This window comes from Mycoplasma sp. 3686h (assembly GCF_056781225.1).
In genome coordinates, this window is sequence record NZ_CM165562.1 from 749,730 (window position 1) to 807,400 (window position 57,671).

Genomic DNA, 57,671 nt, shown 5'->3' on the forward strand with positions numbered 1-57,671 from the left:
CTTTAATTCTTTTAAAGATATTTTCAAAAATTTGTTTGATTTGAGCTTGATGTTTTGGTAATAAACGTTCAAAAGCAATATGAATAAGTTTAATAATAGTACTTTGTAAATTATTTGTTTCAAATAAAGGAGCAAATTGGTTAATTAAGTGTTTAATAAGATCATTAATTGAGTTTGCATTTGAATCTTGAGCAAATTCGAGTAAAGCTTGAAAACTTTTTTCTAGTACTGAAAATTGTGCTTGAAGATCATCAAACAATCCTAATACTGAAGCAAATAATTCTTGTGGATTTGAAACTTGATCAAAAATTCAGCTGTATGATGAATTTTGAATTTTTGCATTAATAATAGTTGCTAAAATGTTTTGAATGTTGCTATTTTGTAAGCTCTTTTGAACTAAAGCAAGTAAATGAGTTTTTGAAGCTTGTAAAAAGTCAGTGTTTTTAATTGCTTTAATCCCTAATTCAAGATGGTCATTAGCACTTGCGTATTGATTTGCATGATCAACAAACGAAGGAACTAATGCTTGAACAGTTTGAATGAAATCATTATCTTTAAGAATTATTTTAGCAAAATTATTTAAATTGTTAACTTGAGTTGAACTTAAATTTAAGCTTGCGACTATGCTAGTTAAATCTAATTTATCAACTAATTTAGTATATAAATCTTTTTTACTAAATTGTTCAATGAAATTAAGCAGTACAAGTTTGAATGTATCAGTATCTTGTGTAAATAAATCGCTTGCAAGTAAATGTTTAACTAAATCAAAACTATTAAAATCAAATGATGAAGTAATAGCGCTTGGAAGGTTTTGTAAGATTGAATCAACATCTTTGTGCTGGTTAATTAATCCAAAGATATTATTAATTAATTTTTCCAGTGAACCAGTTTGTTCAAGATATGGAATTAATGAATCTAATATATTGCGAGCAACAATAGTTAAATTATCAAGATTAAAATTAAATCCATTATCACTAGCAAATTTGTGAGCTAGTTTAGCTAAAGTAACATTGAGTTTGTTGTTTTGAATAAACTCTTTGAATAAAGGAGCAAAATTTTGCTTAATTCCATCGATAAATGAAGGAATTTGTAAAAATGAATTAATTAGTGCTTTAGGAGAATCTAAATGATTAATTCAATCATCATTAGTTATTAATGAATCAATTGCAGAGTATAAAAATTGTTTTACACTATCGCTTCGAATCATGCTTAGTAATAAATCGCCAATTTCTTCAGCATCTACATATTTATTTGCCGGTGCTTGAAGTAAATATGGAATTAAAGTATCTTTGATTAGCTTATCAAAAACATTATTTTCTAAAACAATTCCATAAATTGCTTTTATTAAATCTGCTAAAGCTGGTTTGTTGTTTGCAAAGATTGATAAATTGAAGATTTTGTTAATAAATTCTTTTGGTTGGTTAGTCACTTTTTGTGCAAAAATTTCTCCAAGTGCTTTGGGAATGGTTTTAAGTACATCAAGTGGTTGAGCATTGCTTTTGGCAAGATTGATTTTTTCAAAAAGTTTATCAATAAGTGGATCGAGTAATCCTAACTGATCAATAATTTGTTTGAATTGACTTGAAAATTCATTAATAAATTTAGTGTTATGCGAATTGGTTGGGTCTAATTTTAAGTATTTATATAATTCAATTAAAATGGTTTTAAGAAGTGGAACAAAATCTTTTTGGCCAATTAATGAGCTTAAAAGATTTTTAGCATTGTTTTTGATATTATCAAAATTAATAGTGCTAATAATTTTAGAAATTAAATCATTAAGTGAATTAGCGTTTTGTAATGACTGATATGAAGTTAAAACACCATTAACGATTTCTTTGAAAATATTTTTTGTATCATCTAAGGAAACAATTAAATTAATTAAAGTTTCAAATCTTTTATCTGTAATTGAATTATCAATAAAGACTTGGGTTTCTCTAGGTAAAAGACCTAGCACAAAAGAACCTACATTTAATTGTGGTAATTTTTCAATAACATTATTTAAAAGTGTTTGGAAATAGTTTTGATTTTCTCTTAAAAATTGTGAATTGGTTATATTGTTAATTAATTCAATGATTTTACTAAATCCAGATGGGCCTGAAAAATCAAAGGTTTTTTCAAAAGCATTTTGAAGTGAGAGGTTAAAAATATCTCCAAAATTTGATAATCCATATTCGTATGCATTATCAAGAAGATTGCTAATAAGATTATTAATAAATGAAGTGATTAATGGATTGTCTTTGGTAAAAGTAATCAAATCACCAACAACTTTAGCACTTTGTTCAGCGGTTAATCCTTTATCTAATGAGTTTTTAACTAAAAAGTTATGTAATGTATTTGAAATAACTTTTTTAATTAATGGGTTACCAAGATTGTTGTTTAATAAGTTTGTTAATGGTTCTTTTAATTCTAAAACTAAACTTTGTTTATAAGCTAATTGATCGATAAAATCATTGTAACTTGATGAATTTGATAAAGTTTGGGAATTATCAATAACGTGATTAAATAACTTTTTAATGATTTCTAGGACTTGATTATTACCAAATAAAAACTCAGTAATAGAAACAACATCATCATTAGTAAAAATCTTTTGAGCAACTAAACTATTTAAACCTATATCACCTAAAAATGTAGCTTTTTGGTCTGAAGTACTTAATTTAGTCACTAATTCATCAAAAAGATTTTTGATATTTTCTCTTTGTGAATTCACTAATTTAGAACCAAGAATTGCATTGAGTAAAAGGGGTGAATTTTCAAGGTTTAAAGCATTAATTACTGCTTGTTTGAGTGCATTTGGAATTTGCTCAAAGTTTTTAGTGGTTGCTAAAACATCAAAAATTGCATCAAGTAAACCCTCTTTAAGATGGTCTTTATTTAAAACTTCTTTTAAAAATTCTCCAAACCCAGATCCAAGAGCTTGTAATTTAGCTGGTTCAAGGGTTACTGAGTATTTTTCTAATAAAGTATTAATTGATTTAACAAAGCTTTTTTCAAGTGAAACAACACTTAAAGTATCATCGATTAGATGACTTAACGAATCTCTAAAAGCAAGCTTAAGTTTTGGATCTTGTAATAAAGCAAAGAATAATTCACTAAAGCTTTTTATTCCGGTTTGTCAAACTGGATTTTGAACAATATAATCAATTGCACTTAAAATTACTTCTTTAAATCCATTGGTTTTGATTAGCTTGTAAATAAAATCGGTCACTTCATTTTTATCAAGGTATTTCCCAAGATCTCCTTGACTGAATTTTGGAAGCAAGAATTTAATTAATGATTTAGAAATTAAATTTGCAGGATTTCATTTATCTCAAAGTTTGTTAATAACCTGGATGATTACTTGTTTTGAATTTTGAGAATTTACCACTGGTAAATTCATCAATCCTTTAACAAAACCAAAAGTATCTTTACTTAATTTTTTAGTAATTAGTTCAATAATTTGGGTTGGAATAGCTTTGAGAGTTTCAATCGAATTAGGAACAGTTTGAGCTTGTTTAATGGTTTTAAAAGTTAAATCAATAATTTTCTCGGTTAATCCTAAATGATCTAATAGTGATTTAATTGAATTAGAAACATCATTAGCAAATTGAAAGACCTTAACGTCAGTAGTGTCTAGTCCTAATTGTCCAAATGTATTAAGTAGTAAATTAGAAATAATCTTAGCAAACTCACCTGAGTTTAATAGTTGATTAATAATTGTTTTAATATTGTTTTGGACTAAGTCTAAGTCAAGTGATTTTAAGATTTTTTGGACTAAGTCATCAAAAGTGGTAAAGTCAGCGTAATTTTCAGCATTATCCACTAAACTTGCAACAATACTATTAACAATTTCTTTAGTTTTATCTAAATTAAAGACATATCTAATTAAAAGATGAACATTTTCTTTTCCACCATATTGATAAATTTGTTCAGTGATTTCGCTTGGGAGGGCACTAATAATTAAGCTTGGCAATCATTCTTGATTTGAATTTAAAACATTTTTTACTAATTGTTTAATTAATGGTTTATTTTGAGTTACTAAATTAGATTTGAATAAACTTTTAAACAAGCTAACTAATTTAGAATTATCATCACTGAAATTAAATAAAGTGCCAAAAACATTGCTAAAAGCTGATTTTAGTACACCATCTAAATTAGTGTTTGGATTGTCTTTTAAATCATCTAAAACACCTTTGATAATTTCTTTGAGTAAGTTATCATCAAGCAATGAACTACTTGCAAAATGTAAAAAATCTTTGATAAATTTACTAGTTTGGGTTTTAGTTATCTTGTCATTTAATTGATTATCAACTAAATATTGGTAAAAAATATCTACAAAAAGTTCTTGCATTTGTGGATCATCGAGAATATATCCTGCAATTTTTGAAATCGAATTTGATAGAGCTTCAAAATCTTGTTCATCTTTTAAAAAGGCTAATAAAACATCTTTATAGGTTTGAACATTTTCAAAATTCTCCGAACGATTGATAAAAATGTTTGCAACCACTTTGAGTAAATCAACAAGATTTTCATCTGATAAAATTTTAACCAAAATTGATTTGATTGATGAAACATTTAAATTCCCTTGGGTAATTGAGGAGAATTTTGAAGCTAAAAAATCAACAATTTGATCTTGGTAGGTTTTTAACCCACTTGATAAAAGAGTTTGCACAATTTCGTTCAAACGGTCTTTATTCTCTTTGATAAAATCGCTTTTAGCAATCACTTGAATTAACTTAGTAATATTAGTTTCGTTTAAAAAAGTTGATAGTAATAGTTTTGGAACATCGTCTAAAGTTAATGTCCCTTTTTCTTTTAGTTCACGTAATTGAACTTGTAAATTGTAAAAGCTATCTTGAATTCCTTTTGATGTAAGTAAATCACCAAAAATATTAATTAAATCAGCAACTCTTTCACCAAAATATTTTTCATTTCTTAATGGATTAATTTGATTTTCAAATGAACTGATTTTATCTAAGAATGAATCTGTAGAACTTCCTAAAGCTTGTTCTTGGGTTTGGTTTGGTTCAATTTGAGCTTCAAGTGTATCTGAATCGCTATTTAAAAATTCTTTGTTAAAATCATAATTTTCATAATTTTGAATCCCGAATTTATTAGTGGTAAGTTTTAAATAAAGATCCATAGCCATTTTTTTGTACCCTAAGGTATTTGGGTGAATGTCAATTAAAATGGTCGAAAGTTTATTGGTGTGTTCAGATCAATATTGTGAATTGTATAAATCCACATAATTAATTGAACCAAATCTAGCCGCTGATTTTAGGGTTGAATTTAAAATTCCAATTAAATAGTCCAGTGGAGAAATGCTAATTGGTAAACTTCCAAATAATTGTTTTATATATTTATCAATAACATTTTTTAAACCTAATAATGGAGCTGGATAACTCACAATGTTAATATTAGCATGAGGTGCTAGCACCTTAATATTAGCAATTAAAGTATTAATTCTTTGGCTAATTTCAAGTAAAGTTTTTCCTAAAACATCATTAACAAATTTAATTAATTCACCATATGAAGGTTTTTTGGAAATTAATGTTTTAAAAATGTCAGTAAGATTATAGTTTTGAATATTTTTAGCTATTAATTCGAAAAAGTCATTAGCTCCTAAGGTAAAAGTAACTAAATTAGCCTTAGCTAATCTATTTTTAAAATCATTTATTACATTTGAAAAACTTGAACTATAAGCATTGTTAAAAAATTCAGATTGATTATTGCTTTTGTAATCAACTCCTAAAAATTTTAATCAATCAAGAATAGTTGTCCCTGAATAAGCAAAGTTTTTGAATTCATTAACACGATCTGAGTGGTCTAATATTCGAGCTAAAAAAGCAGGATAAGAAGCTCCTGTGATGTTTCCACTTAATGTTTTTTCTCCTTGATAATCCTGTGGAAGTGTTCCGTCAAATCCAGCTGTAATTGAATCACCAAAAGCAACATAATTAATTTTTTCGTTCTCTTTAATGTAGTTTTTTGAAACAATTTTACTTGAATTTGATTCCACTGGATCAGTGAAAGTTTCAGGAATAAAACTTGGATTATTATTCGAAGGCAATGCCGGTGTTTCAATTCCAGGTACACCTGGTTGATTTCCTGGTTGTTCAGTAGTTAAAGAAATCCCAGGATCTTCTTTTTGAATTGGTGTTGAAGAACCGGGAGCACTACATGAAGCTACATAAGCAGAAGATAATGAAAGTAAGGACATTCCAATAACAAGATTTCTTTTTTTAGACATAAAACTCTCCTTGGTGTAATACTATAAGTATTACAAATTTGATATTAGTCATTAAATAATATAGATATTATACTAAAACTTACAAAAATAAAAACTTACCTATAATTATCAAAAAACAAAGATGCAAAATTTTAGATTTTGAATTAAATTGAGAAAAAATAAATTATTGTGTGCTTAGCTTGTGATTGAATGTTTTAAGAAAATAGCACCAACAGGTGAGCTTTTTGCATTATAATTTAAATAACTTTGCTTGCACATTTTAAGGAGAAAGATGAAAAGATTAGTTAGTGGAATTAAACCCACTGGAGAATTAACTTTAGGAAATTACATTGGAGCAATTGCTAATTTTATTAAACTTCAAGATGAGTATGAATCATACTTTTTTGTTGCAGATATGCACGCTTTAACTACAGGAACTGTAAATCCAGTTGAACTTGAACAAGCTCGTAAAAGCACGATTGCACTTTACTTAGCTTGTGGTTTAGATCCTCAAAAAGCTATTATTTTTTACCAATCATCAATTTTAGAACACACTCAAATGATGTGATTATGTAACTCAGAAACAACTGTGGGTGAGCTTGAAAGAATGACCCAATTTAAAGATAAATCACAAAAGCTAACCCAAGGAAACGGAACTATGAAAATTCCAAGTAACTTGTTAATGTACCCAGTACTTATGGCAGCTGATATTTTACTTTATAACCCAGAAATTGTACCTGTTGGTGAAGACCAGGTTCAACACATTGAGCTCACTCGCAACATTGCTGAGCGTTTAAATCGAAAATATAAATTAGATATGAATATTCCTGAAGGATTTATTCCACAAATTGGTTCACGGATTAAATCTCTTACCGATCCAACTACCAAAATGTCTAAAAGCGAAAAGAGTACCAAAGGAACCATTTATTTACTCGAAGATCCTGAGCAAGCTTACAAGAAAATCCTTAAAGCAGTCACTGATTCAGAAGGAAAAGTTTATATTTCAAATGATAAACCTGGAGTGTTAAACCTACTTACAATTTATGCTTCATTAAACAATATGAGTATTGATCAAGCTCAAGAACATTTTAAAGACGCAAATTACAAAGAATTCAAAGAAGCAGTTGCTCAAAGTGTTAAAGAACTATTAATTAATATTCAAACTAAATACCACCAAGCACTAAAAAACGTAGATCAAATTGCTGAACAAGGGAGAATTAAGGCTCAAAAAATAGCTCAAAACACTATTAATAAAATTCAAACACATATGGGTCTTTATGGAGACAAAAATGAAAGCAAATAAGGAACTCAATCATACAACTAGTCACCTTTTAGGTGCAGCTGTTGAAAAATTATATCCACATGTTAAGCTAGGATTTGGTCCTGCAACAACAGAAGGTTTTTATTATGATTTTGAATTTGAAAATCCATTGAGCGATACAGAACTAAACAAAATTGAAAAAATGATGAAAAAACTTGCATCACGTAATTTAATTATGCAAGAAGTCTCAATTGATGAATATTCTTTTGAAAATAAACCTTATAAACAAGAGCTTTATAACGAATTAAAACAAGCAAATAAAAAGATTACTTTTTATGGTCTTGTTGATCCTCTAAATAATGAAAAAATATTCATTGACTTATGTGCAGGTGGACATGTTGAAAGTACTAAAAACATTAAAAACTTTAAATTAACCTCTCTTGCAGGTGCTTATTGGAGAGGTAATTCAGATAATATCCAATTAACTAGAATTTATGGGACTAGTTGAGAAACTAAAGATGAACTTGACCAATATTTAGCAATACTAAAAGATCGTAAAGAACGTGATCACCGTAAAATCGGGAAAGAACTTAATCTCTTCACTTTCCACCCGTTTGCAGGTCAAGGACTCCCTATTTGGCTTGAAGATGGAATGTACATTCATAATGAAATTAAAAATTTAATTTTAAAAATGGATCGTAAATATGGAATGAGAGAAGTTCTAACACCTCACTTTGGTGAAGAGCACTTGTACCAAACATCTGGTCACTTAGCTCATTATAAAGACGATATGTTCAAACCAATAATTGCCGAGAACCAAAAGCTTTACCCACGTCCAATGACTTGTCCTCACCATGTTCTTTGTTATAATCATCAAAAAAGATCTTATCGTGACCTTCCTCTACGTTTTTCCGAACAATCACAACTTTATCGCTATGAAAAATCAGGAGCACTGACTGGATTAGAGAGAGTTCGTGGAATGCTCTTAACTGAAGGACACTTATTTGTTCGTAAAGATCAAATTGCCTCAGAATTTAAATACATGTATCAATTAATTAAAGAAACTCTGGATATTTTCAAAATTAAAATTGACTATATTTCGCTTTCACTTAGAGATAAAGAAAATAAAGAGAAATATTATGATGACGATGCAATGTGAGATCAAGCCGAAGAGCAATTACGGGCTGTATTAAATGAACTAGGAGTTAATTACCAAGAAAAAATAGGTGAGGCCGCCTTTTATGGTCCTAAAATGGATATTCAAATTTTTACTGCTTTAGGTCATGAAATTACCGTTTCTACTTTACAATTGGACTTTTTACTCCCTGAACGTTTTGAAATTACTTTTACAAATGCTCAAGGTAAAGAAGAAATGCCAATTTTAATTCACCGTGGTTTAATTGGAACATATGAACGTTTTGTAGCTATTTTACTGGAACAAAGTAAAGGTGTACTTCCGTTTTGACTTGCCCCAAAACAAATCACTGTTATCCCAGTTAACATGGAGCATGATTTTGAATACGCTCAACAAGTTAATGAAAAATTATACGCACTCGGATTTAGAAGTAAAATCGATTCACGTGATGAACGTATAAATAAAAAAATACGTGAAGCTCAAATGTCTAAATCTAAATTCCAAGTTATTTTAGGAAAAAACGAAAAGGAAAACAACACTGTTTCGTTTCGTAAGTATGGAGAAAATACCACCCAAACAATGAGTTTTGAGCTCTTTGTTCAAATGCTTAACAAATTAAAAAATAATTATGAATAATTCTAAAAGTGCAATCTTTATTAAATGAACTTTATGAATACTTTTGATTTTAAATTTAACAATTTTAATTGTAATCACTCGTTCAATTAGTGGAATAAATATTTATTATCCACCTTATATCAAATTAATTGTAACTTTAATTACAATGCTAATATGAGCGATTATTAGTATTGTAATGATTGTATATAAAATCTCTAAAATCAGCTTTCATTATATGATTATGTTTGTAATAGGGGTTACTCTAGCATTAAGTTGAATTCCACTTTATAATAGTCAAACTAAATCATTTACATGAATTTATTTTTCTGGAGATATTTTTGTAATTTCCACAATTTTAGCGATAAATTATTTTTTAAACATTATTTTTGTTAGACGAAAATTAATTTTATTTTTAAGAAGATGCCTAAAAGTAAAATAGGTGTCTTTTTATTAATTTATAATTATAATTATGAAAAACAAAATGGATGATCATCTCGTTTTTGAGCTATATATACTTTGAAAAAGATTGGATAAGAAAATTAAGGAAGATTTTACAAGAGGAATAAATATTCCTGAATATATAACCGAAAAGCTTTGTTGCATTATTAATGACTATAAACACAAAACTAAAAAAGACGGAAGTGCAGATGCTATAGATAAAAATGGAAAAAGAGTGCAAATAAAAGCAACAAGCAATTTTAATAATGATTTGACTAGTTTCGGGCCTAAATCACAATTTGAGATTTTAGAATTTGTTAGATTAGATTATGAAAATGACATATTTTATTTCTACAGAATTAACGTGTCAACACTTGAGCATATTAAAGTTAATAATTCAGAAACATTTAATGATCAACGCTCTCAAAAAAGAAGACCTAGGTTTTCGATAATTAATAAAATATTAATTCCATATAAAATTGAGCACTACGCTAGTGTAAATATGAAAACAAGGGGAATATCAAAAATTAAGGAGTAATTATGAAAAATTTAATTTGTGCTAGTTTATTCGCTGGTGTTGGTGGTATTGATTTGGGTTTTCGTGAGCTTTGTTCCACTATATATGCTAATGAATATAATCAAAAACCTGCACAAACTTTTGAGAAGAATTTTAATTTAAAGGTAGACGTACGTAATATTAGAGACGTTTCTAGTGATCAAATTCCTGATTTTGATATTTTATTAGCAGGTTTTCCTTGTCAAGCTTTTTCTATAGCTGGTTATAGACAAGGTTTTAACGATGAAAAAGGAAGAGGAAATTTATTCTTTGAAATTGAACGGATTATTAAGGATAAAAATCCTTCAATTGTCTTTTTGGAAAATGTTAAAAATCTTGTGACACATGATAAAGGCAATACTTTTAAAATAATTTTATCTAAATTAGAACAAGCTGGTTATTATGTAAAGTATAAGGTTTTAAACACCATGGAATACGGGAATACCCCACAAAACCGTGAAAGAATTTATATTGTGGGTTTTAAAAATCAAAAACATTATAATAAATTTGATTTTCCTTGTAAAATAACTTTAACCACATTTATCGAGGATATTGTGGACTTTAATAATGAAGTGGATTTAAAATATTACTATACAAAAGATAATTTTAAACACTTTGAACTTTTATCAAAAGAAGTGATTAGTGAAAAGAGCATTTATCAATGACGCAGAAAATACGTAAGAGAAAATAAATCCAATGTTTGTCCTACATTAACAGCAAATTGTGGAACTGGAGGTCATAATGTTCCAATTGTCTATACAAAGTTTGGAATTAGAAAATTAACTCCCCGAGAATGCTTTAAATTTCAAGGCTTTGATGATAATTTTAAACTTCCCGATCAAGCAAATTCCCACCTATATAAGCAAGTTGGAAATAGTGTCTCAGTGAGCGTGATTAAAAGAATAGCAGAGCAAATTTCTAAAGCGATTAGTTAAAGCAAGTATTTCTTGCTTTTTTTGCTCATTTTTTCTAAAAATATAATAACTGGAAATTTTGTGAAAATTCTTGCTATATATATATATATATATATAATTTAAATAAATCTTTTATATTCATTTTATGAGTGTAAAAGCATTAAATTATATATAGAGGTATATTGTGACAAACTCAAAAAAAGCTCTGATTTCCTTAAGTGTGACAGCGGGGACAACTGGTGCTGCTGCTCTAGTATCTATCGGTGTATTATCATCATTACACGCAAAATATGAAGTTCCACGAAAACAAACTTATTATTTCATTGAACTTTTAAATCAAATCAATAAATCACAAGATGCGTTAAAATCGCTAACGCAAGAACAAAAAAATAGCGAAAAAATCAAATCCCTTTCTCTAGAAATTGATTATGCAAATCAACTTTTGGCCAATGAGAATTCCAGTGTTGCTTTAATGCTTGAACAAAGAAATAAACTCAAAAAAGAAACTCCAAAAGCGCTTTTAAGCGTAGTTAGTGACCTAGAACAAGAAAGAAAACTTGTTAATGAATATTCTTCATTAGTTAAAGTAGTTGATTTTCAAAATGCTATTGAGAATTCAAAAAATGCAGTGTTAGCTCAATTATCATCTCAGTCTAATAAAGATAAAGCTTTAAATTCTTTCTTTAAGACGGTCGATCCACTAATTTCACAAGAAAATGAATTTGTTATTGGTTTGGAAACTAAAATTTGAACCAATCACACTCAATTAATTAGAAATAGTTCGACTCAATTTAGTGCACAAGAAAAAAGTGCTCTTTTATCCACTATTGATCAAATCTTAAATTTAATCAATCAACCAAGGTTCTCACGTGATGCTTTAGTCGAATACGAAAAAGTTTATGACCAAATGGTTGAAAAACTTTCTTTAGTCAAAGAACAAGAAAATAAAGCACTAAAAACATTCTTAGAAAATGTACTTAGAGTAAGAAAATCAATCAATGATTTAAACATTGATAATCAAATTAAAAACAATTTCTTGCAATATATTGATAATTATAAAAACATTGCATTCAATCCAACACCAACTCTTGCACTTGATAAAAGTTCAGAAATTCAATATTTAAATACTTTAGTTAATATTCAATTAGATACTTTAATTAAAGAAAATCCAAACATTAATAAACTACTTGAAACTTTATCGCAAGACTTACAAACTTTAAAATTAGTTTCTTCAGATACAAAAATTCAACAATTAGTTGATTTACAAGCTCAAAAAATTGCTCAAAGACCTAAACATAGTCATATTGAGGTTTTAAATGCTATTGCTCAAGTAAGTAATTTAACAAGTAGTGTAAAAAATATTGAAAAATTGATAAGTGCTATTAAAAATCAAATTAATCAATATTCAAACGATAAAAGTTTATCTCAAGTTGATGCTCAAGCTTTTAATGCACAATTAAACGATATTATTAGTTCAAATCTCAATGGAATTGAAGAATATTTAAACAAACTAAATCGATTACATAATGATATTTACGATAATGTCTTGTTAGGTTCAGTCTTTAAAAATTCACTTACAAAGCTTAACGATCAAATTCTCGAATCAATTGATAAAGGGTTGGGAGTTGATAAAAAAACACTAACTCAAATGTCATTAGATATAACTAAGGTTTTAAATTCAAATCCTTCAGTTAAAGAATTAAACGATACTTTAAGGGTAAAAATTAACCAATTAAGAGAAATTAATCGGATTGAATTAAAAAATTGATACGATTCAACTGTTTCAGTTTTAGCTGATAATAATGAAATTGATGAAAAAATTAAGAACAAGCTTAAGTTTTTAAATTCTCGTGCAATTGAACTTATCCCTTTAGATTCAACTGCTATTCGTTCACAATTACAAACTTTAATTAAACAATATCGTGAAGAACTTGAAAAAGCTCATATTAGTCGCGGACTTTCGAATACTTTATTAACTTATTCTCATACCAAGGACGATCTTTTAAAAGTGTTTGCTAATGCGAATAAAAATATTGATTCTCCATTTGGACAAAAACTATTTGGACAAGCACAAGAACTTCAAAAACAAGCAAAAATTCTGGCGGCTAATCCAGAATTAAGTCCTACTCAAAAAGAAAAATCATTTATAAAAATTCAAGAACAATTAAATCAAATTGCAAAAAATGCTCAAAAATTCAAAGAGCTTGAAGCACAAATTTCAATCGCTGATCAAGCCGTCGCTTCTTCACAAGGAAGAAAAGCTGAGCAAGCATTCCTAGAAAAACAAACTCTAAAAATTCAAGAAATTAAAGACACAATTCTTGATGCTTTAAACAATGCTTCAAGTGCTAATAATTTAGATAATCTAGCTTTGCAACTTGAACAAGCAATTCAAGAATATAAAGACAAGCAAGCAAAATATCAAAGTGGCCAATCACTTGAAGATAATTTCAAACAAATTAATGAAATTTTTGCTCCGTATTCATTAAACGGTGCTCCGACACCAATGCAAACAAAAATTCTTGCTAAACTAACTTCATACCAAGAACAGCTTTCTAAAAATACATTAACTACAGAACAAAGAAAAGAGATTAATCTGAAAATTCAAACTCTAATGGATGTGGTTAATTCTGCTAAGGATTTAGAGGTTAAAAATAACAATTTAAAAACTTTAGTTGATGATACTGAAAATAATAATTATGCAACTTTTAAACCCCAAGCTCAATTCACAAGTGCTAAAAATCTAAATAAAAATATTGATGCATTTTTAGTTAATTTATTTAATCCTGATTTTGATAAGGCTCAAATTCAAGCTAAAACACAAGAACTTGAAAATCAAACTTCTAATTTATCACTAGCTATTTCAGTAGCCTTATTACAAAAAACCAACAAAGAAATTATTGCAAATAAAATTAATAAACAGTCTTTGTTGAATATACATCCTTATGACCAAATTAATGCTTCAATTGAAAACATTAATACACAAACTCAACGATTAATTCAAGACAATAATAAAACTCAAGAACAAGTAGACGAACTTGAAAATAACATTAAAAACTACTTTAAGTTATCTTTAACACTTAAAACTAGTGCTCAAAAGCTTGAAACGATTAACCAAGCAAATGATCCAATTACATATAAAGCTTTATTAGATTCAATTGTCAATAAACCACTTAGTGGTGCTGCTAATGAACCGATTAATAGTTTGATTAATTTTGGAGATTCGATTTCAACAATTGATTTTAAAAATCGAATACTCGAAAATGAACTATCCAAAGTCTCGGCTCGTTTACAAGCAGAAAATAATCTCAAAACATTAAAATCTCTATATACAAATTCAGAGCGAAATCGAACAATTTTTGACCAAGCAATTAGTGCTTTTGATCGTAAAGTATCTGCTTATCAAACTCAACTTGAACAATTTTATATTACCAATGCAAATTTATTATCACTGCGTGATGAAATTGATTTTTATTATCATCGTGAAATGGCTAATAAAAACGCAATTAATAATGCTTGAAATAATGCTCTTACTCTAAAAGATCGCTTAAAAACTGAATATGAAAACTTAAAAAACGCTGATGGGTTAGCTGATATTACTCACACTAATGCAGTTTTTGCTCAATTTGATAATTTAAAAAATGCACAAGATGCAAACGGTAGACAAATTACGCTTACTGAGCAACTTCTTGCTAAACTCGATGAGCTTGCTCTTGCTTATGCTAAGGATTCGTTTATTCATTCATCAAATCAATTAAACAATAAATTTACTTCATTTAATAATTATTCAAATGATATTAAAAATAATTATAGCAATGCATGAAAAAACATTATCACTGAGTGAAATAACGCTATAAAAAGCACTGTGAATAATTACAATCAAACTATGGATTTAGTCAAAATTAAACGAGATTATCAAAAAATCTCGTCTTTAAGCTCACTAATTTCGCAACTAAAAGCTATTTTTGATTATTTTGATTTAAATTCTAGTTCCCATCCAGGACAAAAAAATATTCAAGTTTTAACCAGTGAAAGACCAAACAATACTCTTTTTGCAAGGTTGAATAACAAAACTCTTTACACAGGAATTGATACAACTGCTTTTTATAATCAGACCCCTGAAAGTATTATTAGCTTAAGAAATGAATTTAGAGATTTATTCTTTGATAATGTCTCAATTGAAGAAGCCAAAGCAAGTCAAGAAGCTAAAATTAAAGATTATCAAACTAGCATTGATAATAAACTAATGAAACTTGCAAATAGTATTGACGGAAATTTAAAAACTCAAATTGATACCAAATTACAACAACTATTAACAAGAACTAGTGCAGTGCAGCTCAAAAATGAGCTCATTAATATTGATAATGAACTCAGTGAAATTCAGTTTAAAGAAGAGAACCTTAAAAACCTTGCCTTAACATCGCAAAAAGCACAAAAATTAGTCACAGATACTGGAACAATTCCTGCAGATCAAAGAGGAAAACAATCAATTATTAGTGAAATAACCAATCAATATAATGCGTTTCGAGATCATTTCCTAAATCTTGATTCATTGGACTTAATTGCTCGTGAAAAAGACCTCCAAGATCAAATGAAATTATTTGCTAAGTTTGTCCAAATTTACGATTTAGTTACTAGTGAAAAACGCTCTATTCCTCAATCTTATCCTACAGGAACAGGAAATGCAGGAACAGCTTCGCAAGCAAAAACTAAAATGCAAAATTATTATGATTTTTTAACTACTGAGTTAAACACTGAACCAATCACTCAAACCAAATTATTTAAAGTGCAAACAACAATTAATTCATTAACTAAATTAATTAATTTACAAAAAGAAAAAATAAATACTCAAACTCAAGTTTTAAATGATAATTCATATAATAATTTTGAATATAAAACTAGTACCACTTTTAATTATGGATTTAATACTGATGCTCAAAAACTTGCTGATGCAATTTTACAAAGTGTTCCAAACACGAACCAAACCACCACTGACATTGACACCACCTTATATACTGATTTAGTAAATAATTTTGATAATATTTACCATTTATATACAGCTCGTAAAAGTGCTTTAGATTTAATTTATCAGGATAATCAAATTGCTAATCAACAAGGAATTAAAACTAAACAAATTCATTCACTAACTGCAAAAGGTAATATTGATCCACAATATTCAATATTAAAAGAAAAAGCTGACCAGTTCTTTCACACTCAAGCTCAAGCAATTTCAAATGCAAATACAAGTGCTGCATTAGCAAACGCAGGATTAAATAGCATTGAAATTGATGTTTTCTTTGAAAAATATAAAAAGATTGCTCAACTGATTGCAATAGCAAAAAATATTAAAAATAGCGTGCCAACAACCGTTGCAAATGAAACCAATGTTCTTGCTTCAATTAGTAAACTGGATGAGCAAATTAACAAGGGTGAAAGTTATTATTATAATGAGAAAAACAATGTTGCACTTGATAATAATATTTCCTTGCTTGATACATATACTGCTCGTTTAAAATTAGCCATTGCTGTTGCTCAAAAATTGAACGAATTAAACAATTTTAGCACAACTCCAGGCACTAATGAATATTTAACTGTTCAGGCAAAAGCTCCATTAAAAGCGATTTTAGATAAAGTCTTTAATGAAATTAATGCTAACGCTAATCAAGAAACAAAAGAAAATTATGATCGTTTATTAGATAAATATGTCAACGGAGCTTCTAATAATTCCTTTGCTATAGCATTTATTAATTCAAAAATTCTTCAAGCTGATATTTTTAAAGCTCAACAATTTTTAAGTAAATATAATCAACATATTTCAACTAATCCCAACTATGAACCAGCTGAGATTAAAAATTTATACAACAATTTACAGTCCAAAATAGCTCAAGCCACTAACGCTTTACAAGATATTAATCATAATGAAATTCAAAAATTAGATTTTTCTGACCAAATTTTTAACTCTAATACTGGAGCACTTGACTTAATAATCAAAGCTGAAATTGATAAAGCTAAAGCAGCTTATCAAAAGAATTTACAATTAAGTAAATACATTACTAATATTTTTACTAATTTAAATGTTTCTCCATATCTTAGCAATTATGATAGTGTTGCACTTGATCCAATTAAAAGCATTGATGTTTCAACAGCTGAAAAATTAGAAAACTTTAACAATGACCTTGTTTTAGCTCAAAATAAATATAATGAACAACGGATTGCTCTGTTTAAATGAGAAGTGAATCGATACAATTCATATAAAGAAAAATTTAGCGAGTTTTACACCTTTTTAAACGCTCCAAACACTAATGGAGCTTCTCAAAGTTTTATTCTCGAAACAGTTGGAATTTCACAAGCAGAACTAAATGCATTTAACGATGCTATTAATCCATCAGCACAGGATACTCTACATGCTAATGCTCAATCTTATACTCAAAAAGCTAACGAAACCGATGCTAATATTATTGCTTGATTAAACACTTTTGCTCAAAACGAACCAATTGAAACATTAGCTAATGTGGGCAATGAATTATTTAATTATTATTTAAATTTAATTTCAATTAAATCAATTCCTTCTATTTTAATCAAAATTAGTAACCTAACTAGAATTAAAAATGAATTAACTGATAATCAAACATTGACTAATGTTCGTAAATCACTTAAAACCACAAATTCTGAGACTGCAGGTTTAACCACTAAGATTAATGAATTTTTTAATGAAATGACATTGATTAATAATACAGCTCAAAATAATGTTAAAAACGAAACAAATGAAGATAATGTTGCTTTTAATAACGGAACACCAAATAATATAACAACTGAACGTTCGACCTATTTTAATAATTACAAAAATGTGGTGGTTGCTTTAGCTAAAGCAAAAGAAAAATTACTTAATTTAGTGTTTGGAAATTCAAGTTCAGACACGGATACTTTACAAAAGGTACTTGCTAAGTTTGTTGATGGGGGTAACGGATTTTTGGGTCGTGCAAATCTGCACAATTTACTTGACAATATTGCTTCTAATTCACAAACAAACCCAAATATTGATCCGAATATTGATAAGTTTAGTGAAGTAAAAAGTGAGTATGATAAACTTTCTCAACCTTCAGAAAATAGTGCACATGAATTAAGTGCTCTGGTTCGAAATAATGCTAGCGATATTGATATTTATAGATCAATTACAAAAGGATTTGATTTAGCTCTAAAACTTTTCCAATGAACTAGTGATCCAAAAAATACTAATTTGTTTTTCGATTTTCTCACCAATGTTCAAAATGGGGTTGCTAATTTTGAAGATATTATCGCTAAAAATACCACTACCCTAGAAAACTTTCAAAATACTCTTGAAGGCACAAGCATTACAGAACAAGATCTTACTATTGATGGAACTGTTTATAAAGCTAAAAAAATTAATCAATATATTGATGCTAATGGTGCTGGAATCTTAGGAAATTTATTTGAAAAATTTAACATTCTTAAAGGAACTAGTTCTTTCTTTAATACACAAAATATAGAAGTATACGTTTATAAATCAGCTAATGACCCAAATGCTAAGTACGTCATTCCACGACTTACTCCTAATCCAGAAATTCGGAAAGGATTTATTAAACTTTACTTTAAGTTTCACAAACCAAATTCAGTTACTGATGCTAACAGTGCATTTGGAAGTGTTGATAATTTTGGAATTAAATTTGAAAATGTAGGGATTTCATTCCATACTTTAGAAACTTTTGTAATTCATAAAGAAAATATTCAAAATGAAGCTAGTTTAAGTCAAACGCTATTTACTGCCGAAGAAGCCGGATGAAACAATCTTGAAGCTCCTTCTCGTTTATTGAGTGCATTTAATAAATATTCGGTTGCAAAGCAAGTCGAATATGGTATTGAGTTTTTCACTGAAGATGTTACTGAACCAATCAATGGAGCTCGTTCAGCAAATACTACATCATCACCTGATTTTAGAGTTAAGGTTAAATTAACTGGACCATATAAAGGTTATACTCAACACGGAAATAAAATTTACTGAAAAACACTTAATCCGAACTTTGTTTCAGATACTGGAATTCAATACCAAAATACCAGTAATTACTGATTAGGTGTTGTAGGAAGCAAAGATGAACCTAAATATAATTGACGAAACACTTATCAATATCAATATAACCAAGCAACAGACCAGGGTAAAAACCTTTTATTCTTACCAATTGTTATTGGAATTCCAGTGACTAATCAAGCTAACGAAAAAGCAATTATGCTAGTTTCGTGACAAATTTTAACTCGCTTTGATAAGAATGCTACTGACGCTCCACAAAATATTTCGCTTGGAAAGGCTCCGATTATACGACGTGTCTTCTTTTTTAAACGAAGCAATAGAGGAAAAACATCACTTCGTAATGATGATGCATTCTATGGATATGTTATGAGCAGAATTAAATTCAGAGACCTTGAAGGACTATCATTTAAGCAATTGAACATTTCAAGATCAAAAGGTGGTTCTCGTTTATGACCAGCTGATGGAAATATTACAACAATAGATGCTGATTCAGGATCTGGTGGAGTAGGACATGATGATTTTTATCAAGCAATTGGAAACAATGGATTCTTTAACATTGAATTTAAAGTACACTAAAAGGATTTAAGGATAGTTATGAACAAAATTAAAAACAACAAATTCAAAAAAGTATTTATTACTTCATCAGCATTAGCTATTCCAGCTGCCATTGGTTTGGGAGCGACATTATTAAGTGTTCATTCAAATGAGCAAGTTAATGGTTCAACAGTGTACATAAATTTCCTTAAAGGTCAAAATTTATTCAAGCTTTATTCACCATATATTAATGTATCAAATGAACAAAAAGATCAAATTACCAATGCTTACATTCAAGCTAAAAAGGATTGAAATTCTAAAGATAAAGACTTAATAACAAAATTAGTCTCACTTGATAAAGTTCAAGATCTTGTATTTAATTTTTATATTAAAAACATTGATAAAATTCAAATTAAAACAAAGGAAGAAGAGTCAACCTTTTGAACCAAAATAATTTCCAACCAAGAAGATCGGATTCGTGAACTTGATTTAAAGGAACAACTATTGCAACATAAAAAAGATCAAAGTATTAAATTCTTTGAAGTTCTTTCTACTGCGAATAATGAACAAAAACAGCAATATTTAACAAATCTTGCAGGTGAAATTACAAAATTAGTTTCCTTACAAAACGAAAAGTTAAAACCGTTTATCCAATTTCTAGAAGGAACTACTAACAAACTTGATAATGTTCCTTTTGGTGGACTTAAAAAAGACGTTTCTTCATCACTTGTACCACTATATTCGCGTATTATCAGTACAAACGTGCGTTTAAACGAAATTCAAATCGCTTCACAAGACACTCATAATGAAGTTCAAAAATTTGAACAAATGATTCATGATTCGCAAAATGAGATTAATGAAATTAATGAGTATTTAAAACAAATTGAACTTTACGTTAATAATTCAGCTTACACCCAAACCGAAAAAAACAACATTAAAAAATTCTTAGAAGCAACAAAAATTAATCTTAATATTGCTTTGAATCAAGCTGATATTAATCGAATTCATAATGATGTAATTACTTTCTACCAACAAATTTCAGATACACAAAAAACTGTATCTGAAATTCAGCAAGTTATCCGTGAGTTAAGTTCGTATGTTGATAAATTTAATCCTAAGCTTATTTTTAACAAGCGAGCAATTAACTCATTAATTCTTCAGGTAGCTTCAATCAGCGACAAAAAGCAACTTATTTCAGCTAAAAGTGATTTGTTTGGTCAATTTTATGCACTAAAGTTTGCTAATTCATTAATTGAACAATTAAATTCCAAAACTAAATTAGCTTTGGACAATAACATTATCAATAAAAGTAAAGCTAATTTAATTAGCTCACAAACAGATACTATTGTTAATAAAGAACTTGCAACCAAGGATTTATCTAATCAGATATTTGATTTTTACAATACTCAAATCAAGCAACTTGAAGATTTAACTTATTTAAATAATGAATTAAAACTTCTTAAAACACAAATTTCGCAAGTAAAAGGATTTAAATTTACTAACCAAGATATCAAAAGTCAACTCAACGAATTAAATAATCAAGTAGTTAAAACATATTCAAGCAATGTATCTGTTCCTTATTTAAATACTGTAAAAAACAAACTTAACGAAGAGTTTAGAATCATTCTCAAAACTAATCTTAGTCAGCTTATAAGCTCATTAAATGATCAAATTGCACTAGTTAAGAACTTAAACGATCCAATCAATGCAAATCTGGTTGAACAAGCTAAAAAACTTAATCAAGATTCCCAACCAATGACTAAAGATTTTAATCCTATTCCTTCAGTAGAATTAATCGAACAAATCAAATTGTATAATATTAGGCTCCAAAACTTAATTAACGCTAATAAACAAACTCAAGCTGAAACTTTTTCTCTTTTTACAAATGATTATCTTAGAGAAGTGTTTTCAAATAACGATGATACATATATTCCAAGTGAAAACGAACAAAAAAGAATCAATCTATACAATGATTATAAAAAACGTTTGGATGAACTCAGAGCACAAATTAACGATGGAAATGGAACAAATGAACTAGAAATTGAAATTGGTAATATTGCTTTAAGACTCCAAAATTTAATCAGCACTGGTAATGATTTTCGCGATTTATCGCTTCTTGATAAGCAAGCTCAAAAAACTCTTGCTGAACAAGAAAATAATCCAAATTCAATCTTATTCCAACCATATATTAAAGCAGTTTTATCAGCTAGAGAAAAGCTTGAACCACTATTTACTGACCCAAAAGCAACTAGCGAACAAGTAGTTAGTGCAAAAAAACAATTACAAAAAGCTCTTAACGACTTAAATCAAGCAGATATTAAAATTCTGCTCGAACAAAAAATTAATCAATTCAAAACTGCAATTGATACTAATTATCAAAACGATCTTTCAAACTCAGGTGCTAAAGCATTACTAAAACAATATCAGCAATTACTTGAAGATGCTAAAGATGTGAACAAACCAGCTAAAATCCACAACGCAATCGTTCGTACCACTCAACTAATCGATATTGTTCCACAATTACATCAAGCTGAAATTAATAAAAAACGTTTGCTTGAAATTATTGCTCAAAAAACTTCTGCTCCATATACAGGTGTTAAAACCAATCAAGCAATTGATAATGGAAAAGAAGAAATTAAAAATGTAGATCAAATCATTATTCGCTTAAATTCGCCTGATAATATTCCAAATTTACAAGTGATTGAAAACGCCAAAAATCAACTATTTAAGCGTGGGGATGAGATTTTACTTGCTTATGAGCAAGAAAAAATTGAAAAAATTAATCAACACATTCAATCCGGTTCAAAAACCCAAAACAATGAAGCAACTAATAGTTACAAAATTAGTTTAAGTAAAATTGATAATTTTGCTACAGTCCAAAAATCACAGCTTGAGTTACAAAAAGCAACTCAAGCTGCTAATAAAATGGAATTGATTAAAGATTTAGCTGATTATTCTTCGCAATTATTGGACTCATACAATTTATATAATACTGATAGTTCAACTAAAACACTAGCTGATTATATTTTTGTGCTATTAAAAAATAATGATTTATCTGTAGGTGATGATAATAACAAAATTCTTACTAAAACTAAGGTTTTACGAAAAGCTAATGATATTATTCAAGCTAAAAGAGAATTTTTACAAGTTGTCGAAAGATTAAATGAGGTACTTAATCAAAATAAAGATTGAAAAATTTATCAAGTGCTTAAAAATGATATTAATGAAATTTCGCTTCAAATTCAATCTCTTGTCTACAATAATGATTTAAGTGTAGAGCAAATCAAAGCTAAAACACTTGAATTTGAAAGTAAAATTATGTTTTATCAAACCAAAAAACGTGATCTTTTAGCTCAATTTAACCAGGCGGTAGCATTAGTTGATAATAAAGAAATCGGACTAGATTCTAACATAGTTACATTGACAAAAACTAATGCTTCTTATCAATTTACTACTTACTATAATCTATTGAAAAATGAATATGAAAGTGATAAAAATGTTGCACATAAAACCAATGTTGATACAAATGATATTAAAGCTTATGAAACTAAGCTACAAATTGCATATGAAAAAGAGTTAATCTTAAATAAACTAAAAGATATTCAAACTATTTCAAATTTAATCAATGCAAGTGCTTCAGATTTACACAGTAAAATTAAAACTAGTCATAGTGGTTTTGATAGTTCAATTAAAAATACTCTTAAGACTAATTTAAACTTGCAGCAAGTGCGAGAAATTAGTCAAAAAGTCAATCGTTTTGAAGAATTATTAAATTTACAAAAAAGAATTGCTGATTATATTAAAAAACCACAAACAACATCAATTGAATTACTTAAATCAGCCGATGAAACATCACTCGTTGCTCCTTCTGATAATCTTGCTCAAGTTGAAGATAAATACCAAGAATTAAACAAAGTTTATACCAAAGAAGTTGAAACACAAGAACTCAGAGAAAACATTCTTTTAACCTTAGAAAATAACGTTCTAGCCAATGGGGCTTATGGAATTGTTCATAACCTCAACACTACTCTAGGAGCTAATCCAGATTCAGATGTTATGAGCAAACTTAATAATTATGTGCAAGCTACAAGAACTAGTGCTACCACCGCTGTACAACGTGATGACTTAGTTAATTTATTAAATCAAGTCAATCGAATTAAATCAGAAGTCCCTTCTATAGCTCGATTAGCAATAAATGTGGCTAAAACTAAAGATGCTATTAATAATTTAGTTAATAATAATTCGAATTTAATTAACTCATACTTGCAACAAATTACTCCATTTTTAACTCAAGCTAAAAACAATTACTTTAGTGTGTTAATTCTTAATGGTGGAACAAATAATAATATTGGTTATTATGATAATTTAAGTAATCAAATTGATTTTACGACTCAAAAATTAATTGCTTCAGATCTTTTAGCTACAAAATTAGGGCAAATTCAAGCTATCATTAATAATTCGAACTTTAATTTACGAAGTGTTAATGGACAAGTTGAATCGAGCAAATTAACAGAAATTTACAATTATTTAAGTGCTTTTGAAAACGGTGCAATTAACACCAATTACACTCAAGAAGCAGTGCAAAAGATTAATGACTTAACCTTAAAAGCAAATTCGTTTAAAAACATTGTCTCTGCTGATGAAGAAACCTTGATATTTGCAAACGGATTAGCAACAAGTAATTTTGCTGGTTCAACTATTGATTTAAACGATGCACTCAAACTAGTTTGAGATAGTATTCCTCGTTCAAGTGCATATACTAACTCAGCACTGGGTCAAAAAATTGGTAACATATATTCAGTTAATGATCTATTTGATTTAGCATCAAATAATGCAAAAAATGTAAACGAATATAATGAGTTAAGTGACAAAATCATTCAACAAATTCGCCTTGATACTGGAACAATTCGCACTAAAAACGAATATCGTTTACAGACTCATAATAAAATTAACACTCTAAAACAAACTTCTTTTGTTCCTTTAGTACATAACGATTTAAAAAATGCTCTAACTAACTTTTTAGAGCGATTAGATAGTGAAAATAATACTCAAAACACTTTTACCATTGATACTGATAATACTGGACAATTGAACATAATTCGCTCTAAAGTTCAAACCATTGAAACTAAACTGGATGCTTTGAAAACATTAGCACAAAAAGTTTATGAGCTTGATAACTTCATTGAAACTATTATTAGTGTCAATCCATTAGTAAATAATGCAAAAACTCAAGCTCAAGACTTAATCACTAGAGCTAAAGGTTATTTTGATAATGCCCAAAAAATGAATCTGACTGGTAGTGAATCAATTAAAAACATCACCACTGATATTGAAAATGCACACTTTAAATTAGTCTTATTAACTAATTATGAGCAAGTTCAAAATCAATATGATAATGATATCTTGCTCACTCAAGATGAAAAAAATGTTATTAAAGCAAAAATTGATGCTTTTAAAGCTGCTTATAATACTTCAAACCCAGATTTACATGTCCTATTTAGCACTTATTTTAGAAATGTTAATGACATTCAAGCGAGTGAAGGTGCTCAAGCTAAAAACTCATTGATTAAATATGCACTTGATAATGCAATTAATTTAAAACGAGAATACAATCGGGCTTTAACCTTCCTGGGATTGCAAGAACAATCACTTGATAGTACATTAGTTGAAACTAAATTTACTCAACTAAGTCAATTAATCAATGGAGCAAATGGTGTTAGTGCTACACTAACTAATTCAAATAATGATGAACAAGCTAAAATCCTCTTGTTCAATACTATTTCCAATAATATTAACCAATTAATTCAGACTAAAAAAGATCAGCTCACTGAACAATTAAATGCCGATAATGAATTAAAAACTTACTTTGACAATACTAGTTCCAATTTAACTAGCAACCATGCTCGTGGTACTTATGTTGATAATTTTATTCAAAGAGGTATTACTGATTTAGAGAGTGCAATTAATAATAAAGATAACTTATCATACTCGCAGGTTAATGTTTATTTAAATAATGCTCAATCAGTTGCTCAATTACAAATTTTTGATTTATACACTAAAGCCACTAACGTGGTTGAAAATATTAAAACTAGTGTCTTAGATTATATTAATGATTTTGCACCAAGTAAAACCATTGTTCGTAAGGGTGCGGATTTAGACCCAAATTCGTACACTCCTCTTTTAACACTTTTAGACACAATTAATGGTGCTTTAGGTGCTAATTTTAATGTAATTGATGATTATTCAAATAAAATTAACTCACTAGTTAGTGTTATTACTGGTAATTATCAAACTGTTATTGACACCTTTGTCAATGAAATTAAAGCTAAATTTGCTCAAAAATTTGCACCCACTAATGCAACAAATGGAGCTGGGTTTTATGTTAATTTAACAAATACACTTGATTTATTAAAACAAAATATCGCTGGTCAAACATATAATTTATATCAATATAACCAAGCTGAAGAGCTTGAAAACCATTATGATACTTTTAAAAATGAGTTTGATAGTGTTAATAATATTTACAATTTAATCATAACTAAAAAAGATTCTGGTCAATTAGCTAATTTTGCTACTCTAATTGTTAAATTAAATCAAGAATTTTTAACTTTAGAAAGAGCAATTAAAGATACTATTGATAAAGCATTAGCTCAAAATCCGCTCGAAGCAATCTTTGCCGATCTTTATCAAACCATTAAATTCAACACTGTATCAACTGATACTCAAAAAATTAAAGATAAATTTAGCCAATACAAACAAACAATTCGTACTTTATCTGATAGCATAGATTCTAGTGATAGTTTAGATTTTACAACCTTAAATTCATCTAGCTCATTACCAAGTACTTTGTCAAGTTTAATTAAAAAATTAACTGAATATAAAGATTGAATTAAAGACCAGGAAAATAAAAAATTATTGCTCGATCAACTTGATGATAATCCAGGTAAAACTAATCCACGTCAACCAGTTGAACCAAATATTGACCGAGATTTTGATAAAAAATACAAAGTTATTATTGCTAATGAAGAATACACTAGAAAGAAATTTAGAACTACCTTTGAAAGTATTGTAGCTAGTGATCCAAACGCAATGACTAGCGAAAAAGTTGAAATTGATAATAATGATACTTTCTTGCAAATGTTTGATCAGTTCGCTTACACAGATAAAGATACTGAAAATGCAAGTGATTTAAAATCAATATTCTCGCCGTTAAAACTCAAAGTTTATATTAAAAAATATGGTCCTAATGGTTGATTTGATCTTGTCCCTCAAACTGCTGATGAAGTTGATCGTCAATCACTTAAAGCTAAAGTAGTCTATTCATATGAATCTAATAATGTTGATATTGGTGGATTAGAAGTCGAAAAAGAAGTGGTCATTACCTTTAAAACACTTGATAAAATCGCTATTGCTAATGAAACTTCAAGCATTTTTATCAATAGTAATAATCAAGTTGGAATTAATGCTAAATATGAAGTAATTGACGTTGATGAAGCTGGTTGAAATATTCCTCAAATCACTAATCCAAATGATGCTCAAGCTCAAACTGTTAAAAACCAAGTTATTGCTAAAGTATATAACAAAATGAAAGCAGCAATTTTTGATTTAAATAATACTAATTCAACTACAAAAAATGGAATTATTGAACCTGATACTAATTACTTAAGCAATCTTAAAACCAGCACAGATGCTAATTTACAAAACATTCGATATAATGGTGAAACTAATACCACTTCTCGTTTGAGTGCTTTTTTAGATAAGAATAATCGCAATAGTTTCACTAAATACGGATTTGATTTTGAAAATCAATTAACTATTCCGATCACTTTTAATGTTTCATTAACTTCAACAAAGGATTTAGAAATTCTCAATATTTATCCCCTTGATAATGAAAAAGGATTTGTTTTCTTGCAACTAAATGGTGGTACGGTCACTGGTTTCCCGACATATGGTAGAAACGATGGTGAAGGTAAACCGGGTACTTATGATAACCGATTACGGGGTGATCAACCTGGTTTTTCAAACATTTATAATGATCGTGGATTTTGATGAACCAAGCGAATTACTCAACTTCCTTCAGGAGTCAATATCAACTTATATGCATTTAATATAGATTATAATCCAGTTTTAAGAAAAGTTTATTTTTACAATTCATGAACTGAAAATGAAGTTTTTGTAGTTAACAAAAGTGGATTAAAAAATTCATTAGGAACATATAAAACTAAAGACTCATTAAGACAAAGTGAAAAAGACTTTTTAGCACAATTTGAAACTAAATTTGGTTCTAATCCGGCTAGATACTCTCCAAAACCTGAAGAGTTAGTTAAAGCGTTTGCTATTTTTTCATCATTTGAAGATAAAATTTATCGAACTACTAGCGCTAATGATAATAACTGATTAACAACTACCAAAGTCGATGCTCTAGGAGGAAACCCAATATTCCCAATCGCCGGTGGACAAAGTACAGTTTATCGAACTAATAAAACAAATCCATCTAGTGCAATTCTTAGACCAATTCCTGCTCAAGATTTTAAAAATTCAAAAACTCAATTAGTTAAAGCTTCAGCTCGTGAATCTTTATTCTCGGCTTTAGTTAAGAAGTTTTGATTCAAAATTCGTTAATTATTTATAATATTAAAAAACTTTTTATATGTGTTTATCAGACATAAAAGTTTAATTAAAAAGATTGGAAATTATTCCAATCTTTTTTTAGAAAATCGAAAAGATATTTAACCAGTTAGCTTAAATAGCTTATATAATAATTTTTCCTGTTTTTAGTCATTCCTTAAATTCTTTCCGTTTCTGTTCAGAATCTTTCTCAAGAAAAAGATGTTCAAGTGATGGTTTATAAAATAAAAGCATGTCTTGGGCTGTTATATCCAATGAATCAAGGTTTTGAATTTTTAAATCAAGTCATTTTTGAAACAAAGGGGAGAAAAAGTTCTTTGACTTTAATTCGTTAAGTGGTTGGTCTTTAGTTTGTAGATTATTATATTTTGTTAAATATGTTTCGATAAGTGATAAAAAGTTATTTTCTATTTCTGTATTATTAAAATTATTAAAAGTTTTGATTTTTTGAAGATCTGAATTCACTAATTTTATTTGAAATTCTATGTCTTCTTCATAAACAAATCTTTTATTTACGGTGATGATTTCATAAACATCATCAATTCATGCATTAATTAATTTAGAAAAGTATTCTTTTATTTTAAAGTAAACTTTTGTTAAGTTAGAGTTTGTTAATATTTCTTTCTGAGAAAGATTCACAAAATTTGTTAAATAAGAAATTAAAGGAATGCTTTCTTGTTCTAAAAAAGCAAGTGTATATTTATAAGATTCCAATCATGTTTCAATAAAGATGTAGTTTTTTTGCAAATTAGATAATTTATAAATATTTTTTTGAACCGTGATTAATCATTCATTAATTTCTTCTTTATTTTCACTAATGAATTTTTTAATTAAATCAACAAATTGTCTTGATAATTGTTCAGTATCCTTATTAGTTTTAATAATTTTAGACATACTAATTATCTTTTTTGAATCTTCTTCTTCAATTCGATATTCGATTACTAAATTACCATTTTTATCTAATTGAACTGGTAAATATTGATCTTGGTTATTAAAATCTAATTTGACTCATTTTCCTGAATTATCAAGAACAAATATTTTATCTTTTGTACTTAATTGAGTAAGCTCATCTATTTTTAGATTATTAAAAATATTAAAAAGATTTATTTTTGAAAATTAATCCAATATTAAAGTTTTAGAAAATCAATTTAAAAATAAGTTGTTATTAATACTTTTCTTTAATTCTTCTGAAAAGTTGCTTTTAAGTTTTGAATCAATTGAATTTGATTCTAAATTTGGGATAAGAGATAATTTATTTAAAAAACCCTGCCTCAAATAAGTCTTTTGCAATTGCTGATGGAAGTTGGATCTTTTGAAGAGAGATTTTGGATAATTCAAGTCTTTCTATTGGGTCTTATTTTCAGTTAAATTAGGACTCGTTGAACAAGAAATTGGAGTTAAACTAAAAGTACCAATGAACAATCCACTGAATAAAAATGCTTTAATTTTCTTACACATTTTAAACTCCTTTTTGTTCCTTTTGTCTAATTTTTGACAAGACTTAATGCTATTTTCAAGAGCGATTTTATCAAATAATTAAATCTAAAAAAACAAGGTAAATAAAATAGGGATTGCCAAGGTATATCTCCCGATTCTTTTTCTGGGTTTACAAAAAAACACAGAGTTTGACTTAAAAGGATTGCAAATATTGCAATCCTTTATTGTACGTTTTCGCTCGAAACTAAATACTTGTCTCAGCCCTGTACATATTCGATTCCTAATTTAGTACACATGTTTTTAACAACCTTATCTCAATTTTCAAAAGTACAAGTAATGTGAAGCATGCCATTGTTTGGTTTGGATAATTGTGCCATTACAATTAAATAATGTAATAAACAATGTTCTTGGTAAGTCACAATTAAACATGGACCGTAGTCATATAAATTAGAACTTTTTAAATCGTTTTTATTTAAAAAAATTTCATCAACATGATGTCTATGATATTTGTAAATTGGTTGACCCTCAATATTAAAATAATCTGGTATTTTGGGATTTTTGATTTGAGTGTATTGTCTTATATCTAATTCTTTATAAGGTATAAAACCTTCTAAATAAAAATTTTCATGCGAAGTTAGAAAATAATTAAGCGTTTGAAAATAAATCATTACTCATTTTTTACTATTTTTGCGTTCTTTTTCGTATTGCTCAATTATTTTATTCTTTTCGATTTGAAGTAATTGAGCTCATTTTTCTTGTTCTTTTTTAATTGCTCTTTTACAAAAAAGTTGTTTCATAATTATAATGATACCAAAAAATGAACACAAAATTTTACAAGTGTTTGCTTAAAGCTCAAAAAATAATAACTAAATTTTATTAAACATAACCTTAATTTTGTCGTTTCGATATTCTTGTCTAATTTGATTGATAGAAACCTTGATACCGTTTCTTATAACATATAAGTAATCAAAAGCATTAACTCGTCTTTTGCGTTCCATCATTTGAGCGCTAATTTCATGCATTGACAAAATGTTTTCTTTGTATTCTAATCGACCATTTTCATCATATAAAATCGCTTGCTCACCATTTTTATGATAAAAAGCTTCTTTGAGTTTGAAATATTCTTCTTTAACCATTTCTTTAAAAGTAACTTTTAAGGGTTTGTCATCAAAGATTGCTTTTTCAACATCTCCAATTTGAGGAATTGAATCATCAATTCTCTTTTGTCCTAATTTTATGTATTTAGAATCTCTTTCGATCATGGTGAAGTTTCTTCCCATCTTTTTGGCTACTGATCCTGTAGTCATTGAACCACCAAATGGGTCTAGAATTAGATCGTTTGGTTTAGTAAATAGTGCAATAACTCTATAAAGTAATGCTTCAGGTTTTTGAGTGGTATGAAATTTATTTCCATTTTCATCTTTTAAACGTTCATTCCCTGAGCAAACAGGAAATTCTCAAATCGAACCCATTTGTTTTCCGTTGTTTAAGAATTTACCTGTTTTATAATTAAATGTAAATTTACTTTTTTTGCTTTTTGATGCTCAGATTAAAGTCTCGTGGCTATTATTTAATCTTGTTCCGGCAAAATTGGGGGTAGGATTAGTTTTCTTTCAAATAATATCGTTAATGACTCAAAAACCAAGCTCTCTTAGAATTGAACCAATTTCATAAATGGATTGCATTCCTGAAATCAAACAGATGGTACCATCATCTTTAAGTACTCTTTTAACTTGTGATAATCAATCATAAGTAAACTTTTTATATTCTTCCATTGAAGGAAATTTATCTCAATCATCATCACACCCGTTAAATTCAGTTCCTTCAACTCTGTAGAGTTTCTTACCTTGTTCAATTTGCATAAAATAAGGAGGATCTGCGAAACAAAAATCAAAAGTTTTATCAGGAATATGTTGCATAATTTCAAGATTATCACCGAGTAAAATTTTATTTTTTAATTCCATATGTCCTCCTTAATTGTTTTTATCGTTTTGTAATAAGCGTCTTTGTTTTGCTAATTCTAAGTTATTTCCAGAGTAAAATAGCTCTTCCCTAATTAAAACGTAATCTTCTTTATTTGAATTTAATTTTAATCATTCCTTTTCTGGTAACTTAACTAATGCGTCCAAAACCTCTGGACTACTACCAAAATCCGGAACTGTAAATTCAACTGTTCGATTCTGTTTCTTATAATTAGTTAAATGCTTTTTAAGTTCATCTCAAATATGTTGATTATTTAAAGAATTAAAGAATTCTCCACCATAATACAAATTCATTTCTATATTGTTGAATTCATTTGCTTTCATTTGCTTAAGGTAATAGTTTTTATTTTTTGTAAGTTTATCATCAACAAATCACATAGATGCTTTTATTACTCTGTTTTTATGTATGGATTTAATTAAATCTAATTTATGAACAAAATTTTCGTATTGTCCTCTTTTTTTAGAACTATCGTGATCGTCACGCACTTTCATTTCGACAACATAAATCGAATTTTCATCTCCAAAATATTGATCGATATTTAAATACATTTTGTTTTTGTTATTGATTAATTGTTTATTAAAAATAGTGTATCCGAGCTTTTGAATATATTTAGTTGTTATTTCTTCTAAAATATCCCCAAATTTTATCTCGCGACTTTGGGATATATTTTGAAGTAATTTTTGTTTTGCATTTGACAATCTAAACAAACCTGAAAATCTAGATGGAGTATTAATAATTTTAATTAATAATAAATAATAAAAATCAGTTCCCTCTTTTAGATGTTTGCTAACAATTTCGTTAAATTCTTCATGTGAAATAAACATATTTTTACAATTTTCTATCTACAACATTATTGTGAAATAAGCTGTACTCTTATTATAAATATTTAAATCAAGTCACGGACTGAAAAAATCAAATTTAATTAAAAATAATGAAAAATTATTTGATATTGGTATTTTCATATTGTATTAAATAATATTGAGTAACAAAAAAGTCTAATACATTTGTATCAGACCATTTATTCAATGGTGGAGATGACGGGAGTCGAACCCGTGTCCACATGCAAATGCTAATATGCTTCTACAGTTTAGTTAATTTTATTAAGTTATAAATCTCTAAACTAACAAAATCTAATTTACAACTTTGACTGATGTTCGTGGATAAAACGTCACTTTAACCACTATCCTTTAAGACCCATTTACCTAATAAAGGAGTTTTAGATAAACGACTTTGACGCTAATTAAAATGCGTAAGCAAAGCTTTGATTTTGTACCATCATTGATGGTGAAACTTTTTCAGATTTTCCGTTTATTGGAACCTAGAAGTTTTTAAGGTGAACCACACCACTGCAACATACAAGAACCTACACCTGTCGAAACCATTACATCCCCGTTTAAAGGTAGTTTTTAATTACCTTTTGAAGCCTTTTTTGAGTTTCTTCTTTAGCGATTTTTTCTCTTTTATCATACTTTTTAAGACCCTTAGCAAGTCCTATTTCGACCTTAATTTTACCTGCTTTAAAATACATTTTTAAAGGGATTAAAGTGATGGGTTGTGTATCTAAAGAGAATTTAATCTTTCTGATTTCGTTTTTGTGAAGTAATAATTTTCTATCACGAAGTTCATCAACTTTTAAAAGCATATATTTATTAAAATGAGCTTCTTTTAAAAAGATTTCATTTTTATAAATTGAGCAATAAGCATTCGATAAATCAACTTGATTAGCTCGACAAGATTTTACCTCTCAGCCAAGAAGCGAAATTCCTGCTTCATATTTGTCTAAAATTTCATAATCTCGAAATGCTTTTTTATTGTTAGAAATAATCTTCATAATAGCTTATTAATTTTAACATTTTAAAGATAAACTAGGTTTATTTCTTGCATTAGTTTATAAACTAGAGCTTAACTTGTTTTTAATATCAGGATTATCAACAAGATAATCCTTCATGGCTTTTTTACCTTGAGCCACATTCTTACCTTCATAAGAATATCAAGCACCTTTTTTAACTAAATTACCATTTTCCACACTCAGATCAATAATTTCACCTAAGGTATCAATTCCACGAGAGAATAAAATTTCGCTTACACCCACTTTATATGGAGCTGAAAGTTTATTTTTTACTACTTTAAATTTAACTTCATTCCCAATTGAATCTTTACCTTCACCTAGGACTGAACCTTTTCTTACTTCAACTCGAATTGATGAATAAAATTTTAATGCTCGTCCACCGGTGGTGGTTTCTGGATTTCCAAAAATTACACCAACTTTTTCTCTGATTTGATTAATAAAAATCACAGTTGTTTTATTTTTATTTAAACTTGCAGTGATTTTTCTTAGTGCTTTAGACATTAATCTTGCTTGGAGACCAATTTGTTGATCCTTCATCTCTCCATTTAATTCGGCTTCAGGAACTAATGCAGCTACTGAATCTACAACAATTAAATCTACATGTCCGCTTTTAGCTAATAAATCAACAATTTCAAGTGCTTGCTCACCTGAATCGGGTTGCGATAAAAGTAATGTATCAACGTTTACTCCTATATTTTGTGCATAAACAGGGTCAATTGAATGCTCAGCATCAATAAAAGCAGCTATTCCACCGTTTTTTTGTACTTCAGCAATTGCATGCAGTGATAAAGTTGTTTTGCCACAAGATTCAGGACCATAAATCTCAATTACTCGACCTTTAGGAAACCCATTAATTCCTAATAATTTATTTAGTACATAGCTACCTGTGGAAAAAACTTCAGTTTCTCCATAAGGAACATCTCCTAAAATCATAATTGATTCAGTTCCAAAACGTTTTTCAATTTCTTTTAAGGTATCTTTGATTAATTTTTGTTTATCTTCCATACTAACTCCATTCAGTTAGTTAATATTATTTTAATTAAAAAATTGAAAAATAAAACTTTTGTGGGATTTTTCCACTTTTTAAGTCTTCAATCGCAAACAAAAAGTGCCTAAAGCACTTATTATTTACGAAGATTAAGTTCTTCAAGACATCTTAAGTATTCAGCTGGATTAGATTTTTTAAGGTGTTGCAATAACACTTTACGCTTTGCGATTTTTGCTAAAAATCCTCTTTTTGAGTGGTTATCTTTTGGATTGTTTTTAAAATGTGGTTTTAAAAGTTCAATATCTTCGGTTAAGATAGCAATTTGAACAAATGAATTCCCAGTGTCTTTAGGATTTTTTCCATATTTAGCAACTAATTCAGCTTTTTTTTCTTTTGTAACCATAATTATCTCCTTAATTATGTTTTAAACATAGCTAAAATTTCTATTTTAACCAAGTTTAAAATTTATGTTCTAAATTTGTAATGTAATTATATCAAGTTTTTATTTTTAATAAAATAAGTTTTTGCTTCTTGTAAATCTTGTTCAGTGACCATGTCCTGAGGTTTAGATGTAATAATTTTTAATTTAGTAAGTACTTCAATTATTAATCTTTGATTTTGAGGAAATTTAATGTCTCTATCGATTAAATGAAGGTATCTGTTTTTATCTAAACTCTGATGCAAGATACCGTAATAGACCATAATTGGACTTTTTATCAAAACAATATAAATTCCAGTATGAATTGAAGAAAGTTTGTCGTGAACTTGAATAAGATTAGGTGATTTAAAGTGACCAGAAAAAGCATAGTTTTTTGGTAACAATAAATTAAGTTTTTCAATATCTCCAAATTCTAAAAGGTCTTTTAGGTCTTTAGTACTAATTTTCACACCCTGAATTTTATATAAGTCTATTATATTAACTTTTGCTTTTGGAAGAATCTTTTCAATATCTTGAGCTATGTATTTAGCTCCCCGGCCAAATCTAAAATCCTTACCTACAGTAATGTGAACTGGTTTATTTTTAAAAATTTTGAGCAAAAAGTCTTTGCCATCCATTAATGAAATTTTGGAAAAATTTAACTCAATCACTGCATTAATTCCTAGCGAAGACAAGATGGTATATTTAGCAAAATTATCAGTAAAAAACGCTTTCCCAAATTTAGGCATGAATTCTTCATTATTAAAGCATATGATGATTTTTCTCCCTGAATTTGTGGAAATATTTTTAAGTAACTGAAAGTGACCCATATGAAACGCTTCAAATGAACCGATAATAAAACTATCATTGGGTTGAATTTGAAAATTATCAATGTTATAAATAATCATAGACTAAATAATTTTAAGTTCTTTAAGTTTTAAATAAACTCCATCATATTCACAATCAAGTGCCACGTCTTTAGCTACTTGTTTAAGCTTTTCTGAGGCACGTTCCATTGCAACTCCATACCCTGCATCACGAATCATTTCATAATCATTTGAACCATCACCAAAAGTAATTAATTGCTCATTATCAATTCCTAATTTTTGACACAATAAATTTAGTGTATAAAATTTATTAATATTTTTAGGTAGTATAAATAAACCTTTAGTTCATATTGAATTAACTTCCATTGAAAAATTATTTTCTTGAATATATTGATTTATTTTTTGAACTAATTCTTGCGGATTTTCTCGATTAATTGTAATTAGGAATAAATTTTCATGACTTAATAACTCTTCATCAAAATCGTGATAATTATGAGCATTTGGACCGATAAATCAACTATCTAAATTTAGGGTTGGTGATTTAAATACTTTATCAAAATCTGAAATTGACATTCCTCGAATATCATTTTTAAAATAATGATAAACATCAATCACTTCTTCTTTGATTAAGGTTCTTTTGAAAATAAATTCTTTCTTAGCAACATCTCAAATAAATGAACCATTTGAGCCGATAAAATAATCAGGTTGCAATTGTTCTAAAAAATCCCCAATAGTAGCAAATTCTCTAGCTGTAGCTAATACAGTGATGATGTTTTTTGCTCTTAATTGTTTAAACATGTCTTTGATGTGCTCACTGAATTTAATATGAGCATTAGGAAGCAATGTCCCATCAACATCAAAAGCTGCTATTTTAATTTTTCCTTCTAATGTCTTCATTTAAAACCTTTCCACAAATACTTTTTTTGGATAATATTTGTTATTCTTAACTTGTCCAATGGAAATAATCTCTGAATTTTTGGTAATTAAATATTTTCCATTCTTTTTAAAAATCTCAAATTCATTACCGTTTTTAAGTCTAATTTCTTGAATTTTATCAATTTCAAATCAAGGTAAATTAATTAATTTTTTAAAACTAATTGGTTTATATTCATTTTTAGCTAATTTTTTTAGCTCAATATCCCCAATTTTTGTGCGTATTAATTTAGTCATTACACAAGTAGTCCCTAAGAAACTTGCAATATCTCTTAATATTGAACGAACATACCCACCTTGAGAAATTTTCATTTCAAATCTAGCGGTGTATTTTCGCGAGTCAAAATTAATTAATTTTAAATAATGAATTTTAATCGATTGAGGTTTAAGTTCAAAGTCTTTATTTTGTCTAAACAAATCATAAGCTCGCTTGCCTTTAATTTTTTTAGCACTCAATTTGGGTGGAATTTGTTCAGTTTGTTTAGCAACATGCTCAATAGATTGTTCAAGTTGTTCAAGACTAAATTCTATTCTTTGCGTAAATTGTGGTTTGCAGTTATAATTATCAAGAGATAAGCTAGTGTAAAAGAATTTGCACTCGGCAATATAGGTTTTATCAGTGTGATCAATGTATTGTAAAAGTTTAGTGTCAGCATTCGTTGCAATTAGCATCAATCCACTTGCTAATGGATCTAATGTTCCGCTATGACCAATTTTTTTAGTGAATAATTCTCTTCCAATTTTGCGAACTGCTTGATTTGCAAAAGTATTGGAAGGTTTATAATATATAAAAAACATTGCACCACCTATTGTTATATAATTTTACTAGAATTTTGCTTTTATATTAATTTAAAGCAGTTTTTTTCTCTTCAAAAAATAGTATAATAAAGTACAATTATGGCACAAAAAGGTAAACCGATTATTATTTTTACAGGGCCAAGTGGAGTTGGAAAAGGTACTGTAGAAAGATTATTATTTGACTTTGAGGAACTTAATTTATATTTATCTTGTTCTGCAACAACAAGAAAACCAAGAGAAGGTGAAATCAATGGACTTCACTACCATTTCATAAGCACAGAAGATTTTAGAGATAAAATCAAATCACGCAAGTTCCTTGAGTTTTCATACCATTTTAATAATTATTATGGAACTTTATATTCTGAGTTAGATAAAATCCATGCAAAAAATCGTGTCCCAATGTTAGAAATTGAAACCAGAGGTGCCAAACAAGTTATTGAAAAACTTCTTGAATCAAATGAGCATAATTACAATCTCATTACTATTTTTCTTGAGCCTCCTTCAGTTGAAGAATTAAAAAAACGAATTATCAAACGTGGAACTGAAACTGAAAAAGTTATTCAAGATCGCTTAAATAAAGCTATCGAAGAACTAGGTGAAGCAAGTATTTTCAAATACAGAATAATCAATGATATTCCTGAGCGTGCAGCAGAACAAATACGCACAATTTTACACAAAGAATTAGGAATTAATGAAAATAGCAAGTAAGTCAATTAAAGGAAATTATCGTTCAAAGAACGATGATCGTATTGGTGTTTTTGAAAATGAATGAGCTACTTTAGCAATTCTTTGCGATGGAATTGGTGGGTATTCAGGTGGAGATATAGCCGCTAATATTGTTGTATCTGAATTTGGAATTAGCTTTCAGAAAAACTTTAAATTCACTGAATTTACACAAATTGAGCAATGGGTTGATCAAACTGTTTTACAATGTCGCACTTTAATTAAAAAAGCTGCTTATCAAAATAAAATCACCCAAAACATGGGAACTACATTAACTGGAGCAATCATTTTACCTACAGAAAATAAAATTTTGCTCTTTAATTCAGGAGATTCGAGAGTATATGTTTTCACAAATAATGGGAATTTATTGCAAGCAACTAAGGATAATAATGTTGAAAATAAATTAATCCAAGAAGGATATGAAGTTGAAGTTGCTAAAAACAATCCATTAGCATCATATTTAACTTCAGCGGTTGGTTTAAATATTAAAACTACAATCCATTTTGAAGAAATTGAAGGTGATACTTATCAAAAAATTAATAAATTACTCATCACTAGTGATGGAGTGCATGCGTTTTTATACCATATGGAAATGGAGCAAATTATTAACAAAAAATTAGAACCCGAACAACAAATACAAGAATTATTGCAACAAGCTCAATTAGCTGAATCCACCGATAATATGAGTGCAATCATTATTCATCTCAGAGGGTAAATGCAAAATAAATATATTTTAGAAAGTTCAAAAGTTTACCAAAAATACTACATTGAAAAATTAATCGGTTCAGGTGGTGCAGGTTCAGTATTTTTGGTTCATTCGAAAGATAATCCTCAAGCTAAATTTGCTCTTAAATACTACAAAAACGCTATGGATACAAGCAATGCAACTCGCTTTAAATCCGAAGCACAATTGCTCGACAAAATCAAGAGCAAAGCTATTCCTAAGTTTGAAGAATTCTATCAAGACCATGCTGAAATGTTCTATGTGATGGAATATATTCAAGGAGAAACATTAAGCGAGATTTTAAGCAAAAAAGGTCGTTTAGACACTCGTAGAGCGATTAATTACATGAAACAAATTAATGAAGGTATAGGAGAATTGCACGCTTTTAATATCATTCATCGTGATATTAAAAGTCAAAACATTATCGTAACTGAACAGCAAGAAATTAAGATTGTTGATTTAGGTATTTCACTCACTCCTGATTCGCAACGTATCACCAAAACTAGTACAATTGTTTGCTCTCCATATTATGCAGCTCCTGAAATTAACTATAAAATTACTAAAGCAGTAGATATATATGCTTTAGGGATTGTTTTTTTTGAAATGCTAACTGGTCAATATCCTTTTAAAGGGAAAGACGAATATGAGACCATTAAAATGCATAAAGAAAAGAACTTCCCCAATATTCGTGAGTTTATAGATGTCCCATGGTCAATTTATAACATTCTTGCACGTGCTGTAGCCAAAGATCCTCAGAAACGTTATGAAAGTGTTTGGGAGTTTAATAAAGACTTAACTAAAGCTCTTACCCCAGAAGGAAAAGCACAAAATCCAGTTAATATGAAAACAATGCAGGTGCAAAAAACTAAAGATTTATTTTTTGCTTCAAATAAATTTTTAGTTTTTGGAATTTTAATAATTGTTTTAATCATTATTATTTTCTTGATTGTAATGCTCTTCAATGTCAAATAAGGAATAAATGATAGGAAAAATTTTTAGTATTATTGGTGGAATTTATACCGTCAAATTACAAGATAATTCTTTTATTAAAATCAGTGGTGCTGGTAAGTTAAGATATTTAAATTTAACTCCTTTAGTTGGGGATGATGTAATTGTTGAAAATAATCAAGTAAGTAAAATTTTAGACCGAAAAAATGAGTTTATTCGTCCAAAAGTTGCTAACATTGATCAAATGATTTTGCTTATGTCATTTAAAGAACCCCAATTTAGCTCTTTCTTATTAGATAAGTATTTATCAATTGTGGAAAATAAAAAAATCACTCCAATTTTATTTTTCACTAAAGCTGATTTAGAACAAGACAGACATTTTGTTCATGAATATGAACAAATGGGTTATCAATGTTATTTAATTAACAATACAAATCCAAGCTATATTGAACAAGTTCAAGATCTATTTAAAGACAAATACTCAGTATTTATGGGACAAACTGGAGTTGGAAAAACTACAACAATTAATAAATTAAGTAATAATAATTATCAAACTCAAGCTATTTCTAAAGCCTTAGGAAGAGGTAAGCACACTACTCGAGCAATTCATATCACTGAATTTAATAATGGTTATTTAATTGACACTCCTGGTTTTTCATCACTTGATTTAGATATGGATAAATACGAGCTAGCTCGAAGTTTTGATCAGTTTGATAAGCTTGCTCAACAGTGTAAATTTCGTTCGTGTTTACATATTAATGAAGCAATGAATATGTGTGCAGTTAAACAAGCAACTAAAAATGGCCTAATTCCTCAATTTCGATATGATAATTACCTAAAATTACAAAGTCAACTTGTTGAAAAGGAAAGATAATGAAAAAATATGTAACACCTAGTTTATTAAACGTTGAAGCTAAAAGACGTGCACAAATGGCTGAACACTTAATTTCACAAGGAATTAAGTGAATTCATTATGATATTATGGATGGAGAATTTGTCCAAAACACAGCAATTGAAGTGAGTGAAATTATTAATATTAACAAGAACGCCACTAAACACTTTAAAGATGCTCATTTAATGGTTAAAGACCCTTATTTATATGCTAATTTACTCAGTGATTATGTTGAGCTAATTACTTTTCACTATGAAGCAATTGTTGATGATACTGAAGAATTTTTAAATTATCTGATTGATAATAAAGACCAATTAAAAATAGGTTTAGCAATTAAACCCAATACTCCTGTTGAGAGCATTAAAGAATTTTTACCACATTTATCGCTAGTTTTAGTGATGTCAGTAGAACCTGGTAAGGGTGGTCAAAAATTTTTACCCATTGCACTAGATAAAATTAAAGAGTTAAAAAATATCCGAGCAACTCATGCATATCAATATTTAATTCAAGTTGATGGTGGAATTAACGAACAAACTGGACCACTTGTTTTTAAAGCAGGAGCTGATGCTGCTGTGGCTGGAACTTATTTAATCGCCCAACCCACCAAAGAACGAATCAACACTATTTTAGGAAGAAAATATCAAATAAAGTAGCTTAATTTTTTAAGCTACTTTATTTTCAAATATTCATTTAGATACTTTGCTTTTATATTTGTCAACAAATTTTGATTCTTCAAGCTCTTTAAGTTCGAATTGTAAAACTTTTTGGTTTTTATTAATTTTGTCGACTAATTTATTGTATAGTTCTTGCTTTTGAGCAACTTCTCTGACTAAATCATCATACTCACTATCCTTTAAGATTTGACTTAATTTTTTAGTTTCAAAAAAACTAGTTACAATATCCTCGAGAAAAGGATTAATTGTAAGTCTATATGAAAAAGCACTGCTATTAATCTCTCTAAATTTTTCATCGTTCTTTTCATTATGAAGATAGTTTTGTAATGCTTTTTGACCTGAAGTTAGACCGATGAAATTTGTTTTGCTTTGAGTATCTAAAATAATGTATGCTTCAGCTGCCAGTAATGAATTATATTTAACTAAACCACTAAAAATGTCTTTTAATAATTTTTTACCAACTGCTAATAAGGCTTGAATTTGAGCTGATAACATTTGTTGCTGCTGTTCAGGAACGATAGTACCATTTATTGAACTCTGTTCTTGAATTTGTTTTAGAATGTTTTGATAAACTTTTTGCGAAGAATGAAGTGGAATAAGCATATATTCAAGCTTTTTAGCATTTTCTGGGCTTTGAGCAGCTCTATCTTCCACTTGTTTGACAAAGTTATTAAACTCGGTCACACTATAGCTGAATCTTTTGATTTTAAATAAATTATCACATGAAATAACCCCAAGTGAACTCATTGCTATAATGCTTGAAGGAATGATTAATTTAATTAGTTTTTTAGTTTTTTTCATTTGAATCTTTTGTTTGGTGTGTTTTGTTTTTAACTTTAAGGAACTTATCTAAATATTGGTATCCTGATGCATAACTAATCCCAACAGCACCAATTAATCCAATTAAAACAATAATTGAAAAGGCTTTGGTTGCTCTAGTGACTTCAATTTGATTAATGATATTCAAACTAGTATATCCATCATTTAAACTGCCAAAAATTGCATTAATTAATAAAGTTACAATAATTAAAATAGAAATGTAAAAAGTTTTAACTTTGGCTAATTGATTTGCTTTAACATCCATTTGTTGACGTGCCATTTGGATTCTAATTCCATCTACTATTAAATCACGAATGATAATTAAAATCGCTAAACCAACATTAAATCACCCTGATAAAATTAAATATATTAATCCAACAATAGTAATAATTTTATCAGCTAAAGGATCCCAAAGCTTTCCAAAATCTGAAACGGTTTTCCATTTTCGTGCTAAATATCCGTCTAAAAAATCAGTGGAAATTGCAATGGTGAAAAAAACAAACATAATTCACGAGATTCAAGGGGCATAATTAACTAACCGTGCAAAACCTACTTCAAAGATTTTATAACCATGAAAAATTAAAAAAGCAGTTAATAAAAAAGCCATTCAAATTCTAATTACAGTTAAAACATTAGGAATGTTGTTTTTGGTTAATTTCCAATTTGGATTTCATTTAAACTTAGACATATTACCTTCTTTCGATTATTTTTCTTTTTTCAAAAGCATAATGTTGATCGAGGAAATCAACCTCTTTTTGAATAACTTGTTCAGAAGCAGTTTCTTTCACTTTTTGAGCTTGTTCTTTGAAAAAAGTAATTTCTTTGGAACATTTTGACATTCACGAATTTGACTTAATATCTTTAAGATTGTTTAAGTTTTGAACAAAGGTTTTGAGTTCAGGATTTGGTAAAATGAAACGTTTAAACTTATCTAGATTCATTAAATGTTTAAGATATTCAGCTGGAATATAGTTAATGTCTTTCATTTTCATATCTCCAACACTAACTTGGAAATTATCTAATTCTTCTTGATTTAGTTCAATTAAACGATTAATGCTAATAGTTAATGATTGAGCATATTGCTTGGCTTCAAGCTTAAATTCTTCAAGTAATTTCTTTTCCTTACGAGCATCGATTTTATCTTTGATTACTTTATATAAGAAAAAACTTAAAACTAATAAAACTAAAGCTCCAAAGACTATTCAAATAAATATATCTCCCATGTGTCTCCTATTTTTGCAATTTTAACCTTCATTTATCAGGTTTTTGCTCGGTGAATTGTTGCATAATATTTTCTAATTCTTTTTCACTTAAAGTTGAACGTTGAATTTCACTATGTAAATAAGCACTGTATTGTCGATAGTTAAAACTTGGTTTGGGAGTAATTTTCTTGTATGTTACCCGTGAACCAGTTGATAAAACCTCATCAATTTCTACTTCAGTCCCAAGGACAATATCGTTCATTTCTCGTTTAACAATTTTAACTTCTTGTTGCAATTTTTCAAGCTCTTCAGCTAATAATTTAAGTTTTTCAATATCTGCAATTTCCATATGTTCCTTTATTATTTTCTTATTTATATTATATCTTTTATTAAACAACTTAAACGGTTGCTTGTTGTGATATTATTCCCATAGCAACACCCATTGCAAGCATACCAATATTAATTCCAAAGAAAATTAAGGTTGAAATAGCATCTGAAAGGGTTGCTAAAATTGGAGCAGACATAACTGCTGGATCTTTTTTAAATCTTACAGCAACAATTGGAATCAGAGTTCCTAACATTTTAGCGATAATCACCACTAAAAACAAGGAAATTGAGCTTCCGAAAATAAGAAAAGTTAATGCTTTTCAATCTGCACCAGAAGTACCGAAAATTAAAAAGTATAAAAAGAGTCTTAAAATATTAAAGACAAACATTAAAATACCGACAATACAAGCAACCTTAACTTCTTTTAGAATTGCTTTTCCTGCATCTTTAAACTCAAGCTCTCCTAGAGCTGTAGCTCTAGTAATTGTGGTTGAACTTTGGGAACCAGCATTACCTGCTGATCCAGAAATAACCGGAATTAACGCTACAATAATAGCTGCTGAAATATTGATTTTTAAATGCTCAATTAAAACGCTTTCACTAATATTAGTGAATTTTTCAATCACCAATTGACTAATGGTTGCTGAAAGCATTAAAATTAATAACCACAAAATACGAGACTTAACAATAGTCCAAACAGTGGTTTTTAAATAACTTTCTTCAGCAGCATCAGGATTAATCCCGCTCATTTTATAAATATCCTCTGTTGCCGCTTCTTGAATAACATCAATAACATCATCTGAAGTAATCATTCCGATTAAATAATTTTCACGATTAATCACTGGAAGTGCTGATTGATCTTGATCAGCAAAAATCAAGGCTGCTTCTTCTTTGGAATCGTATGTATATACCGAACGTACGGGCGAATAAATTTCATCAATAATCTCATCTTCATCTGAAAAGACAATTTCTTCAAGCATAACCGAACCCAGTAATACTCCTCTTTGATCCACCACGAACAAATGATGGTTCAATTCAACTTTGTTGCGATAATCACGCCGGATTTTTGCTAGTGCTTTTTTGCAAGTTAAAGTATTAGTGAGAGTGGAAATATCCACAGACATAATACTTCCAACTTGATCATCGCTATACGATAAAATCGAATTAATTTTTTCGCGTTTTTGAGCATCGGTTTCATTTAAAATTTTTCGGGTTAAATTAGCTGGAAGGTCTTCTAAAATGTCAGCAAGCTCATCAGTTTGAAGCTCTTGCAAGAGCTTCATTCCTCAATCTTCAGTTAAATTCTTAACCAATTGAAATTGAACGCTTTCATCTAGATATGAAAATAATTCAGCAGCATCAACAGTTTTTAGTGAACGAAGTAAAAATAATTGTGAGCTTGGATCTATGCTTTCAGTTGCATACGCAATATCAGCCAGTGTATATTGATCTAAAAAATCACGGATTTTTTTAATGTTTTTATTTTGAATTAATTCAGTTAATTCAAGGAGGATTTGTTCTTCAATATCATTTAATGGGTGTATTGTTTTGTTTTCAGACATATCAACCTCCTATTTGTATTATTATTTAATCTTTAATATATTTAAGAAGAGTTTCTTTAAATTCACCAATTGGAACTTTGGTCATTAAACCACCTTTTAAAATGCTAATTGCTCCACTTTCCTCTGAAACGACAATAGTAGTGGCATCTGATTGCTCAGAAATTCCTAGAGCAGCACGGTGCCGTGAACCAAAACTATTATCCAAGCTTTTTTTAGTGATTTTGTAAAAAGTCGAAGCATAATAAATTTTATTATCGCGAATAATAACAGCTCCATCGTGAATTGGACTTTCTTTACTGAAAATAGCTATTAAAAGTGAACTAGATAAATTTGCGTTCAAAATAATTCCATCAGTACGTAAATTATCTAAACTTTCGTTATTTTCAAGTGTAATTAAAGCTCCGATTTTTCTTTGCGATAAATATTCCACTGTATCTTTTAATTCATAAATTAAACGTTCTTGTGAAGAAGTCCCTAAACTTAGATATTTACTTTTAACAATTTTTTTAGAAACAAAATTGCTAATTCTTGGTCATAACATAATGAGCAAGATTGCTAAAACAATTCAAAAAATAAATACAATAAATACTAAAATAATAATTGACATATTAACTTGCAAATTTACTAATTGCGTATGCTCCTAAAAATAATAGTGTAATCACTAGAACAATAATGGCAATATAAATTAAGTTGGTAATCAAAATTTTCTTTTGATTTTTTGCTTGTTCAAGGAGTTCTTGCTGAGTTTTTTCAGGAAGTAAATTACCTTGTGAATCGTATGTTTGAGCAATAATTCGTGCAATTTCTGCTTTGCGTAAATTGATAAAATGTTCAGGATCACGTTTAGTTTCAGATTTTTTGGTCTCTTTTTCTTTATTTTTTAAAAAATTTTTAATATCCATAATACCTTCTTAAAATATTTATATTTTAATTTTACTTTATCAAGCTAAAAATGTAAACTTTTTGTTAACAAAATAAAAATTGTCTAATGACAATTTTTGCACTAATTCTACAATTTGTTAATTTCAATAATCGTATGTTCTTTTTTATTTTTTGCAATTGAAATCACCTTGAATTGATATTTATCTTGTAAAGTGAAAGTGGTTTTTTTGTACAGTTTCTTGTCTCCACTGTTTTTAATTAAGTATTCTTGTAATGTTAATTCTTCTTCATCGGGTGCAAGTAAATTTAACTCTATATCTAATTGCTTGAAAACATCATACACAAACAACTCAGCTTGAACTTGCGATTTTTCAAGCGATAATTCATAAATTTCTTCATCATTATCGTGTTCATCGTAAATTTCACCAACTATTTCTTCAAGAATATCTTCAATGGTAATAATCCCTTTAACTTTAGTGGAATTATTATTTTCCACCACCAATCCCATTTGTGCACGATCTTTGCGTAATTTATCTAATGCTGAAGAAAGTAGTGAATTAGCTGAAATATACGGAAGTGTTTGCATGTAAGTGATTATTTTTCCTTTTTTAAGATGAAAAATATCTTTAAGCATGACCATTCCGATTAATTGATCGTTTTTCATTATTGGTAGGCGTGAATAATTGGTTTCACGGAACATTTCTTTTGCTTTTGCAATATTATCCTTGTAATCTAAATATGAAACATCTTTCAAACGAATGTAATGTTGTTGCACTTTGGTTGAATCTAGGTCTAAAGCATTTTTAACTAAAATGCTTTCTCCGGTTTGCAATACTCCTTCGTTTTGAGCAACATTAATCATAGTTTTTAATTCATCTTCAGTATGAGTTACTAACACTTCCTTCCCGATTTTGCTGATCGGAAGTGTGATTACTCATAAAATTCAATACATAATCTCAATAAATGGAGCAAAGATTTGCAAGTATTTAACGCAATGGTGTTTAGCAATTAATTTAGGTCCAATTTCACCAAAAATTAATAACACAGGAGTCACTACTGCTATTGAAATAACCGTTGGTAAAATACTATCATTTCCAAATATTTGCGAAAGTAGTAGTGAAGTGAGTACCGAAGACCCAACATTAACAATGTTATTCCCGATTAAAATAGTTCCTAAAATTTGATTAAATTTACTTTTTTGCTTTTGAATTAGAGTTGCATTGCGTGCTTTATTTTCGACTAAATGATTAATTTTAGCACTAGAAATAATGCTATAAGCTGTTTCGCTTCCGCTGAAAATACTGCTCAGTAAAAATAAAATAAATAAAACAATTATGAGAATAATTATCAAGTCTAATGACATTATCTTGCTCCTTTAGTCTTGATAATTAAACGATTGGATATAGGTTCCATAAAACTCCTTATTTATTTAAATCTTTGATAAATTCACTAAAACGCACAATTTCTCCGCTGTATTGTAGTCCAGCAAGTCCAAGTTGTCCGTTTCTGTTTTTAGCTACTGAAAGTAGTGTGTTATAGCTCATATCTTCTCTTTTTTCATCGGCATTTCGACTTAAAAAGATGACAATATCAGCATCTTGCTCGATTGATCCTGATTCTCTTAGGTCGTGTAATTGTGGACGTTTGTCTTCCCTGGTTTCTACGGTTCGAGAAAGTTGCGAAAGAGCCATGATGGGAATTTTCAACTCAAGGGCAAGAGTTTTTAGGTTTCGTGAAATAATTGAAACTTCTTGTTGACGGTTTCCTCGTCCTCCTTGTGGACCAGAAATGAGCTGTAAATAATCAATAATAATTAAGTCAAGTTGATAATTAAGATTTTTATTTAATAGTCTTAATTTTCAGGTAATATCATCAATGCTACTAGTTGGTACATCATCAAAATACACATTCATTTTTTCAAATGTTAAAGCATATTGATCTAATTTATCTTTTTCATATGAATGTAATTTTTTCGGATCTTGAATTTTATTGAGCGGAACTTCTGAGTGAGTTGATAAAAAACGTGATGTTAACTCACTGGCTGGCATTTCTAACGAAATAAAGGCAACATTTCTGGTTTTGGTTTGCTCTTTATTAATTGAATTAATAATTTGATCATTAGTGCTCATAATATTATCTAAAGTAATATTGCGGGCTATATTAAGAGCAAAAGCAGTTTTTCCAATTCCTGGACGAGCAGCTAGAATGATAAATTGTCCAGGTTTAAATCCATTAACAAATTTATCTACTGCTTCAAATTTGGTTTTAATTGCCACATCTTCACTTGTCCCAATTAAACGTTCATTAATTGATTCGAGTAATTCTTGCGAAGTATCGTAAATATGTTTAAAGGTACTGCTTTGGATTGAATTTTGTGAATTATCTGAAAGAAATTGTTGAATATTAGAATATGCTTCCTTCCAGTCTAATTGAATATCTTTATTCTCTAATCTTTTAGTTTCATATTGATAAAATGCTTCTAAATTACGCATTTTAGTTAAGTCGATTAATTTTTCTACATTGGTTAAAAAGTGAGTTTCATTAACCACCTTTGAAGCAATATACGAAATTAATAATGGTGTCACTTCAGTATAAGCATTATTATTTTTAATTTTATCTAAGTTTTCAATTAAATTAGCAAAATCAAAGAACGGAAAAACGCTCCCCATTTTGTTTTTAAGAAACAAAATGTAACGAAATAATTGCTTGTTTTCAGGGATAAAAAAGTTACTTTCACTTAAATACTGAGCTCCCCGTTGTTGCATTTCTTCATCTAAAATCATGGATGCTAAAATGCTTTTTTCTATTTCGTTATCTTGAAATTTAGTGTTAGGATTGTGAAAGTTAACAATTAAATTGAGATAATTTTTTTCAAGGTTATTATTTTGTGACATTTATACTAATTTCCATTCTAACAACAGCGTTAATATCTTTATATAAATTGACATTCACTTCATGGGTTCCTTCTGAAACAAAGTGAATTTTTTCTAATGCATGCTTAGGAAGTGTGTATCCGAGTTTTTTTAACTCATCATGAACTTCTTTAGTAGAAACGCTTTTGTGAACATTTAAATTGTGGTTTTTGTCTATTGTGGCTTTAAGAACAAATTTTAAAGTAAGAGATTCGAGCTCTTCTTTCATTTGAAGAAATTGACTTCTTTTAGCGTGTTCATCAGCTGAGAGTTGTTGTAATTTTCGTTCTAGTGATTTGGCAGTTCTTTCATTATATGGTAAAGCAAACCCGTTTTTAACTAAAAAGTTACTTCCATATCCATTCGACACTTCAACAATGGTATTTGCTTTTCCTTCTTTACAATCTTTAATTAAAATTACTTTCATGTTTCTTTGCTCCTGACATTATAATTGCATGTTTAATATTATCAACAAAAATATTTAATTCTTCTTGTGAAACAGCAGCAGCTGAACTAAAGTGTCCGCCACCACCAACTGATTCACAAATAATTTGGACATTAGTATTAATTCCACGGGCACTAAGTTTATACTTAGTTTTATCTTTAGAATCTTTTAATTTAGCTACTACAAATGAAGCTACCCTTCCTTTGATTTTAAGTATTTCATCAGCTGCAATAGAAATAGTATCATTGGAAGCTTCAATGTTTGAATATGCAAGAAAAAACCCCTCTTTAACTTCAGTAAGGTTTTTAAGAATTAAATCTACTGTTTTACGAGTTTCATTATCAATTTTTAAAATATCCACTGCAATGGAAGCTTTAGCACCTTTAGATTCTAAATAGCTAGCTGCTGAAAAAGCTCTTTGTGAGACTGATTTAGCAAATTGGTTTGTATCTAAATAAATTCCATTTAAAAGTAATTGAGCAGTGATTGGATCAATGCTAATTTTATTCTCAACAAAGGAAATAATTTCGGTTACAATTTCACAAGCTGAAGATGCAGTTGTATCAATATAAATATTAGTCACTGGACAATAATCAATACTTTTGCCTGGTCGATGATGGTCTAAAACAAAGACATTATTGCGATCAGTATTTTTAAGAGCTTCAGAATTATCAGTCCGTAGCACATCTGAATTATCAACTAAAACTACCAAAGTATTTTCATTGGTCATTCTAGTTAAATGTTCCATGTTTGAGACTAAATAATCGCGATCAAAAACATTTTTCATGCTTGAAATCATGGATTTAGTAGTGTAATCAAAAGTAAAATTCCCAATAAAAGCTTTCTTATTAAAAGCTTTTGCCAATTGGTACATTCCATAGGCTGCACCTAAAGCATCTAAATCGGCCATTTTATGTCCGTAAATAATCACTTTATCAATTTTATCGCTAGTTAATTTTTTTCGCAATTCTAAAGCAGTGTTTTTAATTTTAATCCGACTATTATCAGCAACAATTTCAGATTTAGACCCAAAATAAATTGGATTGTGGGTATTCGAGAAAATAGCCACTTGATCTCCTCCACGGTTTTGAGCTTGTAAGAGAGCTTTTTTAGCTTGTTCAATTTGCTTTTGAAACGAACTCCATCCACTAGCAAATCCAATTGATAGCGAAATTTTATACGAATTGTCAATTTCTTTTTGATTAATCTTCATGAACAAATCAAATTGATTTTCGATTAATTCAGAAATCGTTTTTTCGTTAGTAAAAACAATAAATTTACCATTAGTATATTGACGATAAATCATGTTGTATTTTTTAACGTATTCTTCAATGGTGTCAATTACTGCTTTATTAAGTCGGAAAAATTGTTCTTCTGAAAGGATTGATTGGTAGAGTTGAAAATTATCAATCTCAATTTCACCAATGACTGGTTTTTGTTCTGCAGTGATTGTTTTAAATAAATTTTCAGTGGAAATATCGCGAATAACTATAGTGTTTGAAATAGGTCAAAATTGAGCTTCATAAATATGGTCATTTTCTGAAAATTCAATTTTGTTTTCGTTTAAATCCACTTTCTTTTTGTTTCCGTAAAACTTTTGAAAAAATTCATCTAAGCTTCAACCAATAAAATTGCTCTTAAATTTAGATTTTAAAAATGAGCTACTTCAAATAATTTCTTGTCCTGAATCATAAATGATAATTCCAATATTATTATTAGTCATAATATCTTCGACAAATGAGTTAAATGATTTTTTAATCAATTCCCGTGATTTGATAAAGCGAGATAGGATAAAATATAAGACCACACACTCAAAAGCTAAGATAGCAAGCACCCCAACTGATAATCAAGCGAGGATATAAGTATTGTTTACATTAGTAATAATTGAAAATAAAAGAGCTATAAAAGAGATAATGAAAATAGTAAAAATAACATATACGAGAATGACCTTATTTTTGTTTTTCAATGTAACCTCTCTATTTTAATTTAAATAAATTATTTATTTAAATTATACAAAATTTGACTTTTTATTGGTATTTTAAATAGATAATATCATCCTTGGTTGCTCAATTAAAACTTATTAAAATTCTTTTATAAAAAACAAAAAATAGGTTTCCCTATTTTTGTGTCTTTAACTAATTACTTGGTTTATTATTTGCATCAACACTAGCTTTGGTTTGATCTACGTTGAAAATAAATAGTTTAAGTTTTTTATTAATTGCGTTTGTGATATTTGAAGCGTTTGCTCCTGGAGTATTTTCACTTTTAGCATCTGTACCAAGAACTTCTTTAGCTTTACTTTCTTTAGCTGTTGAAACAACTGTAGTATCTTCTGAATTATCTTGTTTAACCCCAAATAAAGTTAGTAAGTCTTTTTGGGTAGCAGTAGCTGTTGTATATAACGATCTTGCTTCTGCATTGTTAGCTTGAATATTAGTATCAAAGTGGTTTGCTAGAGTAAGTTCTTTTAATTCTTTAGCTTTTAGTTTGTAAAGGTCTAATTTATTGTTGTAAATTCTATCAAGAGCTCTTATAGCAGCAGCTTTAGCTATACTATATTTACCATTGTAAAGTTGAATTACTTTACCAAATAATCTTGATGAATTATCTTTACGAGTATTATCTATTAAGGTTTTTAGTGTATTTGCTTGTCTATGGAAATCAACAATTAAGTTAACATCTTTCACTAAATTTGCTTCTGAGTATGAGTGTTGTGTGATGTTGTGTGCAGTATCTGCTGGATGATCATTGTGTAAGAATTCTTTGTTAATATCTAACAATTCGCTTCTAAGTTTTTCAAGGTCTTGAACAAGATAACTATTATCGTTCAATTCTTTTTCTTTTTTCTCTAAATCATCTCTTTGTGAACCGATTAAATTACCTGATAAAAATTCGTTAAGGTGGAATTTAAATGAACTAAAGTAAAGAATAAATTTAGATAATTCTTCCACTCTAATGTAATTTTTGTTAGCTACACTACCTGTTGTAGGTAAATTAAGGAAATAATCTTTTTGTAATTTTGCAAATTTATCAGCACTTGATTTATCATTTTTAATTTCATTTAATAGTGCTTTTAAATCATCTAAAACTTTAACTTCATCTTTAAATGTTTCATTTTGTCTAAGATTGCTACGTGTTGAAATGGTAGAATCATATTCTTTAATGTATTTGTCAATAAGTTGTTCAACTTTGCTGGTTTGATTATTAGTTGAACCACTGGTTTGATTGGTATTTTGGAAGTTTTGATCAATGTTTTCGTGTTCAAGGAATGATTCAACAACATATGAATTAATTTCATTCATTGCTTCAACAAATTTTTTCTCTAAATCCACATATTTAGCGATTTTATGGTCTGCATATTGTTTTAAACTATATAAAGTTAGTTTAGGAGTTAATTTATCAATAGCATCCTTTTGGTTAGTATTAGGTGCCCCATTAATTGGTAAAGGATTTGTTGCTGGAAAAACAGGTTGAATATCTAAAGCTTTTGATTCATCTAAATAATCTAAGAAGTTAGCAATATCTCTTAAATGACCTTGGTATTGATCACCATTTTCTGGGTTGTAATCCTTTCCAAGGAATTTTTCTAAATTATAATTAGCTTTAACCCCTTCTCCTCTTGAAAGAAGAATGGTTACTTTATTTTTAATATCATTAAGGAATCTTTGTTTATCAGCTGGTCTAAATCCTTTAAGGTAAAGTTTAAGATTTTCAATTTGATCATTCTTTTCATCTGATACTGCTGTTTTTTCGTATGCTTTTTCGAGTAATTTTAATCTGTTTTCTAAAGTAGTTAGCTTACGATATTGTAAATATCTATCTCTCAGTGCAGCATCTTCAGGAGCAAAAGTATAATTCTCTTCATCAATAATTTTGGTTTTATCATCTGATTGTGCTTGTCCTAGAGCATTGTACTCTTTAAATGAATTTTTCACAAAATCAAAGTGAGCATCATAATTATCTTTAGCTGGGTTGCTAACTGGTTTATCAGTTGATTTTGTCGCATTTTCATTGGTCATGTCAACAAAGAATAAATCAAATGCTCTATCTTTGGTTTCGTTGTAAAGTTTCTCAAGAGCTTCAGGGGTAACTAGATTTGCATTAACAACTGAAATTTCATTTCCGTTTTCATCTTTGATAAGTTCACCATTTTCTGGATTTCTTTTAGGTTTTACAGTTTCTATTCAATTGTAAGCAGCAAGTCCTCTAAGTCTACCAAGTACTTCTTTAAATTTAGGTCATCTCAATTTAAATAAGTCTATATTAGCTTTGTAGTATTTGTCTTGTTTATCAATTGAAGTAATATCTTCAATACCTTCTTTAGCTTTATCTACAAAATCTTGTATAGCGTTAGAATCTTGTAATGATTCTAAGAATTTTATGTAATATGCTAAATCTGAATTAAATAATTCTTCACCTTTCTTATCTTTATAAAGTGGATCTTTGCTTTTATCTAAACCTTCTCAGTAAACTTTTTCTAAATCATTTGCTTTCTTAAAATCATTTGTAGTTAAAGTATCTGATGAACTTTTAACGTTTCTTAAAGCAGGAATATACACTTGAGCATATCTAATTCATTTTTGCATGTCTTTAGCGTCTTGTTGTTGCTCAGCAGTAAGTTCTTCATCTTCGAATTCATCTAATAAATCTTCAATAGTATCATATGCTGAACTAAGTTGGTCAATATAATAACCAGCAATATATAATTCAGGATTAGATACATGATTTGTATTAATTCTGAATCTTTCAACTAATTTTTCTTTAAAAGCTTTACCATCTGGAGTAACCTGATCAGGTGCCAATAATTTAGTAAGGTTTGTTTTTCATTCTTTTAAAATACCATCTTTGTTAAGACCAAAGGTAGCTAATTCTTCTTTTCATAAACCTGGAGCAAGATTTTTAAGTATTGCTTCATCTTCACCAAGATTATCACCAAAACCTTTTATAAGAACTCTTGGTAATCCTCTAAATTCTGGTCTCTTGGTTAAATTTTTACTATTAATTTCATTTATAAGATTAGCTTTTTCAAGTCGAAGGTTTTCTGCTGTATAGAAGTTTCTATTGCCGCTAAGAATAGCGTCTTTATCCACATTGGTTTGCATTGCTGATATTCTAGTGATTGCTTGAGTGTATTCTGGTTCGAGTTCACGGAATTTATCAAAATTATATTTCTTGATGTCAAATAAATTATTAATATTGAATTCTCAGTGTTTAGTAGCGGGCGAATCGTGGTCAGTAACGTTTTGTTCTTGTAAGAAAGTTAGCATTTTTTCAACAGTTGCTAAATCTTTATCAAATTGTTCTTGTGTATATCAACTATTTGTTTGTACATTAAATTGGAACGATGCTTGGAACGATGCTTTAAGTCTATCATTTGCTTCTTTGAAATTTGTTGCAGGTGCATATTCTGAACTCTGAGGATCATCCCATCCGTTAACTTTTGATAAAAATTCAAACTCAGTTTCTGATCTTAAAGGCTCTAATTCAGTAAATGCCTTAACAATGTGGTCTTGAGCAGATAAAATCAATCCTTTATATCTATCAGCAAGTACTTTTTCTTCATCGCTAGCAGGAATTTTTTGGTCAGCTTCACGGAGTTTATCAAGTTCTCCTTGGATAGTATCAAGTAATTTGAAACCTCCATTTTTAGGATTTAAAATTTGAAGAACTGCATATTTAACTTGATCTTCAGGTGAAAGTTGTGTTTGACCGAATTGTTCTAAAATTTTCTGTAACTTTTCTGTATCTTGAGGATTTTTGTTGAGTAAAGCATCAAGTTCATCTAAGATTGCAGAAAGATTTGCTTCATATTTTTCAGGTAAATCTTTGTTTCTTGATCAATATGGATTATTTCTAATTTCTGTGACTTTGTCTCTAAATTCTTTAACATAAGCATTGAGTTCTTTGTCAGAAAGTCCATTTTGTGAATTGTCATTCAAGAATGCATGTGCTTTAAGAGATAATAAACGATTAAGTGCTTCTTTGTATTGTGGATATAATGAATCAAATGTATCAACTTTGTGATCTAAATATTGCCCATTTGATTTAACTTCAAAATCTGTTGAATAATTTTCTTGAGCAAATCTATCTTGTAAAAATTTAAGATATTCCTCTAACTTTTTCAAATCATCATTGAATTGAGCAGTGGTGTATCCTGGAAGACTTGAAACATATTTTTCAAGTTCTGAGTATTCTTTAACTTGAGCAGGAACGTCAGTATTTGCTTCTAATCTCATTTCAGATTTAAATAAATCTGCATTTGCTTCTTGAGTAGATGTAAGAGGAAGGGTATATTCAGGATTAAGTTTAAATCCTCTAATAGTGTAGGTCTTCTCTTCACTTAAAGTTGATGTCTTAATGTCTTTAAGCTTAAACTTAACAATTGTGTATCCGTTTTCATTTTGATATGATGTATCAACTACTTGGTATTTTTTAGGATTAAATCCATGGAAGATAACGTCCCGATCACTCTTCACATAAGTTGAATACACATTGTAAATGTTAGTTTTTACTTTAGCATTATTTTGACCTGATTCTTTATCGTATACAGAAACTTGTACTAAAGATGCTGCTGCATCAACAATAGCTTTATTCTCAGAAGCTGTTCTTTCGTTAGAACATGACATAGTAGCTAAAGGAATCAATGATGTAGCTGAAGCACCTATTATTAATTTATTTTTAAGACTCATTTTTCTCCTATTTCGTTTGCGACAAAATGTTGCTCAACAGATTTTGTCTTTTAAGTTATATTATTTTAATTGTTTAGTAATAAAAAAATTATATAGATTTTTAAAAAAATAAATAGTAAGTTAAATATATATTTTTAAAATTTTTAACTTTAGATTTTGTGCATTAAAGTTGAAAGACCTTTGATAGAATCGCACCAGAATAAAGAGTGGGTGTTGTGCTTATATTTCTATGTAATAACATAAGCAAAATCATTCTAAATTCAATTAGATTTTTAAGTAAAAACTGATAAATTAATCGTTTAATTTACTGATACTTTCAGCTAAATAGGTCCAATCCTTTTAAGTTTATGCTTCTTAATTACTATGTAATTACTTATTTATTATTTTTTCAAAAAATAACATTAATTTCGAAAATTACTCTAATATTTTAATCCAAATTAATTAATCTGTAAAAATAATGTGGTTTTAATTCTATTATTTTGAAAATGTTAATTTTTCTTATTTATTCATTTTTCGGGTATTTTTTAATCTATTTTTAGCTTTTTTCTTTAAATTGAACTTAAAATTTTTAAGTTTGTGACATCTTAAAAGCAATAAATAATGCTTTTTTTGACTTTTGAAATGTTAAAAAATGAAAATTTTCAAATTATTAATTTGTTATTTTATTGAATATGAATTTGGAAAATACATCAATTTCAAAATCACATTTTTCGGAAAAATTAAGATTAATTTATGAAAGTTTTGAGCAAAATAATTTAATAAAATTAAGTAAAAATTCTTTGATTATTAAACATTTAAATGGGTAAAGTTATATTCAATTTGTTTAAATTTTGATTTTAAATCATCCGTTAAACAAATAAAAAATTAATGATTAAAAAAACCTTTTTGGGCTGATAATTGAGCAAGAAGTAAGATTTCGCTGAGTAAATTACTAGCTTGGTTTGTTAAGTTTTTTTCTGTATCTTCAAAATTAATTCCGAAAAAATAGTGAAAATTTTTCACAAATGTAGGTTTAAACTTGATCTATTTTAATCAAATTAACAAATAAGAAATCATATTTTTAAGATCGTATCTAAACGCTAAAAAGCTTGGTTAATTTGCTTGTTTTTTGCTTTTTTAATTTGTTTACATTGTTTAAAAATGTTAAAATTTTAACATATCTAAAAAACAATAAATACAGGAGAATCAAATATGAATAGAGTTAATTTCTTAAATGATCAATACTCACTTCTTGGTAATGAGGTAAAACTTGGTGATAAAGTAATGCTAAAAGGAGTTTTAGCTGGAAGTTTTGACACTAAAGAATATC

At 28.4% G+C, this 57,671-nt stretch carries 35 protein-coding genes and 1 other RNA gene (2 of these 36 cut by a window edge); 12 read left to right on the forward strand and 24 right to left on the reverse strand.

Annotation, left to right across the window (positions count from 1 at the left end):
* A protein-coding gene (locus AC1RP9_RS03055) for an SGNH/GDSL hydrolase family protein (protein ID WP_481822052.1) crosses the window boundary here: on the reverse strand, nt 1-6,226 show its 5' portion. The gene continues 5,996 nt to the left of window position 1, outside the view; 6,226 of the gene's 12,222 nt are visible here — the first part of the coding sequence; it begins with the start codon at nt 6,224-6,226; its stop codon lies beyond the left edge, outside the window.
* 271 nt (nt 6,227-6,497) lie between these two features.
* Between AC1RP9_RS03055 and trpS the strand changes: the two genes are divergently transcribed.
* The 6 genes from trpS to AC1RP9_RS03085 all read left to right on the forward strand — a co-directional run bounded on the left by trpS (nt 6,498) and on the right by AC1RP9_RS03085 (nt 28,324).
* Nucleotides 6,498-7,508: a tryptophan--tRNA ligase gene (gene trpS / locus AC1RP9_RS03060; RefSeq protein ID WP_481822054.1), complete on the forward strand. Its 1,011-nt coding sequence runs from the start codon at nt 6,498-6,500 to the stop codon at nt 7,506-7,508.
* Nucleotides 7,495-9,237: a threonine--tRNA ligase gene (thrS, locus tag AC1RP9_RS03065; protein WP_481822056.1), complete on the forward strand. Its 1,743-nt coding sequence runs from the start codon at nt 7,495-7,497 to the stop codon at nt 9,235-9,237. Before trpS ends, thrS begins: the two co-directional genes overlap by 14 nt.
* A gap of 448 nt (nt 9,238-9,685) precedes the next feature.
* On the forward strand, nt 9,686-10,192 hold the full coding sequence (locus AC1RP9_RS03070; RefSeq protein WP_481822058.1) for a Bsp6I family type II restriction endonuclease: 507 nt from the start codon (nt 9,686-9,688) through the stop codon (nt 10,190-10,192).
* A gap of 2 nt (nt 10,193-10,194) precedes the next feature.
* Nucleotides 10,195-11,145, forward strand: a complete 951-nt coding sequence (locus AC1RP9_RS03075; protein ID WP_481822060.1) for a DNA cytosine methyltransferase — start codon at nt 10,195-10,197, stop codon at nt 11,143-11,145.
* A gap of 163 nt (nt 11,146-11,308) precedes the next feature.
* The gene (locus AC1RP9_RS03080) at nt 11,309-19,744 is read left to right on the forward strand and encodes a hypothetical protein (protein WP_481822062.1); all 8,436 of its coding nucleotides are present in this window, start codon (nt 11,309-11,311) and stop codon (nt 19,742-19,744) included.
* 18 nt (nt 19,745-19,762) lie between these two features.
* Nucleotides 19,763-28,324: a myosin family protein gene (locus AC1RP9_RS03085; RefSeq protein WP_481822064.1), complete on the forward strand. Its 8,562-nt coding sequence runs from the start codon at nt 19,763-19,765 to the stop codon at nt 28,322-28,324.
* A 129-nt stretch (nt 28,325-28,453) separates the two neighbouring features.
* Here AC1RP9_RS03085 and AC1RP9_RS03090 read toward each other — a convergent pair whose 3' ends face one another.
* From AC1RP9_RS03090 to AC1RP9_RS03140, 11 genes are all read right to left on the reverse strand, one after another.
* Complete coding sequence (locus AC1RP9_RS03090; protein WP_481822066.1) at nt 28,454-29,224, reverse strand: hypothetical protein; 771 nt, start codon at nt 29,222-29,224, stop codon at nt 28,454-28,456.
* Between the two features lie 764 nt (nt 29,225-29,988).
* Nucleotides 29,989-30,564 (reverse strand): hypothetical protein, encoded by a 576-nt coding sequence (locus AC1RP9_RS03095; protein ID WP_481822068.1) that lies wholly within the window; start codon nt 30,562-30,564, stop codon nt 29,989-29,991.
* A 69-nt stretch (nt 30,565-30,633) separates the two neighbouring features.
* Nucleotides 30,634-31,731: a DNA-methyltransferase gene (locus AC1RP9_RS03100; RefSeq protein WP_481822070.1), complete on the reverse strand. Its 1,098-nt coding sequence runs from the start codon at nt 31,729-31,731 to the stop codon at nt 30,634-30,636.
* 9 nt (nt 31,732-31,740) lie between these two features.
* Entirely contained in the window at nt 31,741-32,574 is an 834-nt protein-coding gene (locus tag AC1RP9_RS03105) for an HpyAIV family type II restriction enzyme (RefSeq protein ID WP_481822072.1), read from the reverse strand.
* Between the two features lie 202 nt (nt 32,575-32,776).
* Nucleotides 32,777-33,141: a transfer-messenger RNA gene (gene ssrA, locus AC1RP9_RS03110) on the reverse strand.
* A 2-nt stretch (nt 33,142-33,143) separates the two neighbouring features.
* A complete protein-coding gene (smpB, locus tag AC1RP9_RS03115) occupies nt 33,144-33,581 on the reverse strand; it encodes an SsrA-binding protein SmpB (RefSeq protein WP_481822074.1) in 438 nt (145 codons plus the stop codon).
* A gap of 57 nt (nt 33,582-33,638) precedes the next feature.
* Complete coding sequence (recA, locus tag AC1RP9_RS03120) at nt 33,639-34,604, reverse strand: recombinase RecA (protein ID WP_481822076.1); 966 nt, start codon at nt 34,602-34,604, stop codon at nt 33,639-33,641.
* A 119-nt stretch (nt 34,605-34,723) separates the two neighbouring features.
* Nucleotides 34,724-34,990: a 30S ribosomal protein S15 gene (gene rpsO / locus AC1RP9_RS03125; protein WP_257043406.1), complete on the reverse strand. Its 267-nt coding sequence runs from the start codon at nt 34,988-34,990 to the stop codon at nt 34,724-34,726.
* Nucleotides 34,991-35,076: 86 nt separating this feature from the next.
* A complete protein-coding gene (locus AC1RP9_RS03130; RefSeq protein WP_481822078.1) occupies nt 35,077-35,913 on the reverse strand; it encodes an FAD synthase in 837 nt (278 codons plus the stop codon).
* A 3-nt stretch (nt 35,914-35,916) separates the two neighbouring features.
* On the reverse strand, nt 35,917-36,729 hold the full coding sequence (locus AC1RP9_RS03135; RefSeq protein WP_481822080.1) for a YcsE-related riboflavin metabolism phosphatase: 813 nt from the start codon (nt 36,727-36,729) through the stop codon (nt 35,917-35,919).
* Nucleotides 36,730-37,563 (reverse strand): hypothetical protein, encoded by an 834-nt coding sequence (locus AC1RP9_RS03140; RefSeq protein ID WP_481822082.1) that lies wholly within the window; start codon nt 37,561-37,563, stop codon nt 36,730-36,732.
* A gap of 99 nt (nt 37,564-37,662) precedes the next feature.
* Here AC1RP9_RS03140 and gmk point away from each other — a divergent pair, with 99 nt between their 5' ends.
* The 5 genes from gmk to AC1RP9_RS03165 are packed head-to-tail and all read left to right on the forward strand — an operon-like array spanning nt 37,663 to nt 41,503.
* Nucleotides 37,663-38,271, forward strand: a complete 609-nt coding sequence (gene gmk, locus AC1RP9_RS03145; RefSeq protein WP_481822084.1) for a guanylate kinase — start codon at nt 37,663-37,665, stop codon at nt 38,269-38,271.
* The gene (locus AC1RP9_RS03150; protein WP_481822086.1) at nt 38,255-39,001 is read left to right on the forward strand and encodes a PP2C family protein-serine/threonine phosphatase; all 747 of its coding nucleotides are present in this window, start codon (nt 38,255-38,257) and stop codon (nt 38,999-39,001) included. The genes gmk and AC1RP9_RS03150 overlap by 17 nt, the downstream gene beginning before the upstream one ends.
* A complete protein-coding gene (locus AC1RP9_RS03155) occupies nt 39,002-39,982 on the forward strand; it encodes a serine/threonine-protein kinase (protein WP_481822088.1) in 981 nt (326 codons plus the stop codon).
* 7 nt (nt 39,983-39,989) lie between these two features.
* Nucleotides 39,990-40,832, forward strand: coding sequence for a ribosome small subunit-dependent GTPase A (gene rsgA, locus AC1RP9_RS03160; protein WP_481822090.1), 843 nt, complete (start codon nt 39,990-39,992; stop codon nt 40,830-40,832).
* Nucleotides 40,832-41,503, forward strand: coding sequence for a ribulose-phosphate 3-epimerase (locus AC1RP9_RS03165; RefSeq protein WP_481822092.1), 672 nt, complete (start codon nt 40,832-40,834; stop codon nt 41,501-41,503). Before rsgA ends, AC1RP9_RS03165 begins: the two co-directional genes overlap by 1 nt.
* 9 nt (nt 41,504-41,512) lie before the next feature.
* On the opposite strand, the gene AC1RP9_RS03170 is transcribed toward AC1RP9_RS03165, so the two are convergent.
* The 12 genes from AC1RP9_RS03170 to AC1RP9_RS03225 all read right to left on the reverse strand — a co-directional run bounded on the left by AC1RP9_RS03170 (nt 41,513) and on the right by AC1RP9_RS03225 (nt 56,362).
* A complete protein-coding gene (locus AC1RP9_RS03170) occupies nt 41,513-42,325 on the reverse strand; it encodes a hypothetical protein (protein WP_481822094.1) in 813 nt (270 codons plus the stop codon).
* A complete protein-coding gene (gene pgsA / locus AC1RP9_RS03175; protein WP_481822096.1) occupies nt 42,312-43,031 on the reverse strand; it encodes a CDP-diacylglycerol--glycerol-3-phosphate 3-phosphatidyltransferase in 720 nt (239 codons plus the stop codon). The genes AC1RP9_RS03170 and pgsA overlap by 14 nt, the downstream gene beginning before the upstream one ends.
* Nucleotide 43,032: 1 nt before the next feature.
* Nucleotides 43,033-43,566: an MHJ_0274 family protein gene (locus tag AC1RP9_RS03180; protein WP_481822098.1), complete on the reverse strand. Its 534-nt coding sequence runs from the start codon at nt 43,564-43,566 to the stop codon at nt 43,033-43,035.
* A 7-nt stretch (nt 43,567-43,573) separates the two neighbouring features.
* Nucleotides 43,574-43,894 carry a hypothetical protein gene (locus tag AC1RP9_RS03185; RefSeq protein ID WP_481822100.1) on the reverse strand — a complete coding sequence of 107 codons (321 nt, stop codon included), beginning with the start codon at nt 43,892-43,894 and terminating at the stop codon, nt 43,574-43,576.
* A 49-nt stretch (nt 43,895-43,943) separates the two neighbouring features.
* Nucleotides 43,944-45,434 (reverse strand): magnesium transporter, encoded by a 1,491-nt coding sequence (gene mgtE, locus AC1RP9_RS03190; RefSeq protein ID WP_481822102.1) that lies wholly within the window; start codon nt 45,432-45,434, stop codon nt 43,944-43,946.
* 25 nt (nt 45,435-45,459) lie between these two features.
* Nucleotides 45,460-46,041 carry a diadenylate cyclase gene (locus tag AC1RP9_RS03195; protein ID WP_481822104.1) on the reverse strand — a complete coding sequence of 194 codons (582 nt, stop codon included), beginning with the start codon at nt 46,039-46,041 and terminating at the stop codon, nt 45,460-45,462.
* Between the two features lies 1 nt (nt 46,042).
* Nucleotides 46,043-46,336: a hypothetical protein gene (locus AC1RP9_RS03200; RefSeq protein WP_481822106.1), complete on the reverse strand. Its 294-nt coding sequence runs from the start codon at nt 46,334-46,336 to the stop codon at nt 46,043-46,045.
* A 107-nt stretch (nt 46,337-46,443) separates the two neighbouring features.
* Entirely contained in the window at nt 46,444-47,679 is a 1,236-nt protein-coding gene (locus AC1RP9_RS03205; RefSeq protein WP_481822108.1) for a CNNM domain-containing protein, read from the reverse strand.
* A gap of 58 nt (nt 47,680-47,737) precedes the next feature.
* Entirely contained in the window at nt 47,738-49,210 is a 1,473-nt protein-coding gene (locus AC1RP9_RS03210; protein WP_481822110.1) for a DnaB-like helicase C-terminal domain-containing protein, read from the reverse strand.
* Nucleotides 49,197-49,655, reverse strand: a complete 459-nt coding sequence (gene rplI, locus AC1RP9_RS03215; RefSeq protein ID WP_481822112.1) for a 50S ribosomal protein L9 — start codon at nt 49,653-49,655, stop codon at nt 49,197-49,199. Before rplI ends, AC1RP9_RS03210 begins: the two co-directional genes overlap by 14 nt.
* Nucleotides 49,636-51,639 (reverse strand): GGDEF domain-containing protein, encoded by a 2,004-nt coding sequence (locus AC1RP9_RS03220; protein ID WP_481822114.1) that lies wholly within the window; start codon nt 51,637-51,639, stop codon nt 49,636-49,638. Before AC1RP9_RS03220 ends, rplI begins: the two co-directional genes overlap by 20 nt.
* 169 nt (nt 51,640-51,808) lie before the next feature.
* Nucleotides 51,809-56,362, reverse strand: a complete 4,554-nt coding sequence (locus AC1RP9_RS03225; RefSeq protein ID WP_481822116.1) for a hypothetical protein — start codon at nt 56,360-56,362, stop codon at nt 51,809-51,811.
* A gap of 1,191 nt (nt 56,363-57,553) precedes the next feature.
* Between AC1RP9_RS03225 and AC1RP9_RS03230 the strand changes: the two genes are divergently transcribed.
* Nucleotides 57,554-57,671: the 5' end (the start) of a redoxin domain-containing protein gene (locus AC1RP9_RS03230; protein WP_481822118.1), read on the forward strand. Its footprint extends 377 nt past the window's final position; the window shows 118 of its 495 coding nt (coding positions 1-118); its start codon is at nt 57,554-57,556; its stop codon lies off the right edge, out of view.